This is a genomic window from Serratia sp. LTN-2 (assembly GCF_059740205.1).
Map to the genome: position 1 here is coordinate 1 of NZ_JCAXDO010000019.1, position 57,671 is coordinate 57,671.

Annotated in this window: 45 protein-coding genes, 2 tRNA genes and 1 pseudogene (1 of these 48 running past the window's edge); 35 read left to right on the forward strand and 13 right to left on the reverse strand. The window is 58.8% G+C overall.

Translation table 11 applies throughout. The features are described from left to right. Together AC6BYQ_RS23840 and AC6BYQ_RS23845 are read right to left on the reverse strand one after the other, a co-directional pair. A tRNA-Met gene (locus tag AC6BYQ_RS23840) sits at positions 1–73 on the reverse strand. Between the two features lie 58 nt (positions 74–131). Then, positions 132–208: transfer RNA gene (locus tag AC6BYQ_RS23845), tRNA-Met, on the reverse strand. Between the two features lie 216 nt (positions 209–424). Here AC6BYQ_RS23845 and mltA point away from each other — a divergent pair. Next, positions 425–1,561, forward strand: a complete 1,137-nt coding sequence (gene mltA, locus AC6BYQ_RS23850; protein WP_498057642.1) for a murein transglycosylase A — start codon at positions 425–427, stop codon at positions 1,559–1,561. Between the two features lie 84 nt (positions 1,562–1,645). Further along, positions 1,646–2,452 (forward strand): tRNA cyclic N6-threonylcarbamoyladenosine(37) synthase TcdA, encoded by an 807-nt coding sequence (gene tcdA / locus AC6BYQ_RS23855; RefSeq protein ID WP_019455731.1) that lies wholly within the window; start codon positions 1,646–1,648, stop codon positions 2,450–2,452. Here tcdA and csdE read toward each other — a convergent pair. Both csdE and csdA read right to left on the reverse strand, forming a co-directional pair. Next, complete coding sequence (csdE, locus tag AC6BYQ_RS23860) at positions 2,443–2,877, reverse strand: cysteine desulfurase sulfur acceptor subunit CsdE (RefSeq protein WP_198636909.1); 435 nt, start codon at positions 2,875–2,877, stop codon at positions 2,443–2,445. The two genes, tcdA and csdE, sit on opposite strands and share 10 nt — an antisense overlap. A 19-nt stretch (positions 2,878–2,896) precedes the next feature. Continuing rightward, the gene (gene csdA, locus AC6BYQ_RS23865; RefSeq protein ID WP_498057643.1) at positions 2,897–4,102 is read right to left on the reverse strand and encodes a cysteine desulfurase CsdA; all 1,206 of its coding nucleotides are present in this window, start codon (positions 4,100–4,102) and stop codon (positions 2,897–2,899) included. A 196-nt stretch (positions 4,103–4,298) separates the two neighbouring features. Here csdA and AC6BYQ_RS23870 point away from each other — a divergent pair, with 196 nt between their 5' ends. The 4 genes from AC6BYQ_RS23870 (at position 4,299) to rlmM (ending at position 7,369) form a co-directional block, all read left to right on the forward strand. Further along, positions 4,299–4,523, forward strand: coding sequence for a YgdI/YgdR family lipoprotein (locus AC6BYQ_RS23870; RefSeq protein WP_004931891.1), 225 nt, complete (start codon positions 4,299–4,301; stop codon positions 4,521–4,523). 385 nt (positions 4,524–4,908) lie between these two features. Beyond that, on the forward strand, positions 4,909–5,826 hold the full coding sequence (locus tag AC6BYQ_RS23875) for a transcriptional regulator GcvA (RefSeq protein WP_004931894.1): 918 nt from the start codon (positions 4,909–4,911) through the stop codon (positions 5,824–5,826). A gap of 51 nt (positions 5,827–5,877) precedes the next feature. Beyond that, a complete protein-coding gene (locus AC6BYQ_RS23880) occupies positions 5,878–6,273 on the forward strand; it encodes a DUF423 domain-containing protein (protein ID WP_498057644.1) in 396 nt (131 codons plus the stop codon). Further along, entirely contained in the window at positions 6,266–7,369 is a 1,104-nt protein-coding gene (gene rlmM, locus AC6BYQ_RS23885) for a 23S rRNA (cytidine(2498)-2'-O)-methyltransferase RlmM (RefSeq protein WP_019455735.1), read from the forward strand. Before AC6BYQ_RS23880 ends, rlmM begins: the two co-directional genes overlap by 8 nt. 39 nt (positions 7,370–7,408) lie before the next feature. Here rlmM and xni read toward each other — a convergent pair whose 3' ends face one another. The 3 genes and pseudogenes from xni to queF form a co-directional block, all read right to left on the reverse strand. Continuing rightward, a complete protein-coding gene (gene xni, locus AC6BYQ_RS23890; protein ID WP_063917940.1) occupies positions 7,409–8,167 on the reverse strand; it encodes a flap endonuclease Xni in 759 nt (252 codons plus the stop codon). A 55-nt stretch (positions 8,168–8,222) separates the two neighbouring features. Then, positions 8,223–9,587 carry a nucleotide 5'-monophosphate nucleosidase PpnN gene (gene ppnN, locus AC6BYQ_RS23895; protein ID WP_019455737.1) on the reverse strand — a complete coding sequence of 455 codons (1,365 nt, stop codon included), beginning with the start codon at positions 9,585–9,587 and terminating at the stop codon, positions 8,223–8,225. Positions 9,588–9,779: 192 nt separating this feature from the next. After that, a pseudogene (gene queF / locus AC6BYQ_RS23900) lies at positions 9,780–9,992 on the reverse strand (NADPH-dependent 7-cyano-7-deazaguanine reductase QueF); the annotation flags it as partial. A gap of 67 nt (positions 9,993–10,059) precedes the next feature. On the opposite strand from queF, the gene syd reads away from it, so the two are divergent. Continuing rightward, positions 10,060–10,608 (forward strand): SecY-interacting protein, encoded by a 549-nt coding sequence (gene syd, locus AC6BYQ_RS23905; RefSeq protein WP_063917938.1) that lies wholly within the window; start codon positions 10,060–10,062, stop codon positions 10,606–10,608. 609 nt (positions 10,609–11,217) lie between these two features. Here syd and AC6BYQ_RS23910 read toward each other — a convergent pair. Beyond that, entirely contained in the window at positions 11,218–12,456 is a 1,239-nt protein-coding gene (locus AC6BYQ_RS23910; RefSeq protein ID WP_025160236.1) for an MFS transporter, read from the reverse strand. 178 nt (positions 12,457–12,634) lie between these two features. Here AC6BYQ_RS23910 and AC6BYQ_RS23915 point away from each other — a divergent pair, with 178 nt between their 5' ends. The 3 genes from AC6BYQ_RS23915 (at position 12,635) to pbpC (ending at position 21,481) form a co-directional block, all read left to right on the forward strand. Beyond that, positions 12,635–12,961, forward strand: coding sequence for a YqcC family protein (locus tag AC6BYQ_RS23915; RefSeq protein WP_033644943.1), 327 nt, complete (start codon positions 12,635–12,637; stop codon positions 12,959–12,961). A 146-nt stretch (positions 12,962–13,107) separates the two neighbouring features. After that, positions 13,108–19,083, forward strand: a complete 5,976-nt coding sequence (locus AC6BYQ_RS23920; protein WP_498057645.1) for an alpha-2-macroglobulin — start codon at positions 13,108–13,110, stop codon at positions 19,081–19,083. Positions 19,084–19,132: 49 nt separating this feature from the next. Beyond that, the gene (gene pbpC / locus AC6BYQ_RS23925; RefSeq protein WP_063917936.1) at positions 19,133–21,481 is read left to right on the forward strand and encodes a penicillin-binding protein 1C; all 2,349 of its coding nucleotides are present in this window, start codon (positions 19,133–19,135) and stop codon (positions 21,479–21,481) included. A gap of 202 nt (positions 21,482–21,683) precedes the next feature. Here the strand turns inward: pbpC and AC6BYQ_RS23930 are convergent, their stop codons facing one another. After that, positions 21,684–22,133: a MarR family winged helix-turn-helix transcriptional regulator gene (locus AC6BYQ_RS23930; protein WP_019455746.1), complete on the reverse strand. Its 450-nt coding sequence runs from the start codon at positions 22,131–22,133 to the stop codon at positions 21,684–21,686. 146 nt (positions 22,134–22,279) lie between these two features. On the opposite strand from AC6BYQ_RS23930, the gene AC6BYQ_RS23935 reads away from it, so the two are divergent. The 4 genes from AC6BYQ_RS23935 to AC6BYQ_RS23950 all read left to right on the forward strand — a co-directional run bounded on the left by AC6BYQ_RS23935 (position 22,280) and on the right by AC6BYQ_RS23950 (position 26,607). Next, positions 22,280–23,353 (forward strand): nitrilase-related carbon-nitrogen hydrolase, encoded by a 1,074-nt coding sequence (locus tag AC6BYQ_RS23935; protein WP_498057646.1) that lies wholly within the window; start codon positions 22,280–22,282, stop codon positions 23,351–23,353. Between the two features lie 164 nt (positions 23,354–23,517). Then, positions 23,518–25,053 carry a carboxylesterase/lipase family protein gene (locus AC6BYQ_RS23940; RefSeq protein ID WP_498057647.1) on the forward strand — a complete coding sequence of 512 codons (1,536 nt, stop codon included), beginning with the start codon at positions 23,518–23,520 and terminating at the stop codon, positions 25,051–25,053. Positions 25,054–25,350: 297 nt separating this feature from the next. Further along, entirely contained in the window at positions 25,351–26,121 is a 771-nt protein-coding gene (gene truC, locus AC6BYQ_RS23945) for a tRNA pseudouridine(65) synthase TruC (protein WP_019455750.1), read from the forward strand. A gap of 33 nt (positions 26,122–26,154) precedes the next feature. Beyond that, on the forward strand, positions 26,155–26,607 hold the full coding sequence (locus AC6BYQ_RS23950) for a flavodoxin (protein ID WP_004931927.1): 453 nt from the start codon (positions 26,155–26,157) through the stop codon (positions 26,605–26,607). Between the two features lie 57 nt (positions 26,608–26,664). Here the strand turns inward: AC6BYQ_RS23950 and AC6BYQ_RS23955 are convergent, their stop codons facing one another. From AC6BYQ_RS23955 to map, 4 genes are all read right to left on the reverse strand, one after another. Next, positions 26,665–27,054, reverse strand: coding sequence for a DUF3461 family protein (locus tag AC6BYQ_RS23955; protein WP_004931929.1), 390 nt, complete (start codon positions 27,052–27,054; stop codon positions 26,665–26,667). Positions 27,055–27,183: 129 nt separating this feature from the next. Next, positions 27,184–28,008, reverse strand: a complete 825-nt coding sequence (gene dapD, locus AC6BYQ_RS23960) for a 2,3,4,5-tetrahydropyridine-2,6-dicarboxylate N-succinyltransferase (protein WP_004931932.1) — start codon at positions 28,006–28,008, stop codon at positions 27,184–27,186. Positions 28,009–28,050: 42 nt separating this feature from the next. After that, positions 28,051–30,705: a bifunctional uridylyltransferase/uridylyl-removing protein GlnD gene (gene glnD, locus AC6BYQ_RS23965; RefSeq protein ID WP_063917933.1), complete on the reverse strand. Its 2,655-nt coding sequence runs from the start codon at positions 30,703–30,705 to the stop codon at positions 28,051–28,053. Between the two features lie 73 nt (positions 30,706–30,778). Next, on the reverse strand, positions 30,779–31,573 hold the full coding sequence (gene map / locus AC6BYQ_RS23970; protein ID WP_004931936.1) for a type I methionyl aminopeptidase: 795 nt from the start codon (positions 31,571–31,573) through the stop codon (positions 30,779–30,781). A 345-nt stretch (positions 31,574–31,918) separates the two neighbouring features. On the opposite strand from map, the gene rpsB reads away from it, so the two are divergent. From rpsB to cadB, 21 genes are all read left to right on the forward strand, one after another. Continuing rightward, positions 31,919–32,644 (forward strand): 30S ribosomal protein S2, encoded by a 726-nt coding sequence (rpsB, locus tag AC6BYQ_RS23975; RefSeq protein ID WP_004931937.1) that lies wholly within the window; start codon positions 31,919–31,921, stop codon positions 32,642–32,644. Positions 32,645–32,773: 129 nt separating this feature from the next. Further along, entirely contained in the window at positions 32,774–33,625 is an 852-nt protein-coding gene (gene tsf / locus AC6BYQ_RS23980; protein ID WP_004931939.1) for a translation elongation factor Ts, read from the forward strand. 148 nt (positions 33,626–33,773) lie between these two features. Beyond that, positions 33,774–34,499, forward strand: a complete 726-nt coding sequence (pyrH, locus tag AC6BYQ_RS23985; RefSeq protein WP_004931940.1) for a UMP kinase — start codon at positions 33,774–33,776, stop codon at positions 34,497–34,499. 119 nt (positions 34,500–34,618) lie between these two features. Beyond that, complete coding sequence (gene frr / locus AC6BYQ_RS23990; protein ID WP_025160240.1) at positions 34,619–35,176, forward strand: ribosome recycling factor; 558 nt, start codon at positions 34,619–34,621, stop codon at positions 35,174–35,176. A 157-nt stretch (positions 35,177–35,333) separates the two neighbouring features. Then, positions 35,334–36,530, forward strand: a complete 1,197-nt coding sequence (gene ispC, locus AC6BYQ_RS23995; protein WP_498057648.1) for a 1-deoxy-D-xylulose-5-phosphate reductoisomerase — start codon at positions 35,334–35,336, stop codon at positions 36,528–36,530. A gap of 277 nt (positions 36,531–36,807) precedes the next feature. Beyond that, positions 36,808–37,566 (forward strand): (2E,6E)-farnesyl-diphosphate-specific ditrans,polycis-undecaprenyl-diphosphate synthase, encoded by a 759-nt coding sequence (ispU, locus tag AC6BYQ_RS24000; RefSeq protein WP_025160241.1) that lies wholly within the window; start codon positions 36,808–36,810, stop codon positions 37,564–37,566. Positions 37,567–37,575: 9 nt separating this feature from the next. Further along, positions 37,576–38,418 carry a phosphatidate cytidylyltransferase gene (gene cdsA / locus AC6BYQ_RS24005; RefSeq protein WP_019455757.1) on the forward strand — a complete coding sequence of 281 codons (843 nt, stop codon included), beginning with the start codon at positions 37,576–37,578 and terminating at the stop codon, positions 38,416–38,418. Positions 38,419–38,445: 27 nt separating this feature from the next. Beyond that, positions 38,446–39,801, forward strand: a complete 1,356-nt coding sequence (gene rseP / locus AC6BYQ_RS24010; RefSeq protein ID WP_025160242.1) for a sigma E protease regulator RseP — start codon at positions 38,446–38,448, stop codon at positions 39,799–39,801. Positions 39,802–39,836: 35 nt separating this feature from the next. Next, entirely contained in the window at positions 39,837–42,263 is a 2,427-nt protein-coding gene (gene bamA, locus AC6BYQ_RS24015) for an outer membrane protein assembly factor BamA (RefSeq protein WP_019455759.1), read from the forward strand. Between the two features lie 156 nt (positions 42,264–42,419). Beyond that, positions 42,420–42,917 carry a molecular chaperone Skp gene (gene skp, locus AC6BYQ_RS24020; RefSeq protein ID WP_004931958.1) on the forward strand — a complete coding sequence of 166 codons (498 nt, stop codon included), beginning with the start codon at positions 42,420–42,422 and terminating at the stop codon, positions 42,915–42,917. Between the two features lie 3 nt (positions 42,918–42,920). Continuing rightward, positions 42,921–43,943, forward strand: coding sequence for a UDP-3-O-(3-hydroxymyristoyl)glucosamine N-acyltransferase (gene lpxD / locus AC6BYQ_RS24025; RefSeq protein WP_025160243.1), 1,023 nt, complete (start codon positions 42,921–42,923; stop codon positions 43,941–43,943). Between the two features lie 160 nt (positions 43,944–44,103). After that, positions 44,104–44,559 carry a 3-hydroxyacyl-ACP dehydratase FabZ gene (fabZ, locus tag AC6BYQ_RS24030; protein ID WP_004931962.1) on the forward strand — a complete coding sequence of 152 codons (456 nt, stop codon included), beginning with the start codon at positions 44,104–44,106 and terminating at the stop codon, positions 44,557–44,559. A 3-nt stretch (positions 44,560–44,562) separates the two neighbouring features. Next, positions 44,563–45,351 (forward strand): acyl-ACP--UDP-N-acetylglucosamine O-acyltransferase, encoded by a 789-nt coding sequence (gene lpxA, locus AC6BYQ_RS24035; protein ID WP_063917930.1) that lies wholly within the window; start codon positions 44,563–44,565, stop codon positions 45,349–45,351. 3 nt (positions 45,352–45,354) lie between these two features. Next, complete coding sequence (gene lpxB, locus AC6BYQ_RS24040) at positions 45,355–46,503, forward strand: lipid-A-disaccharide synthase (protein ID WP_063917929.1); 1,149 nt, start codon at positions 45,355–45,357, stop codon at positions 46,501–46,503. Continuing rightward, positions 46,500–47,093, forward strand: coding sequence for a ribonuclease HII (gene rnhB, locus AC6BYQ_RS24045; RefSeq protein ID WP_019455763.1), 594 nt, complete (start codon positions 46,500–46,502; stop codon positions 47,091–47,093). Before lpxB ends, rnhB begins: the two co-directional genes overlap by 4 nt. 78 nt (positions 47,094–47,171) lie before the next feature. Beyond that, positions 47,172–50,660 (forward strand): DNA polymerase III subunit alpha, encoded by a 3,489-nt coding sequence (gene dnaE, locus AC6BYQ_RS24050; RefSeq protein ID WP_019455764.1) that lies wholly within the window; start codon positions 47,172–47,174, stop codon positions 50,658–50,660. A gap of 12 nt (positions 50,661–50,672) precedes the next feature. Further along, complete coding sequence (accA, locus tag AC6BYQ_RS24055) at positions 50,673–51,632, forward strand: acetyl-CoA carboxylase carboxyl transferase subunit alpha (RefSeq protein WP_019455765.1); 960 nt, start codon at positions 50,673–50,675, stop codon at positions 51,630–51,632. Between the two features lie 111 nt (positions 51,633–51,743). Beyond that, complete coding sequence (locus AC6BYQ_RS24060; RefSeq protein WP_019455766.1) at positions 51,744–53,888, forward strand: lysine decarboxylase LdcC; 2,145 nt, start codon at positions 51,744–51,746, stop codon at positions 53,886–53,888. Positions 53,889–53,995: 107 nt separating this feature from the next. Beyond that, the gene (locus AC6BYQ_RS24065) at positions 53,996–54,385 is read left to right on the forward strand and encodes a VOC family protein (protein ID WP_019455767.1); all 390 of its coding nucleotides are present in this window, start codon (positions 53,996–53,998) and stop codon (positions 54,383–54,385) included. Positions 54,386–54,474: 89 nt separating this feature from the next. After that, complete coding sequence (cadC, locus tag AC6BYQ_RS24070) at positions 54,475–56,031, forward strand: lysine decarboxylation/transport transcriptional activator CadC (protein ID WP_154747491.1); 1,557 nt, start codon at positions 54,475–54,477, stop codon at positions 56,029–56,031. A gap of 369 nt (positions 56,032–56,400) precedes the next feature. After that, positions 56,401–57,671: the 5' portion of a cadaverine/lysine antiporter gene (gene cadB / locus AC6BYQ_RS24075; RefSeq protein ID WP_019455769.1), read on the forward strand. 73 nt of this gene lie beyond the right edge of the window; only the first 1,271 of its 1,344 coding nucleotides appear in the window; the start codon lies at positions 56,401–56,403; its stop codon lies off the right edge, out of view.

Here is a 57,671-nt window from a genome sequence, read left to right on the forward strand (position 1 = left end):
TGCGGGGGCCGGATTTGAACCGACGACCTTCGGGTTATGAGCCCGACGAGCTACCAGGCTGCTCCACCCCGCGTCCGTGTAATACTTTGTTATCGAAACCAAACGAAAAATACCGCCAATGCGGCATCGGTTGGTTGCGGGGGCCGGATTTGAACCGACGACCTTCGGGTTATGAGCCCGACGAGCTACCAGGCTGCTCCACCCCGCGTCCGATGGATGCGCACTATACTCTCCATGCGTTTTGTTGCAAACCCTTTTTGCATTTTATTGCCCTAAACCCGTTTTTCTGCTGAATTTGCCCGCAATTTGCCTTCTTTTTCATCACCATCCTCCGTGCGGGTTTTTTTATTTGCAGCGATTCCTTTATCAATGAGCGTTTGTTATCGTTCAGCCGGTAGATCATATCAGTTTGAGAGTGTGCGCGATGAAAGGACGTTGGGGCAAATACCTGCTTGGCGGGTTGATGGTGGCGGTGTTGGCGGGCTGTTCGTCCAAGCCGACCGATCGGGGTCAGCAATATAAAGACGGCCGTCTGGATCAATCGCTGGAGCTGGTCAATCAGCCCAACGCCAAAGGTTCGCCGGTCAACGCCAAGGATTATTCTGATCAGCTGATGGAGATCAAGTACGCGTCGCCTTCGCTGTTTAACCGCAACAGCAGCACTTATCAGGCGGTGCAAAGCTGGATGGCGTCCGGCGCCGACACGCGCATGCTGAGCCAGTATGGCCTCAGCGCTTACCAGATGGAAGGCGTCGACAATTACGGCAACGTGCAGTTTACCGGCTACTACACGCCGGTGGTGCAGGCGCGCTATACCCAGCAGGGCGAGTTCCGCTATCCGCTGTACCGCATGCCGCCGAAGGGCAGGGGGCGCCTGCCGGATCGCGCGGGCATCTATTCCGGCGCGCTCGACGATCGCTATATCATCGCTTACACCAACTCGCTGATGGACAACTTCATGATGGAAGTCCAGGGCAGCGGCTACGTCGACTACGGCAATGGTCAGCCGCTGGTGTTCTTCGGCTACGGCGGCAAAAACGGCCACGCCTATCGCAGCATCGGCAAGGTGCTGATCGATCGCGGCGAAGTGGCCAAGGCGGATATGTCGATGCAGGCGATCCGTCAGTGGGCGGATACCCACAGCGCCGCAGAGGTGCGTGAGCTGCTGGAACAAAACCCGTCGTTCGTGTTCTTCCGTCCAGAAGCTTTTGCGCCAGTGAAGGGCGCCAGCGCGGTGCCGTTGGTTGCCAAAGCCTCGGTAGCGTCCGATCGTTCGCTGATCCCGGCGGGCACCACGCTGCTGGCCGAAGTGCCGCTGCTGGACAACAAGGGTAAATTCACGGGAAAATACGAGATGCGCCTGATGGTCGCGCTCGATGTTGGCGGTGCCATCAAGGGCCAGCATTTTGACATGTATCAGGGCATCGGGCCGGAAGCCGGCCACTCGGCGGGATACTACAACCACTACGGCCGCGTTTGGGTGCTGAAGAACAATGGCGGCGGCCAGCTGTTCAGCGCCAATCAGTCAAACGGCGGCGGTTCGTTGTTGGCCACCCGGTAAACGCACGCGGCGTGAAAAGATTGACCCGCAAGGGCCGGATTTTCCGGCCCTTATCATTTGCATTACGAAGGTAATTAAAGCGTTATGAGCACAGCTTATTCGGAAGCCTATCTGCAGCGTTTCGGCGGCACGGCGCGGTTGTACGGCCAGCAGGCGCTGGCGGTGTTCGCGCAGGCGCACGTCTGCGTGATCGGCATCGGCGGCGTGGGTTCCTGGGCGGCTGAGGCGCTGGCGCGCACCGGCATCGGCGCCATCACCCTGATCGACATGGATGATGTCTGCGTCACCAATACCAATCGTCAAATCCACGCATTGCGTCAGCATGTCGGGCAATCCAAAACCGAGGTGATGGCGGAGCGCATCCTGGCGATTAACCCGGAATGCCGGGTGACCTGCATCGATGATTTCATCACTCCGGACAACGTCGCCGAGCTGCTGGACCATAACTTCAGCTATGTCATCGACGCGATCGACAGCGTGCGGCCGAAGGCGGCGCTGCTGTCCTACTGCCGCCGTTTCAAGATCCCGGTGGTGACCACCGGCGGCGCCGGCGGGCAAATAGACCCGACTAAAATCGACGTGGCCGATCTGGCGAAGACCATTCAGGATCCGCTGGCCGCCAAACTGCGCGAGCGGCTGAAACACGATTTCAACGTGGTGAAGAACGGCAAGGGCAAGCTGGGCATCGACTGCGTCTTCTCCAGCGAGCCGCTGGTTTATCCGCAGCCGGACGGCTCGGTGTGCGCTTCGCGCAGCACGGCGGAAGGGCCAAAAAGGATGGATTGCAGCGCGGGTTTCGGCGCGGCGACCATGGTCACCGCCACCTTCGGCTTCGTCGCCGTATCGCACGCGCTGAAAAAGATGCTGGCGAAGGCGGCGCGTCAGGCGTAACGGGCGGCGATCGCCTGCACGGCGGCGGCCAACGCCGCCAGGCCGCTGGCGCGCGTGGCGCTAAGCTGAGCGCGCAACGCCAACCGGTCGAACAGCGCCAGCGGATCCAATGCGGCGATCTGCTGCGGCGTTTTCCCTTCCACTTCGGTCAGCAGCACCGCCAGCAGGCCGCGCACGATGCGCCCTTCGCTGTCGCCATAGAAATGCAGCGTGCCGTCTTCCAGCAACTGGTGTCCCAGCCAGACGCGGTTTTCACAACCGCTCAATTCCATTTCTTCACTGCGTAAGCTTTCCGGCAGCGGCGGCAGCCGTTTCGCGAGCATGATCAGCTGGCGGTAGCGGTCCTCCCACTGTTTCAGCGCGCTGAAGGTGGCGATCAACGCGTCGGCGGTGACCTCTCGGCCAAAAGGATGGGGGGCGAGCATAGCGTCTCCGGGAGTCAAGTCAGTCGGCCAGCAGATCGAGGGCGTGAGTCAACGCGCTGACCAGCGTATCGACGTCCTGCTGCGTATTGTAGGGGGCGAACGACGCGCGCAGCGTGCCGCTGACGCCTAACGCCGCCATCAGCGGCTGCGCGCAGTGTTGGCCCGCGCGCAGCGCAATGCCTTGTTCCGCCAGCAGCGTGACGATGTCGCTGTGGTGTACGCCGGCGATGTCGAACGCCAGCAGGCTGGAGCCGGAACTGCGGAAGCTGCGAAAACCCGGCAGCTGCGCCAGGCGCTGTTCCGCTCGATCCGCCAGCTCGCGGCTGTAGCGCTCCGCCGCCGCCATGTCCTGTTCGCTGAGCCAGGTGAGCGCCGCGGCCAATCCCAGCACGCCGGCGATGTTTGGCGTGCCGGCCTCGAAGCAGTGCGGCGGTTTTTGCGGGGTAAAACCGTCGAACGACGCCTGGGTCAGCATCTTGCCGCCGCCCTGCCAGGGCGCCATTTGCGCCAACAGCTCGGCTTTGCCGTACAGTGCGCCGATGCCGGTCGGGCCATACAATTTGTGGCCTGAGAAGGCGTAGAAATCGATGTCGAGCCGCTGTACGTCGGCCGGGCCGTGCACCACGCCCTGTGCGCCGTCGATCATCACGCGCGCGCCGGCGGCATGCGCCAGCGCGATTGCCGGTGCCAGATCCGGGCAACCGCCGGTGACGTTGGACATTTGCCCCAGCGCCAACAGGCGGGTTTTCTCGTTGAGCAGGGCGGGCAGCTGCGTCAGGTCCGGCAGCCGGTCGGCGCCGATCGGCAGTTTCACCACGTGCGCGCCGGTTTGCTCCGCCACCATCAGCCAGGGGATCAGGTTGGCGTGGTGTTCCGCCTCGCTCACCAGGATTTCATCGCCCGGCTGCAGGCGCGGGCGCAGGTAGCTCTGCGCCACCAGGTTGATCGCCTCGGTAGTGCCGCGCGCCCAGATGATGTCATCGGCCGACGGCGCATTGAGCAACCGTGCGACCTGGCCGCGCGCCAGCTCGAAGCGGACGGTCAGATCCTGCGCCGCCCGATGTTGGCTGCGGTGCACGGTGGCGGCGTCATCGCGATAAAACTGCTGCGTGGCGTCGATCACCGCCTGGGGTTTCAACGCGGTGGCGGCGCTGTCCAGATAGATGCCGTCCTGCGCGAGCGCGGGAAACTGTTGGCGAAAAAGGCTGGGGTTAAAAGGCGTCATACCCTGATTGTCACTGGCTTGAGTCGATGGGTGATCCTGTCCTATTTTGCCGCCTGAGACAAGTGATCCCGTCCATTAGGAGTTATCGCCTGGCAAAATTGGGAAAGTTTGTTATGCTATTAAATGTGCGCTAATTAATCGCATCTATACAGATAAAAGGTATTTATCAGCATTTAAAACTACAAAGGAGTCCTCAATGAAGAAAACAGCCGCAGTTATCTCTGCCCTGATGCTTACGTTCACCCTGGCCGCCTGTTCCAGCAACTACGTGATGCATACCAATGACGGACGCACCATTGTCGCTGACGGTAAGCCTAAAGTGGACAACGACACCGGCATGATCAGCTATAAAGACGCTAACGGCGTCGAGCAGCAGATCAACCGCGCCGATGTGAAAGAGATGGTTGAAAGCAACCAGTAATCGTCAGGGAAAAAAAAGCACCGCAAGTTTTGCGGTGCTGCATAAAATCACTATGGACAGACAGGGTAAATGTACAGGAAGTGAAAAAACAGTAGCCTAGCTACCATGTCCGGAATCGCCGGACAATTTGCAAACACAACATCACAACCACAAGCCAAAAGTTCATCGGCGTCCTCGACACCCACTCCCTTTTCGTTCCGGCCCGGGAAGTGCCGCCACTATAGGTATTTGCTGGCGCATCCTCAACGGACAAATTATAATGGCTCGGATTAAAAAAACTAATGGCAATACGCCATTAGCGTTTACCGATGGCTTGCCACACAAAGCCGCCCGATTTTCGGCACCGAATCATTCGGATTAATGTTACACAAAAGTAGCTAATTTAATGTCTAAACGCTTACCTCCCCTCAATGCGCTGCGCGTGTTCGATGCGGCCGCTCGCCACCTGAGTTTCACCAAGGCGGCGGAAGAGCTGTTCGTGACTCAGGCCGCGGTGAGCCACCAGATCAAGTCGCTGGAGGACTTCCTCGGGCTGAAGCTGTTTCGTCGGCGCAACCGCTCGCTGCTGCTGACCGAAGAGGGGCAAAGTTACTACCTCGATATCAAGGAGATCTTCTCTTCGATCAACGAGGCGACACGCAAGCTGCAGGCGCGCAGCGCCAAGGGGGCATTGACCGTCAGTCTGCCGCCGAGCTTCGCCATTCAGTGGCTGGTGCCGCGCCTGTCCGGCTTTAACTCAGCTTATCCGGGCATCGACGTGCGTATCCAGGCGGTGGACCGCGAAGAGGACAAGCTGGCGGACGATGTCGACGTGGCGATTTTCTACGGCCGCGGCAACTGGCCGGGGCTGCGCGCCGAGCGTCTGTATGCGGAATATTTGCTGCCGGTTTGTTCGCCGAGCCTGCTGACCGGCGATCATCCGCTGAAAACCGCGGACGATCTGGCTTATCATACCTTGCTGCATGACGTTTCACGCCGCGACTGGCTGGCGTATACGCGCCAACTGGGGTTGCAGCACATCAACGTGCAGCAGGGGCCGATCTTCAGCCACAGCGCCATGGTGGTGCAGGCGGCGGTGCACGGCCAGGGTGTGGCGTTGGTGAACAACGTGATGGCGCAAACCGAGATAGAAGCCGGTCGCCTGGTGTGCCCGTTCAACGATGTGTTGGTCAGCAAAAACGCTTTTTATCTGGTATGTCATGACAGCCAGGCAGAACTGGGTAAAATAGCCGCCTTCCGGCAGTGGATCCTGGCGCGCGCCGCCAGCGAACAAGAAAAGTTCCGCTTCCGCTACGAACAATAAGGCCGGCCGCCGCCTTGCCGCGGCCGGTGATTTTTAATGGGATAGATCACGATGAGCAGCCGTTCCATGCTGGTTTTCGCCGCTATCAGCGGCTTTGTGTTTGTCGCGTTGGGCGCATTCGGCGCGCATGTGCTGAGCGGTACGCTCGGCGCCAACGAAATGGCCTGGATCCGCACCGGGTTGGAGTATCAGGGGTTCCACACTCTGGCCATCCTGGCGCTGGCGGTCGCGATGCAGCGCCGCGTGAGCCTGTGGTTTTACTGGAGCGGGGCGCTGCTGGCGCTCGGCACCGTGTTGTTTAGCGGCAGCCTCTATTGTCTGGCGCTGTCGCACCTGAAGTTTTGGGTATACATCACGCCGGTTGGCGGCGTGTGCTTCCTGATCGGCTGGATATTGATGTTGATTGGCGCTTTGCGTCTGAGGAAAAAGGCCGAGCGCCATGAATAAGATTGCGTTGTACTGCCGTCCCGGTTTTGAGAAAGAGTGTGCGGCGGAGATCACCGACAAGGCCGCCCAACTGGAGATTTACGGCTTTGCGCGGGTAAAAGAGCACAGCGGCTACGTGCTGTTCGAATGCTACCAGCCGGATGACGCCGACCGGCTGGCGCGGGAAATTCCGTTCCGCGAACTGATTTTCGCCCGTCAGATGATCGTGGTGGGCGAGCTGCTGCGCGATCTGCCGCCGGAAGATCGGGTATCGCCGATCGTCGGCATGCTGATCGGCGTGGTTGATCGCGGCGGCGAGCTGCGGGTGGAAGTGCCGGACACCAACGAAAGCAAAGAGCTGATGAAATTCTGCCGCAAGCTGACGGTGCCGCTGCGCGCCGCGATGCGCGAGCAGAAGGTGCTGATGGCGCGCGAGAACCCGACCCGCCCGGTGGTGCACGTGTTCTTCATCGCGCCGGGCTGCTGCTACGTCGGTTACTCCTACAGCAACAACAACTCGCCGTTCTATATGGGCATTCCGCGTCTGCGCTTCCCGGCCGATGCGCCGAGCCGTTCGACGCTGAAGCTGGAAGAAGCGTTCCATGTGTTCATCCCCGCCGACGAGTGGGACGAACGCCTGGCCAGCGGCATGCACGCGGTCGATCTGGGCGCCTGCCCGGGCGGCTGGACCTATCAGCTGGTGAAACGCAGCATGATGGTACACTCGGTGGATAACGGCCCGATGGCGCCGAGCCTGATGGAAACCGGCCAGGTGACGCATCATCGCGCCGACGGCTTTAAGTTCGAGCCGAACAGCAGCAAGATCTACTGGCTGGTGTGCGACATGGTGGAGAAACCGGCGAAGGTGACCAGCCTGATGATTCAGTGGCTGGTGAAAGGTTGGTGCCGCGAAGCGATCTTTAACCTTAAGCTGCCGATGAAAAAGCGCTATGAGGAAGTGTCGCAAAACCTGATGAGCATCCGCGAAGCGCTGGGCGCTGCCGGCATCAGCGTCGAAGTGCATGCCAAGCAGCTGTACCATGACCGCGAAGAGATCACCGTGCACGTGCGCCGCATGTGGTCGGCGGTGCCGGGCCGGCGCGACGAGCGCGATTAATCGCGTTAAGCTTGATGAAGGGCGCTGCTTGCAGCGCCCTTATTGTATCGGCAGGCGCAGTTGCTGCAGGTTGCCGTCCAGCGACAGATCGGTGCGCAGCGTGGCGACTCGTTTGCTGACGTAGGCCAGCTCGCGGTGCTGTTCCAGCTTGCCGCGCCATTTCTCCGGCACCTGCTCCAGGTGCTGATACAGCCCGTCCAGGCTGCCCGATTGTTGCAACAGCAGCACGGCGGTTTTCGGCCCGATGCCGGCCACGCCGGGGATCTTGCTGCTGCCAATTCCCGCCAGCCCCCAATAGTCCGGCAGCTGCTGCGGCTGCACGCCGAATTCCTGCTGCACGAAGGGCATATCCAGCCAGCGTTTCTGGAAATAATCGCGAATTTGCACGTTCGGCGCCAACAGCTGGCAGTAGCCTTTGTCGGTGGAGACGATGGTCACCTGATGGCCGCCGCCGGCGACCTTCGCCGCCAGCGTAGCCGCCAGATCGTCCGCTTCATTGCCGGGGGAATGCCAGCTGGCGACGCCCAACTCGGCGAAGGCCTCGCGCAGCTGCGGCATCTCCTGCTGCAGGTTTTCCGGCATCGGTGAACGCCCGGCCTTGTAGTCCGGCAGAATTTGGTGACGCCAGCTGTCGCTGCGGTCGTCCTCGTCGAATACCGCCACCGCGTGGGTCGGGCGGCTGTGCTGGATCAGCTGCTGCAGCGCATGGCGGCAGGCGCTGACGCAAGGGGAGCCCTGCACGGCGTGAATGCGGCGGATGAGGTTCAGGGCGTCGACAATCAGTAGGTGTATCATCATGGGCTGTCAGGTCGGAAAAAAACAGGGCGGCTGTTACGCCGCCCGGGATTGAGGGTCAGGCTACGATTTCGTAGCAGGGCACATAGGCGCTGCCCGGCAGCTTCATGCGGTGCTGGGCGACAAAGCCCTGCAGCAGGCTGTCCATTTGCTTCATCATTTGCGGTTCGCCGTGCAGCTTGTACGGGCCGAACTGCTCGATGGCGTGGATACCGTTTTCCTTCACGTTGCCGGCGACGATGCCGGAGAACGCGCGGCGCAGCGCGGCGGCCAATTGCTCCGGCGGCTGGTTCGGATACAGGTTGAGGTTTGCCATGTTCTCGTGAGTCGGCTCGAACGGCAGCTGCAGATCCGGCGCGATGCGGATCGACCAGTTAAAGCTGTAGGCGTCGCCAGTGTTGCGGCGGTTTTCCTTCACCAGCGGCATGGCTTTCTTCATTTGCCGCGCCACTTCCGCCGGATCGTCGATGATGATGGTGTAGTGGCGGCGCGCAGCGTCGCCCAGCGTGTTCATGATGAACTCGTCCAGCACGCGGAAGTAGTCGGCGCTCTCTTTCGGCCCGGTCAGGATCAGCGGCAGCACCTGTTCGCTGTTCTCCGGGTTCATCAGGATACCCAGCAGGTACAGCAGCTCTTCGGCGGTGCCGACGCCGCCCGGGAAGATGATGATGCCGTGCGCGATGCGCACGAAGGCTTCCAGGCGTTTTTCGATGTCCGGCATGATCACCAGCTCGTTGACCAGCGGGTTAGGTGGCTCGGCGGCGATGATCGACGGTTCGGTCATGCCGATGAAGCGGCTGTTGCGGTAACGCTGCTGCGCGTGGCCGACCGCAGCGCCTTTCATCGGCGCTTCCATGGCGCCCGGCCCGCAGCCGGTGCAGATGTTCAACTCGCGCAGGCCTAGCTGGCTGCCGACCTTGCGCGCGTAGAGGTATTCGTTCTCGTTGATCGAGTGGCCGCCCCAGCACACCACCATATTGGGATCTTCATCCAGGTGCAGCGTGCGTGCATTGCGCAGGATCGAGAACACCAGGTTGGTGATGTGGGCCGAGTTTTCCAGGTTCAGGTGCTGGAAACGGCCGGCGCTGGCGATTTGGCCGTGCACGAACAGGATGTCGCGCAGCACGGCGAACAGGTTGGCCTGCAGCGAGCGGATGATACGGCCGTCGACGAACGCCTCTTCCGGCGGGTTGACCAGTTCCAGCTTCACCCCGCGTTCGCGGCGCAGCACGTTGATGTCGAAGGTTTCATAGCGCGACAGCAGCTGTTTGCTGTTGTCGGTCTGGCTGCCGGAGTTCAACACGGCCAGCGAACAGTTGCGGAACAGGCGGTACAGGTCGCTGCTGGCGGTGCGCTTCAGCATGTCTACTTCCAGCTGCGACAATAAATCCATAGAGCCAAGCGGGCTGATGTGTGTAATCAAGGTAACTCCTTTGCACCCGGTGCGGGGCGGTAGTAATCCATACGCAGCAAAACAGCATCTCGTTATGGTTGGCGTGCTGCGGCGCAGCGGGCGCTGTGCCCGGCCGCAGCCTCGTTTTAACCTTACCGCCGTCCCCGCGCTTTTACCAACACAAACCACTCGTTAGCTCAGTTGTTGAGCAATGTTTCGCACTTATTGGCGCGCCAGGCGGCCATGCCCGGGAGTGAACTCGACATGGCTGCGCCACGGGGTGATATCCAGCCCGCCGCGGCGAGTATAGCGGGCGTACACCGTCAGGCTTTGCGGCCGACAATAGCGCATCAGATCGTTGAAGATGCGCTCGACGCACTGCTCGTGGAACTCGTTGTGGTGGCGGAAGGAGACCAGATAGCGCAACAGCGCTTCGCATCTGCTGTCACCTTGGTCAGAGATAGGTACAATGGCTGCCAGTTTAACGTATGCGAGAAAGAATATGGACCATGATGTATCGCACGCTCTGCGTGAATTCACTCAACGCTATGTCGAGTTGTGGCAGCAAGCGCGCGGCCACGCGCCGGCCAGCCAGGCGCTGTACGGCGTGCCGTCGCCCTGCATCGTGGAGAACCGCGAGGACGAAGTGCTGTGGTTGCCGCAGCCTTTCGAGCCGGCGGCGACGCTGGAGAAGGTCGAGGCCGCGCTGGAGCTGCGTTTGCAGCCGGACGCGCACCGTTTCTACACGCAACAATACGCGGGCGATATGAGCGCCCAGTTTGGCGAGCATCGCCTGAGCCTGCTGCAGGTCTGGAGCGAGGATGATTTCATCCGCCTGCAGGAGAACCTGATCGGTCATCTGGTGACGCAAAAGCGCCTCAAGCTGTCGCCGACCCTTTTCCTGGCGACCACCGAATCCGAGATGACGATGGTGTCGCTGTGCAACGTCAGCGGCAACGTCGTGCTGGAACAATTCGGTAGCGATAAGCGCACCCTGTTGGCGGCGACGCTGGGGAATTTCCTCGATGCGCTGCGCCCCGTGCTGGACTGAAGCGCGTCGGATTCACCGCCGATCGTGTAAGAGATCTCTCACACGGGCTGTGAGAGATCGCTCTTAATTTTTTTCACCTCGTTTAGAACAATGAGATTATTGTTATCCAGATCAATTGGTTAGAATTTCTTTAGGATAACTCTTAGTGTTAATTTAGTGTGAGATGTCTCCCAAACCCTTGTGATTCCGGGGAATTTAAGCGATCTTATCGTTACCGGCATGGAACCGGCGGAGCAGGAAAGCATCAGGATGATGCAGCTTCAGGAAGAAGAAAGGGATGCGCTCAGGCAAGAGCGAAGGATGGCGTCAGGAGATGCCCAGGATGTTTCAGGATAGAAACCAGGGACACCTCCAGGACGGAGATTGAGAGCCGGCACAGGACTGTCGGTGGGTCAGGAAGGCTGAGGAACCGCGTCAGGACGATGCTGCAGGATGATGCAAGGACCACTTGGTCAGGATGGCCGCAGGAAAAGTTTTCAAGGATTGAGCAGGGAGCACGCTGTGTAGCGGGATAGCTATAAAACGAACCGGGGGCACTGTTAACGCAGTGCCCCCAACTTTTTGTTCTATCCCGCCGCGCGTGCGCCCCGCCTTAATCTATCGCCAGCGCTAACCAATTGCACCCAGCGTATCGCCTGCGCTCTGCTTTTTCGGCAGCAGGAACAGCGTGGCGTAGATATCCAGCAGGTAAATCGCCGCCAGCAGGCTGATGGCGGCGGTAAACGACACCTGCGTCACCAGCGCACCGATCACCAATGGCCCCAGCCCGCCGACGCCGCGCCCCAGATTGAACAGGATGTTTTGCGCGGTGGCGCGCGCCTGCACCGGATAGGTATCGGAAATCAGCGCGCCGTAGCCGCCGATCATGCCGTTGACGAACAGGCCCATCAGCGCGCCGGCGAACAGCATCAGCATCGGATCGCTCAACTGGGCGTAACCTATCACCATCACCACGGCACCTACCTGATAAAGCACGAAGATCTTCCAGCGGGCAAAGCGGTCGGCCAGGACGCCAAACAGCCAGATGCCGAAGGTCATGCCGACGACCGTCACCGCCGTCCACAGACCGGACTTGGTGAGCGAAAAGCCGAAGTTTTTCGCCAGGTAAGTCGGCATCCAGATCATCAGCCCGTAGTAGCCGAAGTTCTGCACCGAACAGAGTATGAAGATGCCGATGCTGGCCTTGCTGGTGGCGCGATCCTTAAACAACAGACGCAAACGCTGCAGAAAAGAGAGCGGCTGCCCGGCGTCTTTCTGCCGCACGAACTCTTCCGGCTCGCCCAGCGTACGGCGGATCAGGAATGACGCCAGCGCCGGCAGCAGGCCGACCAAAAACATGCCGCGCCAGCCGATATGTTCCAGTAGCAGCGGCGTCAGGAAGGCGGCCGCCAGCACGCCCAACTGCCAGCCCATGCCGACGTAAGCCGAGGCGCGGTTACGTTTTTCCGCCGGCCAGGCTTCGGCGATCAGCGCCATGCCGATGCCGAACTCGCCGCCCAGTCCGATGCCCGCCAGGGTGCGGTAGGCCAGCAGATCCCAATATCCCTGCGCCACGGCGCACAGGCCAGTGAACAGCGAAAACATCAGGATGGTGAGGGTGAGCACCCGGATGCGGCCAAAGCGATCGCTAAGGTGGCCGAAGATCACGCCGCCCAGCACCGCGCCGATCAGCGTCCAGGTGACCAGCGAACCGGCGGCCGATGAGGTTAATCCTAATTCGATGCTGATGGCCGGCAGCATAAAGCCGAGGATCAGCAGGTCAAACCCGTCCATGGCATAACCGGTGACCGAGGCCAGCATGGCCTTACCGGGCGTCGCGTGGTTTTTTTTCTCTGTTATTACGGACATGAATCTTTATCTGTGTGGTGAGTTCGGTGGGCCTATTGTGCCGCGCGGCGGCGAGCGCCACCAGATAAAAACGGCGGCCGGCCTCAGGCGCGCCGAATTTGGGCTATAAAAATGCTATGCTTTGCCGCCTTTCAGCCAGCGTGCTGGATACCATGATGAAAAGAGATCGGGAATGCAGATGAGTATACATAATCAGGTTCGCCGCAGTTTGCAGGCGATTGAACAATCCATGCGCGATCTGGCTTTGTGGCAGGCCGCTCCGCCCGAGCCTGAGGCTTTCTCCAGCACCGAGCCGTTCTGCATTGACAGCATGTCGGCCGAAGCCTGGCTACAGTGGGTGTTTCTGCCGCGCATGTATGCGCTGCTGGACGCCGAAGCGCCATTGCCGACGCGCTTCGCCATCACGCCTTATTTTGAAGAGGCGTTGAAGGAGCGTGAGCCGAGCAGCCTGCCGCTGTTGGTGCTGCTGCAGCAGCTGGATTTGATGTTGAATAAAGAGCCGTAATTCGCCGGCGGCGCGCAGATTTTTGCCGCCCGGCAGTGTAGAGTACTCGCGCGGATGCCGGGCAGGAGAGCCGACGGCGTCTTTCGGCTCGGTTGAACCGTGGCGGTTGACCGGGGGCTGCATTAGGATGATGAGGTGCTGCAATAATGGATTTATTAAGGTTTATCCTGCGTTTACCTTTTACTCTGGTTAAGGGCGTGTGCCGCCTGCTGGGGGGCGTGTTGTCGCTGTTGGGGCGGCTGCTGAGACCGCTGGTCGGCAACCTCAGCTGGCGCGCTCCGGCCTGGTGGGCTGCGTTGCCGCGCGGTTTTCTGCGGCTCGAAAGCGGCGTGGATAAACACCCGACGGCGATCGGTCTGGCTCTGCTGCTGCTGGCAGGTGCCGCGGGCGGCGCGTTTTACGGTTGGCACTGGTGGCAAAACCGCCCCCAGCCCATCGAACCGGCGCCGATGGTGGTTCAAGAGGTCAGCGCCGAGCTGGCTAATCCCGCGCCGATAGATTACGCCGCCGCCCGGCAGGCGCCGCAAACCGTGAGCCTGAGCTTCAGCGGCTCGGTTGCGCCGATAACCGCAGTGGGTAAAGCCGTGAGCGCCGGCATCACCCTCAAGCCGGCGGCGGAAGGGCAGTGGGCATGGAACAATGAGTCGACGCTGGTGTTCACGCCGAAGAAACCGCTGCCGATGGGCGCAAAATATGACGTGACGCTCGAGCCCGCCACCTTGCTGGCGCCGCAGACCAAGCTCGCTAAAACCCGCTATGCCTTCACCGTGCCTGCGTTCGACTACCGTCTGGGGCAGGCCGAATATTACCGCGATCCGCAGGATGCGCAGAAACGCAGCGCGATTTTCAATGTGCAGTTCAATGCGCCGGTCGACGTCGCCAGCTTTGAAAAACAGATTTCACTGGGACTGAAGGAAGGCGGCACCACCTCCGAGAAGAAGCTGAATTTCTCTCTGGTCTATGACGAGAAAAAACTGAACGCCTGGGTGCATTCCGAGCCGTTGCAGGCGCTGGATCAGGGCGGTGTGGTGCATCTGACGGTCGGCAAGGGCATTAAATCGACGGTGGCCGGCAACGCGGTCGAAGAGGCGAAAAGCAACTGGGTCCAGGTACCGACGCTGTACAGCCTGGCGCTGAACGACGCCAGCGCTCAGGTGGTGGATACCGACAGCGGTAAAGGCCAGCGTGCGCTGGTGGTCGGTTTCAGCGATGCGGTGAAGGATGCCGAGCTGGCGAAGGCCACCAAGGCGTGGCTGCTGCCGCAGCACGATCCGAGCGATGCCGAGACGGCCAATGATGCCGAAGACTTCTATCAATGGACGGTCGACAGCGTCGGCAAAAACGTGCTGGCGCAGGCGACAGCATTGCCGCTGACGCTTAATGAGGCGGAGGAGGCCTACCAACCGCAGTTCAGCTTCCGTTTTGAAGCCCCGGCGCATCGCTTTGTGCTGCTCGAAATCGACAACAAGCTGGTCTCCGTCGGCGGTTACAAGATGCCGAAGAAGGTTTACCGGGTGGTCGAAGTGCCGGAGTTCCCGAAATCGCTGCAGTTCATGTCGCAAGGCTCGCTGCTGTCGGTCAATGGCGACAAGCAGATCAGCGTGGCGGCGCGCAACGTGGCGGGCCTGCGGCTGGACATCAAGCGGGTGATCCCGAGCCAGCTGCAGCACATTGTCTCCTTCAAAAGCCGGGAGTACTCGTCAACGGAATTCAACCGGCTCAACGACGAATATTTTACCGAACACTTCAAATACCAGACCGCGCTTAACAACGAGCGGCCGGGGGAAGTGAACTATCAGGGCATCGATCTCTCCCGTTATCTCTCCACCAACGCCAGCTCCCATCGCGGAGTGTTCCTGTTGACGCTGTCCGAATGGCAACCGAACCGGAAACCGGCGGCGACAGAGGCGGGCGACGAGCAGGAGCAGGAACCGGAGGAGAGCACCGGAGAAGATCAGCCCGACGTCGGCGATTCGCGCTTTGTGGTGGTGACCGATTTGGGCATCGTCGCCAAGAGTTCGCAGGATAAGACGCGCGACGTCTTCGTGCAGTCGATTCAAAGCGGCGCGCCGGTCAGCGGCGCCACCGTGTCGGTGGTGGCTAAAAACGGCGTGACGCTGCTCAGCCAAACCACCGGCGCCGACGGCCACGTGCGCTTCCCGGCGCTCGACGTGTACACCAATGAGCGCCAGCCGGTGATGTTCCTGGTGGAGAAAGAGGGGGATGTCTCCTTCCTGCCGACCGGCAGCTATAACGATCGCGGGCTGGACTTCTCGCGCTTCGACGTTGCCGGTGAACAAACGCCGACCGATCCGCGCACGCTCAGCAGTTACCTGTTCTCCGATCGCGGCGTCTATCGGCCGGGAGATACCTTCAACATCGGCTTGATCACCCGCGCCGCCGACTGGCGCATCGGGCTGGCCGGCGTGCCGGTGCGCGCCGAAATTCGCGATCCGCGCGACAAGCTGATGTCCACCGTGCCGCTGACGCTGGGCGCCAGCGGTTTTAACGAGCTGAGCTATACCACCGATGAAAATTCGCCTACCGGCGAGTGGAACGTCTATCTGTATCTGATCGGCAAAAACAACGACACCTCCACGCTGCTCGGCCACACTGCGGTCAATGTGAAGGAGTTCGAACCGGATCAGCTGAAGGTGAAGCTGGCGTTGACGCCGAATCGCCAGCAAGGCTGGGTCAAGCCGTCTGAGCTGAAGGCCAGCATCGATGTGCAGAACCTGTTCGGCACCCCGGCGCAAGATCGCCGCGTGACGACCAGGCTGACGCTGCGGCCGATGTATCCGAGCTTCGATCGCTTCCCGGATTATGCGTTTTACGAAAACCGGCAAAACAGCGACGGGTTCGAAACCGAGCTGGAAGATCGCACCACCGATGAACACGGCGCGGCCGATATTCCGCTCGATCTGAAATCCTACGCCGACGCCACTTATCAGCTACAGCTGTTGTCGGAAGCGTTCGTCGCCGGCGGCGGGCGTTCCGTGGCGGCCACCGCCCGCACGTTGGTTTCGCCTTACGATTACCTGGTCGGCGTGAAGGCGGATGGCGATCTGGGCTATATCAACCGCGACGCGGAGCGGCATCTGAATGTGATCGCCATCGATCCGGCCCTGAAACAGATCGCCATGCCGAACCTGAAACAGGTGCTGATAGAGCAAAAATACATTTCGGTACTGACCAAGCAGGATTCGGGCGTTTACAAATACCAGTCGAAGATGAAGGAAGTGCAGCTGTCGGAACAGCCGCTGGCGCTGAGCGAGCAGGGCGCGGATCTGCGGCTGGCGACCGATAAGCCGGGCGACTTCGTGTTGGTGATCGAGGATGCGCAGGGCAAGACGCTTAACCGCGTCGCCTACAGCGTAGCCGGCAACGCCAACCTGAGCCGTTCGTTGGATCGCAACGCCGAACTGAAGCTGAAACTGAACCAGGCGGAGTACCAGCCCGGCGAGGAGATTGAGGTGGCGATCAACGCGCCTTATACCGGCAGCGGGCTTATCACCATCGAAAAGGACAAGGTTTACGCCTGGCAGTGGTTCCACACCGACACCACCAGTTCGGTGCAGAAGATCCGCGTGCCGGCCGGCATGGAGGGCAACGGCTACATCAACGTGCAGTTCGTGCGCGACATCAACTCCAGCGAGATCTTCATGAGCCCGCTGAGCTATGGCGTGATGCCGTTCAAGATCAGCACCAAGGCGCGCCAGAACGGCCTCGAGGTGACGGCGCCGGAGGTCATCAAGCCGGGTGAAAACCTGACGATGACGGTCAAGACCGATGCGCCGCAGCAGGTGGCGCTGTTCGCCGTCGATGAGGGCATTCTGCAGGTGGCGCGTTACCGTCTGAAGGATCCGCTGGAGTTCTTCTTCAGCAAACGCGAACTGAACGTGAGCAGCTCGCAGATCCTCGATCTGATCCTGCCGGAATTCAGCAAGCTGATGGCGCTGACCGCGGCGCCGGGCGGCGATGCGGGCGAAGGGCTGGATCTCAATCTCAACCCGTTCAAGCGCAAGCGCGACAAGCCGGTGGCCTATTGGTCCGGCATTACCGAAGTCAGCGGCGAGAAGCAGTTCGTCTATCCGGTGCCTGATTACTTCAACGGCAAGATCCGCGTCATGGCGATTTCGGTGACGCCGGAAAAAATCGGCAAGGCGCAAACCGCCGCCACGGTGCGCGACAACTTCATCATGACGCCAAACGTGCCGGCGATGGTGGCGCCGGGCGACGAGTTCGACGTCAGCGTGGGCGTCAGCAACAATCTTGAAGGGCTGAACGGCCAGTCGGTGGCCGTCAATGTTCTGTTGACGCCGCCGCCGCAGCTGGAAGTGGTGGGCAACGCGACGCAAAGCCTGACGCTGGCGGAAAAACGCGAAGGCGTGATCACCTTCCGCCTGCGCGCCAAAGCCGTGCTGGGCGATGCGCCACTGGTGTTCGATGCCCGTTACGGTGACCAGGCCAGCCGCCGCACCGTCAGCACCTCGGTGCGGCCGGCGGCGCCGTACCGCACCCAGTCGGTGATGGGGCGCATGAGCGGCGGCAGCCAGAACGTCGACGGCCTGCGCCAGATGTTCGACGCTTTCGCCCAGCGTCGGGCGACGGTATCTCATTCACCGCTGGTGCTGACCAGCGGGCTGGCGCAATACCTGGCGGATTATCCGTATTACTGTTCCGAGCAGATCGTCAGCCGCTCTATTCCGCTGATGCTGCAGAGCCGTCATCCGGAGATGAAAAGCAGCCTGAGCCAGACGGAAGTCAGCAAGCAGCTGCGCAACCTGCTGGGCGTGCTGCGCGCCCGCCAGAACGACAGCGGGGCGATCGGCGCCTGGCGTTCGTCGCCGGATGCCGATCCTTTCGTCACGCCTTATGTGGTGCAGTATCTGCTCGAAGCCAAAGCGGCGGGCTATGCCCTGCCGGACGGCATGCTGGACGAGGCCAACGGTGCGTTGCGCGAGCTGGCGGCCAGCGGATTCGACGATCTGTATCTGCTGCGTCTGCGCAGCTGGGCGGTTTACCTGCTGACGCTGCAGGGCGAAGTGACCACCAACTCGCTGGCGGCGGTGCAGGATACGCTGCAAAAACGCTATGGCGAGGGGTGGAAAACCGATCTGAGCGCGCTGTATCTGGCTTCTTCCTATCGCCTGTTGAAGATGGACGACGAAGCCGCCGCGCTGCTGCAACCGAGCTGGCAGCAGCTGAGCAAGGCGTATGACAGCGCCTGGTGGACGCAGAACTATTTCGATCCGCTGGTGCAGGATGCGACGCGGCTGTATCTGATTACCCGCCACTTCCCGGAGAAGGTGGCGTCGATCCCACCGCAGGTGCTGGAGAATATGGTCAAGGCGCTGAAAGAAGAGCGTTACACCACCTACTCCTCCGCGATGAGCATTCTGGCGCTGGAAAGCTATTCGGCCCAGGTGGCGGCGCAGTCCGCCAATGCGGATGCATTAGGCATCGTGCAGGTAGGCAAAGCCGGCGGCGAGCCGCAGCGCATCAGCGAGCTGCAGGGGCTGTTCGTTCAGGGGCAATTCAACGCCGATGCCACCGCGGTGCGCTTCACCAACGGCGGCAGCGCGCCGGCCTGGTATGTGGTGACGCAGGCCGGTTACGACCTGAATGCGCCGCAAAAAGCGCTGTCGCGCGGGATTGAGATCGTTCGCGATTACACCGACGAACAGGGCAAGCCGGTAACGCAGGTGACGCTGGGGCAGAAGATCAACGTCCATCTGAAGGTGCGCGCCAACTCGAAAGAGGGGCAGAGCAACCTGGCGATCGTCGATCTGCTGCCGGGCGGGTTCGAAGTGGTGCAGCAGACGCCGCCGGAGCCGGCCGATGCCGGTGAAGAGAGCGACGATCGCGGCGGCTGGCAGTCGCCGCTGGCCGCGTCCGGCTCCACCTGGGCGCCGGACTACAGCGATATCCGCGAAGATCGGGTGATTATCTACGGTAGCGCCGGCACCGAAGTGCAGGAGTTCGTTTATCAAATCAAGGCCACCAATACCGGCAGCTTTATTGTTCCACCGGCCTACGGTGAAGCCATGTACGACCGTGAAGTGCAGGCCATGTCGGCAGGCGGCGGCAAGCTGGTGGTCGTGCCGGCGAGCAACGATTAGGCCGTATCCGGCGCCAGGCCAACGCCTGGTGCCGGGATGCTGAGAGCGTATGAAGATCCTGACCGGGCGCGTGCTGCAAAACGGCTTGATGGCGGTGTTTTTACTGACGCTGCTGTTGGGCGCGATTCGGCTGTGGCCGCATCCGCCTTTGTGGCAGGGGCTGCCGCAGTCTTCCGTCTATTACGACAGGCACGGCGCGCTGCTGCGCATTACGCTGGCCAACGACGATCGCTACCGGCTGTGGACCCCGCTGGAGCAGGTGTCGCCGTTGGCGGTGCGCGGGCTGCTGTTGCACGAAGATCGCTGGTTCTACTACAACCCCGGTTTTAACCCCGTCAGCCTGATGCGCGGCTTCTGGCGCAGCTATGTCGCCGGCGGCAAGATGCAGGGCGGTTCGACCATCAGCATGCAGCTGGCGCGTATGCGCTGGCATCTCAATACCCGCACGCCGGGTGGCAAGCTGCTGCAGGTGCTGCGTGCGGTGCAGCTGGAGCTCAGCTATTCCAAGCGCGATATCCTGGAAGCCTATCTGAATTACGCTCCCTACGGCCGCAACATCGAAAGCATCGGCGCCGCCAGCCTGATCTATTTCGCCAAGTCGCCGAAGGATTTGACCCTGCCGGAGGCGCTGACGCTGGCGGTGTTGCCGCAGTCGCCCAGCTACCGTCTGGAGCCGAAAACCGGCGTGCTCGGCGCCGCATTGACTCAGGCGCGCAATCGTCTGTTCCAGCGCTGGCAGCAGGTTTACCCGACCGACGCCAGCCAGCAAACGCTGTTCCGTCTGCCATTGGCGCTGCGCCAGCCTGAGCAAGTACCCTATATCGCGCCGCACTTTATCGAACAGCTGCGCCTGCAGACGCAGCAACTGGTGCAGCGCGATACCCGCGTCGATACCACGTTGGACGCCGGGTTGCAGCGGCTGGTCGAGCGGCAGGTCAATGCCTTTATCGCCCGCAACCGCAGCCGCGGCATTCAGAACGCCGCAGTGCTGCTGGTGGACAGCCGCGATATGGGGGTGCGTGCGTTGGTGGGATCGGCGGACTACTACAATCGCCCTATTCAGGGGCAGGTGAACGGCACCAACGCCAAACGCTCGCCGGGATCGACGCTGAAGCCGTTCATCTATGCGCTGGGCATGGAGCAGGGCGTGCTGCATCCGATGACTATTCTGAAAGACGTGCCTTCGTCGTTCGGGGCCTATGCGCCGGAGAATTTCGACCGGCGCTTTCTCGGCCCGGTGACCGCCACCGACGCGCTGAATTTCAGCCGCAATATTCCGGCGGTGTATGTCGCTTCACAGCTGCGTCAGCCGACCTTTTATCAGTTTTTGCGCCTGACCGGCGTCGCCAATATGGCCAACGAAAGCCACTACGGGCTGTCGTTGGTGCTGGGCGGCGGCGAGGTGACGGCGCAGGAATTGGCGAAGCTGTATGCATTGCTGGCGAACCGCGGTGAGCTGCGGCCGCTGCGTATGCAGGTTAACGCGGCTGAATCGGCGCCGGTGCGGCTGTTGAGCGAGGAGGCCAGTTTCATCACGCTGGATATGCTGCGCCAGCACCGGCGGCCGGGCGACACGCTGGCGCAGCGCTCTTCGGCGTTGCCGGTGTATTGGAAGACCGGCACCTCCTGGGGGTTCCGCGACGCCTGGAGCGTCGGGATTTTCGGCCCTTACGTGTTGGTGGTGTGGGAGGGCAACTTCGACGGGCGTGGCAACAATGCGTTGGTCGGCGCCGAAGCGGCCGCGCCGCTGTTTTTCAACATCATCGACAGCGTTAATGCCAGCTACCCCGGCCTGCGAGAACCGAAACATCCGTTCCCTAAACGGCTGCGGCGGGTGGAGATCTGCCTCGCCAGCGGCGATCTGCCGACGCCGTGGTGCCAGCAAAAAGGCAAGACCTGGTTCATTCCCGGCAAGTCGCCGATCAAAGTCGACAGCGTTTACCGGCCGGTGGTGCTGGATATTCACAGCGGCGAGGTCGTTTGCCCGCCGTATGATGCGGCGCAGACCCGCACCGAAGTCTTTGAGTTCTGGCCATCCGATCTGGCCAACGTGTTCGCCCAGGCCGGTCTACCGAAACGCACGCCGCCGGTTAATCGCTGCAAGGATAACGGCATCGCCGTCGGCGGCAACGCGCCGCGCATCACCTCACCGCTGAAAAACACCACCTATACCCTGCGTCAGTCGCAGCAGGGTCGGGATAAAATCGCCTTCAGCGCGGTGACGGACGCCGACAGCAAAACGGTGTACTGGTTCGTCGACGATATCTATCTCGGCAGCAGCGCCAGCAAAAAGCCGATCGACTGGCGGCCGATCAACAACGGGCGCTACCGCATCCGGGCGGTGGACGATCGCGGCCGCGCCGATACGCGGCTGGTGACCATCGAGTGGGTTAACTGAGGTTGGGGCGCCTCGGTTATGCCTGTATAACCGGGGAGAACGGCAGCGGGGATCATGGATAAGAATAAGCACGCCGTGGGTATTTTTACCTTTTTGATGCCGGGATTCGAGAAAGAATATTTCCCGCCCTTTCACTGGAAATAAAAACAACCCAGCGTGCTGCGACCTAATCCGGTAATGTTTAACAGGGAACGCTTAGGCATTATTCACTGATTATTTTCCCTAACCAGCGGCGAATGACTTTTATCTCGTCTGCAGAAAATTCATCTTCCAGCGTTGACTCTAACTTGTTGATTACCTTGTCACAGGATGCAAAAAGCGTTTCGCCATGCGTGGAAAGCTTAATGATTTGAACGCGTTTATAACGAGGGTGCGGCAGACGCTCGATGAGCTCGAGTTTTTCCAATCTGACGAGTATTAAGCTGACGGTCTGAGGGGTCAGTAGTGCCAATCGGGCTAAATCGGCATTAGAGCACCCTTCAAAATTAGAAATAATGCTCATGATAACGAATTGAGGTGCGGTTATTTGATATTGGCTTAATTCCTTTTCCATTTTTTGTTTATAAGCGCCGGATGCTTTACGCAGCAGGTAGCCGAGAATTCCCGCTTCGCAATCAAACATATCATTACTGTTTTTTACGTTCTTTTTCATTTTCAATCCTTGTGAGTTATCAGTGTGCTGATAACATGGCAAGTGAGCTATCTCGTATGATTATGTGAATCGCTCTGCTTTTCAATACTGGATAGGCCCTGTTCTGCAACATTCGCAGTTTCTCAATAATGCATAGGTGGTTGATTATGATAGAACCTTATGGCGTCATTGGACTAAGCCCTACCGCATGGGGCATTCAGAAAAGAGCGGATATTTCGAAGAATCTGGACCATATCGAAGAATTGACCAACGGCGCCTTGTCACTTTGCGCATTGGATATCCCGGTTCGCCTGCTGGTTTTACCTGAGGGCGCACTTCAGGGATTCACCGATGAAGTATTGGATATGCCGATGGTTGAGTTTTTAAAAGATGGGGCTATTGATATTCCAGGGCCTGAGACCGAAAGACTCGGCCAATTGGCGCAACGTCATAATCTCTTCATTATGGCGCAGGCCAAAGTCAGGGAGCCTGATTGGCCGGACATCATGTTCAACGTCGGCTTTGTTATCAATCCTCAGGGCGACATTATACTCAGACACCATAAAATGTCAGCGTTGCTGCCGAGCGAGCGTTCCGCATCACCGCATGACTTATTTGACAAATGGGTCGAGAAATATGGCCGCACGCTGCAATCTTTCTGGCCTGTTGTCGATACCGAAATTGGCCGTCTGGGCGTGATGATGGCGATGGAGGGGAACTTCCCGGAAAATGGGCGCGGTTTGGCGATGAATGGGGCAGAGGTCGTGTATCGCGCTTCACTGCCCACGCCATTTACCGAAAATGATATGTTCGAAATCTCCAACAGGGCTCGCGCACTGGAAAACAACCTGTATATCGTCGCGCCGAACATCGCCCCTGTGTACACCTTTCCCCACTCTTTGGCCCCAATAGATTGCGGTGGTGGGAGTTCATTGATCGTTGATTACAAAGGCAAGATTATTGGTAAACAAAAAGATAGCAACGGTTCAAGCTACGTGCATGCCGTCATTGATATCGAGGCGCAGCGTTATCATCGAACGCATTCATCAGTGACCAATTGGTTAAAAGATATCAGAACCGAATGCGCGCAATTGATTTATGAAAAGCCAGTGTATCCCAAAAATATTTACCTTAACCATGCGCAAGGAAATCATAAGGAATACAAGGAAAACGTTCTGAGCAAACAAATAGAGATGATGATTGAGCGCGGTATCTATCGTCTTAGTGTCTATGATAAATAGTTTTATATACAGCGACATTTATCTCTCGGGTAGATGACGCGTAATAGCAAAATTTTCAATTGAATTTTAAAAATCGTAGCGCGAGGGGTGAATGCTCCGCGTTGAACATGCTGCGCCATAATTCCTCTGGGAATAACCCAATGTCTATGTGTCAAGGTTATTATATGAAACTCATTCCTTTGTCATTGTTGTTTTTATCCGTATCCTCCTATGCCGGTATAGAGTATAAGCTTACCGAAATAGTCAATAGCCCGAGCGGGAAGTACCAAGGCCTGGAGCAAGAGGGTTATTTACAATTCAAAGGCATTCCCTATGCGGAGCCGCCGGTGGGTGAAAAACGCTGGCAAGCGCCGGAAAATAAAAGCGTCATGGAGGGCGTGTATTTTGCCGGTAAGTTTGGCAACAGCTGTGCGACGACGGTTAGCCTGGCCGGATTCAGTAAAATAAGCCAGTCGGAAGATTGCCTCTACCTGAATGTTTACGCGCCAAAAGACAATGAGGGTAAAAAGCGGCCGGTTTTGGTTTGGATACCCGGCGGTGGCTTAAGAACCGGGTCGGGTGATGAGTACGACGTGTCTAATTTTATCAAGAAAGATATCGTAGTCGTAACAATAAACTATAGATTGGGCGTTTTTGGTTTTTTCTCGCATCCAGCGCTTAACCATGAGAGTAAGAAAATCAACTATGGCCTTTTGGATCAACAAAAAGCCTTGTCATGGGTTCAACGCAACATAGCCAGCTTTGGTGGGGATCCAGACAATGTCACGTTGTTCGGTGAATCAGCGGGAGGGCATAGCGTGCTTGCAAACATCGTTTCCCCTCTGTCCTCAGGGTTATTTAAGAAAGCGATAATCTCAAGCGGTTCTTATAACCTGGACCAAAAAAATATCGCGCAGGCCAACGCGGTCGGTCTGGAGGTGGCAAAAGCGGTGGGCTGCGATGATGGCACGCCGGACGGGCAGCTGGCTTGCTTAAAGAAAACGCCCGTCGCCAAACTAGCGACAACGGCAATATCCAATTTGTATAACGATCAATTTACTATTGATGGCGATATCATTCCGTATACGTTTAATGAGGCGATCGCGAAAGGAAAAGTCAATAAGGTTGATATTATCAATGGTTTTCAGAATAATGAAGGGACTTTCTTTGCTGGCGTGATAGAAAACGATGCCGGCAAGAAAATCGACAAGCAAATCTATACAGCGTCGATGATGACCTTATACGGAAAATCATTCTCCTCCGTAGAGGAAACGGATGATAACACCGATTTTACGGCAAAACTGAGCGACGATCTGACAAAGTATAAATTTATTTGTCCATCCCTTCAGTTCAACACCGAGATGGCCAAGAAAAACAGGCTATATGCCTACGTGTTTAACGATAAGACCGCGCCTCAATACATACCAAAGATGTCGAGGCCTTATCTGGCGGCGCACACCAGTGAGCTAATCTATTTCTTTGACGGATTTCATGGCGCCACCGGCGTGAAGCAGGCCTTAACCAAAGAACAGCAACGCCTATCAGATAATATTGTTTCTTATTTAAGTAACTTTATTAAGAACGGCGATCCTAATCAGGGAGCACCGGTGAGAGAAAAATGGACCGAGTTTAATACCGAACATATGATGGCCATTGAGTTTTCCGATAAAGGGATTTTTGATATAAACAATTTATCGAAAAAATACGTCTGCCCTCAGTAATTTCATGCGGCATTAGATGCAGCGCCTCGCCGAGCGTTGGCGTTATAACGGGAGGTTCCCACTGTCGGGAACTTCCCTTTTCGACATTGTTTTATTCATGCCTCCGGCACCGATGTTCAATGCGCAAACCCGCCAAATGGCTGGGTGGAATAGAGTGGTTATCCGGCATGAGGTCAATTATGATACCTCGGTAGTAAATGCATGGCACCACTATCAGGTTGATTTCACTGCGGTTTCACTAGCTTCAGGCCACATTGACTTTACTGCAGCCATTAATTTTAACGCGAGGAAAGCGATGTGATTGAGGTTTTATATCAGGATGAGCATCTGGTGGCGGTGAACAAGCCGTCGGGTTGGTTGGTGCACCGCAGTTGGCTGGATCGTCATGAAACCCGCTTTATGATGCAGACGGTGCGCGATCAGCTCGGGCAGCACGTTTTTACCGTGCACCGTCTCGATCGCCCGACCTCCGGCGTGCTGCTGATGGCGCTGTCCAGCGAGGTGGCACGCCTGCTGTCGCAACAGTTCGAGCAACATCAGGTGCAGAAAACCTACCATGCGGTGGTGCGGGGTTACGTGCAGGAGGGGGCGACCCTCGATTATCCACTGACGGCGGAACTGGACAAAATCGCCGATAAACATGCCGATGCCGATAAGGGGCCGCAGCCGGCGGTGACGCACTACCGGCCGTTGGCGCAGGTGGAGATGCCGGTGGCCGTCGGCCGCTACGACAGCGCGCGTTACAGCCTGGTGGAGCTGCAGCCGGAAACCGGCCGCAAGCACCAACTGCGGCGCCATATGGCGCACCTGCGCCATCCGATCATCGGCGACAGCAAGCATGGCGATCTGCGGCAGAACCGCGGTATGGCGCAACATTTCGGCTGCCCGCGCCTGATGCTGCACGCCAGCCACCTGCAGTTGACGCACCCGGTGACCGGCGAACCGCTGCAGGTGACGGCGCGCTGGGACGAAGACTGGCAGGGGGTGATGACGCAGTTCGGCTGGGCGGGGCTATTCCCTGAACTCGGCGGGGTTGAGTTTAGCGCGGCTAACGGTCAGGATAGCTGACAATTTTTAAAGGTAATGAAGGGAGTAGGAGCCATGGCTCAGGTTGGTATCTTCGTGGGAACGGTCTACGGCAATTCGCTGCTGGTGGCGGAAGAAGCGCAAAACATCCTCAGCGAGCAGGGCCATGAGGTCAAACTGTTCGAAGAGGGCACGCTGGAGGCCTGGCAGTTTTACCGTCAGCACTACGCGCTGGTGATCACCTCCACCACCGGGCAGGGCGATCTGCCGGACAGCATCGCACCGCTGTTCCACGCCATTCGCGACCAGGTTGGCTACCAGCCTGAGCTGCGCTATGGGCTGATTGCCCTGGGCGACAGCAGCTATGACAACTTCTGCGGTGCCGGGCGCGCGTTCGATGCGCTGCTGCAGGAGCAGGGCGCCACCCGCGTTGGCGAAGTGCTGGAGATCGATGCGATGGAACAGCCGGAGCCGGAAGTGGCCGCCTGCCCGTGGGTCGAGCAGTGGGGCACGCTGCTGCAATCGTAAAGTAAAAAGGCGCCGCGAAAGGGCGCCTTGGCGATGATGCGGGTCAACCGATCCGCATTATTTGCCGCGGGTGAGTTTTTCCAGATCGGCTTCGATCTCGGCAATCTTGTGCGACACCACGCCTTCGAGATGGCGCAGGTCGTCGAGGATTTTACGCTTCAGATCCACTTCCACCTGATCGCGTTGGCACAGCTGATCCAGCTCGTCGATCACATAACGCAGGTTCGGGTTGATCTCGTGAATTTCCTTGTAGCCCTGACCGGCGTTGTCCGCCACCACGGTTTTACGCTGGCGCGGGTACTTGAATTTCACGCTCTTGGCGAAGAACTCGCCCTTATCCTTGCGGAAATAGATCTTGAGGATGTCGTTGTTGGCCTCTTGACGCAGGCTATAGCGATCGACGTCTTCCGGTTGATTGATGCCCAAACTCTTCAAGTTATCGTACATACTGCGCCCTCTTTAGATGTGATCGTTATATTCCACGACTGCGATTATGGCGGAAAGCGAGATCTGCGACTGTGACTGCCAGCGAAACGCAGACAAAAAAATAGCGGGTGAATCACCCGCTATTTCAATTTAGTCGATAGTGCGCAATAACTCATTAATGCCGACTTTACCGCGCGTTTTGGCGTCGACTTTCTTGACGATCACCGCGCAGTACAGGCTGTAAGAACCGTCTTTCGACGGCAGGTTGCCGGAAACCACCACCGAACCCGCCGGCACGCGGCCGTAATGGATTTCGCCGGTCTCGCGGTCATAGATGCGGGTGCTCTGGCCGAGGTACACGCCCATCGAGATCACCGAGCCTTCTTCCACGATCACGCCTTCCACCACTTCGGAGCGCGCGCCGATGAAGCAGTTGTCTTCGATGATGGTCGGGTTGGCCTGCAGCGGCTCCAGCACGCCACCGATGCCGACGCCGCCGGACAGGTGAACGTTTTTGCCGATCTGCGCGCAAGAGCCGACGGTCGCCCAGGTGTCGACCATGGTGCCTTCGTCGACGTAGGCACCGATGTTAACGTAAGACGGCATCAGCACGGTGTTGCGTGCGATGAACGCGCCCTGGCGCACGGTGGCCGGCGGCACGACGCGGAAACCTTCCTTCTGGAAGCGCGCTTCGTCGTAGTCGGCGAACTTCATCGGCACCTTGTCGTAGTAACGGGTTTCCGCGCCGTCCATCACCTTGTTGTCGTTGATGCGGAAAGAGAGCAGCACGGCTTTCTTCAGCCACTGATGGGTGACCCATTGACCGTCAATCTTCTCGGCGACGCGCAGGGCGCCGCTGTCCAGCAGGCCGATCACCTGGTTTACCGCTTCGCGCGTTACGGTGTCTACGTTCGCCGGGGTGATGTCTGCACGGCGTTCGAAGGCGCTTTCAATAACGTTCTGTAATTGCTGCATGCTGTTCTCTTTCCTGATGTTGTCGGTAAAAAGTTACTTGTATCACATTTTATCGTTTGGGGTGAGGGCCTCTGTCAACCGTTGCTCCAACTTTCTGCGCGTTTCTTGGTCGAGTGCGCGCCGCTCGCCGTCGGCCAGGATAAACAAATCCTCGACCCGCTCGCCGATGGTTGAAATGCGCGCGCCGTGCAGCGACAGCCCCAGATCGGCGAACACTTCGCCCACCCGCGCCAACAGGCCGGGTTGGTCGAGCGCGGTCAGCTCCAGGTAGCTGCGGCGATCGGTGTGGGTCGGCAGGAAGGTGACTTCGGTCGGCACGCTGAAGTGGCGCAGCTTGGAAGATGGCCGGCGCACGCGCGGCGGCTGGTACTCCCGCTGGGTGATGGCCTGCAGCAGCGCCTGGCGGATCGCCGCGTGGCGATCTTGCGCCAGCGGGCTGCCGTCCGGCTCCAGCACGATAAAGGTGTCCATCGCCATGCCGTCGCGGTTGGTGAAGATCTGCGCGTCGTGCACGCTCAGGTTACGGCGATCCATCTCTCCGGCGACGGCGGCGAACAGGTAAGGGCGATCCGGGCTCCAGATGAAGATCTCGGTGCCGCCGCGCGTCGCCTGGCGGCTGACTAGCACCAGCGGCTGGGTGGAGTCGTGGGCCAGAAGATGGCGGGCGTGCCAGGCCAGCTGATTCGGCGAGTGACGCAGGAAATAGTCGGCGCGGCAGCGGCTCCAGATACGGTGCAGCGCCTCTTCGTCGATGTTGTCCATGCGCAGCAGCGCCAGCGCCTGCAGGCGGTGGTGGCGCACGCGTTCGCGCAGATCCGGGCTGTTTTGCATGCCGCGGCGCAGCTGTTTCTCGGTGGCGAAATACAGCTCGCGCAACAGGCTCTGTTTCCAGCTGTTCCACAGGGTTTCGTTGGTGGCGCAGATATCCGCCACCGTCAGACACACCAGATAGCGCAGGCGGGTCTCGCTCTGCACTTCGCTGCTGAACTGCTGGATCACCGTCGGATCCTGAATATCGCGGCGCTGCGCGGTGACCGACATCAGCAGGTGGCAGCGCACCAGCCAGGCCACCAGCTGAGTTTCTCGCGAGTTGAGGCCGTGCAGTTCGGCGAACTCCACCACGTCTTCCGCGCCGAGGATCGAGTGATCGCCGCCGCGCCCTTTGGCGATATCGTGGAACAAGGCCGCCAGCAGCAGCAGTTCCGGGTGCGGCAGGCGCGGGTACAGCTCCACGCACAGCGGATGGCGCGGCCGGGTTTCAGGCTCGGCGAAGCTCTCCAGCTTCTGCAGCACGCGGATGGTGTGTTCGTCGACGGTATAGGCATGAAACAGGTCGAACTGCATCTGCCCGACGATCTTGCCCCATTGCGGCATGTAGGCCCACAGCACGCTGTGACGGTGCATCGGCACCAGCGCGCGCGACACCGCGCCGGGATGGCGCAGGATGGCCATAAACAGATCGCGCGCTTCCGGGATGGTGCACAGCGGCTGTTTCAGGTGGCGGCGCGCGTGGCGCAGCTGGCGCACGGTGGTGGAATAAATGCCCTTGATCTCGCGGTTGCGTACCATCAGGTAGAACATGCGCATGATGGCTTGCGGCTCACGGATAAACAGCGTTTCGTCGCGCAGGTCGATCAGATCGCCGCGCAGCTGGAAATCGTCGTTCAGCGGGCGCGGCTTTTCGGTGGCGTCCAGCGCCAGGATGGCTTCGTCGAACAGCTGCAGCAGCATGTGGTTCAACTCGCTGACGCGGCGCGTCATGCGGTAGAAGTCTTTCATCATGCGCTCGACCGGCTCGTTGCCTTCACCTTCGTAGCGCAGCAGCTGCGCTACGCTGAGCTGACGATCGAACAGCAGACGGTTGTCGTAACGCGGCAGCACCAGGTGCAGCGCGAAACGGATGCGCCACAGGAAGCTTTGGCACTCGTTCAGCTCGTTGCGCTCGGCCTGGGTGAGGAAACCGAAGCCGACCATTTCGTCCAGCGAGGTGGCGCCGAAGTGACGACGCGCCACCCACAGCAGCGTGTGGATATCGCGCAGGCCGCCGGGGCTGCTTTTGATATCCGGCTCCAGGTTATAGCTGGTGCCGTGGTAGCGCTGGTGGCGCTCTTGCTGTTCGTTGATCTTGGCGTGGAAAAACTGCGGCGAAGGCCAGAAGCCGTCGCTGAAGATATGCTTTTGCATCTGCAGGAACAGCGCGACGTCGCCGCAGATCATGCGCGATTCGATCAGGTTGGTGGCCACGGTCAGATCCGCCAGCCCCTCCAACAGGCACTCTTCCAGGGTACGCACGCTGTGGCCCACTTCCAGCTTGAGATCCCACAGCAGGGTGATGAACTCGCCGACCCGTTGCGACTGTTGCTCCGTCAGTCGGCGCTGGCTGAGCACCAGCACGTCGATATCCGACAGCGGATGCAGCTCGCCGCGGCCATAGCCGCCGACCGCCACCAGCGCGGTTTCCGGGATATCTTCGAAGCCGTAAAACGTCCACAGCCGGCGCAGCAGGCGATCGATGAAGTCGCTGCGCGCCGCCACCAGGCTTTCGGCGCTGGAGCCGGCGTCGAACGCCGCCGCCAGCCACAGCTGGAACTGCTCCAGCCGCTGTTTCAGCACCAGGCAGGTGAGATCGTCGTCGCCGTAGACGCTGGGAGAGGCGGGCGGCATCGGCGCGGCCGTTTGAAGGAGATTGTCAGACATAGTGCGCAGCCCATAAAAAAGGCCGGCATAAGCCGGCCTGGTGACATTCTGCACGCGGCGTGCGCCGCGGTGCTTACATCTCGTGCGTAATGATGTTGGGGATGGTGTCATCCTTGCGCAACGTCATTATCTCGCAGCCGTTATCAGTGACCACAATAGTATGCTCATACTGCGCCGACAAGCTGCGATCTTTGGTTTTTACCGTCCAACCGTCTTTCATGGTGCGGATGCGGTAATCGCCGGCGTTGACCATCGGTTCGATGGTGAAGGCCATGCCCGCCTGCAGCACCACGCCGCCGTCGTCGGCGTCATAGTGCAGCACCTGCGGCTCTTCGTGGAACACTTCACCGATGCCGTGGCCGCAGTACTCGCGCACCACCGAGAATTTCTCGGCTTCGACGAATTGCTGGATAGCCTTGCCCAGGGTGCGCAGACGGATGCCCGGCTTGACCATCTTCAGCGCCAGGTACAGGCTCTCTTGCGTGACGCGGCACAGACGCTCGCCCAGAATGGTCGGTTTGCCGACGATGAACATCTTCGAGGTGTCGCCGTGGAAACCGTCTTTAATTACGGTCACGTCGATGTTGACGATGTCGCCGTCTTTCAGCGTTTTGTCGTCGCTCGGGATGCCGTGGCACACCACTTCGTTCACCGAGATGCACACGGATTTCGGGAAGCCGTGGTAGCCGAGACAGGCGGAGATGGCCTGCTGTTCGTTGGTGATGTACTCGTGACAGATACGGTCCAGTTCGCCGGTGGTCACGCCAGGTTTGACGTGCGGCTCGATGATCTCCAGCACTTCGGCGGCCAGGCGGCCGGCCACGCGCATTTTTTGGATGTCATCAGGTGTTTTAATTGAGATTGCCATGAAATTCGTCCGCAGGTGTCGTTATCGTCGACAATAAGAAGCAGTGACTTATGGTATCAGCCCGGCCGGGGGCTGCCAAATTTCATTTCCCGGCGCGCGGCGTAAAGCAACAAAAGTTGGTGTCGGCAGCGGGTTTATGGTATAAAGCGCGCCGGCGATCCGCGACTTGGTTCTTGTGACCAGGCAGGAATTGGCCGAAAATACTTTAACTGCACTCATTTTGTGTAAATAACACACACGTATCGGCACATCCGCCGGGGTGCCCTGAGGTGACTTGTCGCCGCCAGGGTCGGCGTTATGGGATACGTGGAGGCATAACCCCAATTAATCTATAGAGGTTTAATCATGGCAACTGTTTCCATGCGCGACATGCTCAAGGCTGGTGTTCACTTCGGTCACCAGACCCGTTACTGGAACCCGAAAATGAAGCCTTTCATCTTCGGCGCTCGTAACAAGGTTCACATCATCAACCTGGAGCAGACCGTACCAATGTTCAACGCCGCTCTGGCTGAACTGACCAAGATCTCTTCCCGTAAAGGCAAGATCCTGTTCGTTGGTACCAAGCGCGCAGCAAGCGAAGCGGTAAAAGACGCTGCTAACAGCTGTGACCAGTTCTTCGTGAACCACCGCTGGTTGGGCGGCATGCTGACTAACTGGAAAACCGTTCGTCAGTCCATCAAACGTTTGAAAGATCTGGAAATCCAGTCTCAAGACGGCACCCTGGACAAGCTGACCAAGAAAGAAGCGCTGATGCGCACTCGTGAACTGGCCAAGCTGGAAAACTCCCTGGGCGGTATCAAAGACATGGGCGGCCTGCCAGACGCACTGTTCGTTATCGATGCCGATCACGAACACATCGCGATCAAAGAAGCCAACAACCTGGGTATCCCGGTATTCTCTATCGTTGATACCAACTCTAACCCAGACGGCGTTGACTTCATCATCCCTGGTAACGACGATGCAATCCGTGCAGTAAACCTGTACCTGACTGCCGTTGCTGCCGCTGTGCGTGAAGGTCGTTCTCAAGATCTGGCCGTTCAGGCGGAAGAAGGCTTCGTAGAAGCTGAATAATAAGGCAAGCTCGTCACTGAGCCCTTATTAACCAGGTATTGACATATGTTGGTTAGGGGGGCCTGTAAAGGCCCCCTTTGCTTATCTGAATGAGAACTGTCTCCACGCGAGATAACCGAGGAAAAATAAATGGCTGATATTACCGCTGCCCTGGTAAAAGAACTGCGCGAGCGTACCGGCGCTGGCATGATGGATTGCAAGAAGGCGCTGGTTGAATCCAACGGCGACATCGAGCTGGCAATCGAAAACATGCGTAAGTCCGGTGCGATCAAAGCCGCTAAAAAAGCAGGCAACGTGGCTGCTGACGGCGTGATCAAAACCAAGATCGAAGGCAACTACGGCATCATTCTGGAAGTTAACTGCCAGACTGACTTCGTAGCAAAAGACGCCGGTTTCCAGGCGTTCGCCGACAAAGTGCTGGATGCCGCTATGGCTGGCAAAATCACTGACGTTGACGTGCTGAAAGCACAGTTCGAAGAAGAGCGCGTAGCGCTGGTGGCAAAAATCGGCGAAAACATCAACATTCGTCGCGTTGCTTCCCTGGAAGGCGAAGTGCTGGGCAGCTACCTGCACGGCGCGCGTATCGGCGTTCTGGTTGCGGCTAAAGGCGCTGACGAAGAGCTGGTTAAGCAAATCGCAATGCACGTTGCGGCGAGCAAGCCAGAGTTCGTGAAGCCAGAAGACGTGTCTGCTGAAGTGGTAGAAAAAGAGTACCAGGTTCAGCTGGACATCGCCATGCAGTCCGGCAAGCCGAAAGAAATCGCAGAGAAAATGGTTGAAGGCCGCATGAAGAAATTCACCGGCGAAGTTTCTCTGACCGGTCAGCCTTTCGTTATGGATCCGAGCAAGTCTGTTGCTCAGGTGCTGAAAGAGCACAACGCTGACGTGACCAACTTCATTCGCTTCGAAGTGGGCGAAGGCATCGAGAAAGTCGAAACCGACTTCGCTGCTGAAGTTGCCGCGATGAGCAAACAGTCTTAATGACTGTCGATGGAACCGCCGTCTGGCGGTTCCATACTATCCAGCCAGAATTACACCGGTGGCAGGCCCTGCGGCGTGATATTCACCCCAGGCGCGTTTCATCGGCTGAAATCCCCAATACTAATACTGCTTCTTAGGACAGAACACCATGGCAACCAATGCAAAACCCGTATATCAGCGTATTCTGCTTAAACTGAGTGGCGAAGCCCTGCAAGGTGCAGAAGGTTTTGGTATCGACGCCAGCGTTTTGGATCGCATGGCTCAGGAAGTGAAAGAGCTGGTCGAACTGGGAATTCAGGTCGGTGTAGTTATTGGCGGCGGGAACTTGTTCCGCGGCGCGGGCCTGGCGCAGGCCGGCATGAACCGCGTAGTGGGCGACCACATGGGAATGCTGGCTACCGTGATGAACGGCCTGGCTATGCGTGATGCACTGCACCGTGCCTATGTGAACGCCCGCCTGATGTCAGCGATCCCGCTGAACGGCGTATGTGATAATTACAGCTGGGCAGAGGCTATCAGCCTGCTGCGCAACAACCGCGTGGTGATCTTCTCCGCCGGTACCGGCAACCCGTTCTTCACCACCGACTCCGCCGCTTGCCTGCGCGGCATCGAGATCGAAGCGGACGTGGTGCTGAAAGCCACCAAAGTGGATGGCGTATATTCCGCCGATCCGGTGAAGAACCCGGATGCGACGCTGTATGAACAATTAACCTATCAGGACGTGCTGGAGCGCGAGCTGAAAGTGATGGATCTGGCGGCGTTTACGCTGGCCCGCGATCACGGTCTGCCGATCCGCGTGTTTAACATGAACAAGCCTGGCGCGCTGCGCCGCGTGGTGATGGGTGAGAACGAAGGTACGCTGATCAGCAAATAAGGCTGTTCACACCCCTTTTTCGGAGCGCGTGACGCCAGGCGCCGCGCGCTCTCCGAGTACGATTACGGGCTATACTTGAGTATCGCCTGCCAAGTAACCAGCTTCCAAGGGTTTGCAACGTGACTAATGAAATCAGAAAAGATGCTGATTCACGCATGGAAAAAAGCGTAGAAGCATTCAAAAACCAAATCAGCAAGATCCGCACCGGCCGCGCTTCTCCAAGCATTCTGGACGGCATCATGGTGGAATACTACGGCGCCGCTACCCCGCTGCGTCAGCTGGCCAACGTGACCGTGGAAGACTCCCGCACGCTGAAAATCAACGTGTTCGATCGCAGCCTGAGCCAGGCGGTTGAAAAAGCGATCATGAGCTCCGATCTGGGCCTCAACCCGTCTTCCGCCGGTTCCGACATTCGCGTTCCGCTGCCTCCGCTGACCGAAGAGCGTCGTAAGGATCTGATCAAGATCGTGCGCGGCGAAGCCGAGCAGGGCCGTGTGGCGGTGCGCAACGTGCGCCGCGACGCCAACGACAAGGTCAAGGCGCTGCTGAAAGACAAAGAGATCAGCGAAGACGAAGAGCGTCGTTCGCAAGACGAAATTCAGAAAATGACCGACGCTTACATCAAGCTGGTCGACGCCGCGCTGGCGGAGAAAGAAAAAGAGCTGATGGAATTCTAATCAGCATCGCGCAGAAAAAAAGCGTCGCCTGGGCGGCGCTTTGTTTTTTGTGGCGCAGATCCCGTTTCATCGTACTGAAAGATCATGGACAAGCGCTGTCCAAGGTTCCACACTGGAGCACCTCCGATCTCATCAGACAGTTATTCAGAGTGAACTCATGAAGCAACTGACCATTCTTGGCTCGACCGGCTCGGTAGGGATCAGCACCCTGGCCGTGGTCAGGGCGAATCCCGACCGTTTTGCGATCAAAGCGCTGGTGGCCGGCCGCAACGTTGCGGTCATGGCGCAGCAATGCATGGAATTCCGGCCCGCCTTTGCCGCGATGGCGGATGAAAGCGCCGCGCGTGAGCTGCGCGCCATCCTGGCGGAAAACGGCGTCGCTACCGAAGTCTTGGCCGGAGAACAAGCGGCCTGCGAGCTGGCCGCGTTGGATGACGTCGATCAAGTGACGGCGGCGATCGTTGGCGCCGCCGGGCTGCTGCCGACGCTGGCGGCGATCCGCGCGGGCAAGCAGGTACTGCTGGCCAACAAGGAGTCGCTGGTCACCTGCGGCCGTCTGTTTATGGATGCGGTGCGGCAAAGCCAGGCGCAACTGCTGCCGCTCGACAGCGAGCACAACGCGATTTTTCAGAGTTTGCCTGAGAGCATTCAGCGTCAGTTGGGATACTCTTCACTGGACAGTCATGGTGTGTCGCGCATCGTGCTTACCGGCTCCGGCGGCCCGTTCCGCACCACGCCGCTGGAGCAGTTCGCCGCGATGACCCCGGATCAAGCCTGCGCCCACCCGAACTGGTCGATGGGCCGCAAGATCTCGGTGGATTCCGCCACCATGATGAACAAAGGTCTGGAATACATTGAGGCCCGCTGGCTGTTTAACGCCTCGGCCGAGCAAATGGAAGTGATCCTGCACCCGCAGTCGGTGATTCACTCGATGGTGCGTTATGCCGACGGCAGCGTGCTGGCGCAGTTGGGTACGCCGGATATGCGCACGCCGATCGCCCATGCGATGGCGTATCCGCAGCGCGTGAACTCCGGCGTGGAAGCGCTGGACTTCTGCCGTATCGGTTCGCTGACCTTCTCCGAACCGGAGCGTGAACGTTATCCTTGTTTGTACCTGGCTGTCGAAGCGTTCGACGCCGGCCAGGCGGCGACCACCGCGCTGAACGCGGCCAACGAAATCGCCGTGGCGGCATTTTTGCAGCAGCAGATTCGCTTTACCGACATCGCGGCGGTCAACCGCCAGGTGGTCGAGCGTCTGGCGTTGCAGGAACCGACGTGCATCGAAGCGGTCTTAGACATTGACCGTCAGGCGCGCGCCGCCGCCGAGGAACGTGTTCGCGCGTTGTGCAACTGAGCACGGCGATTATCCGATTTTGCTCGTAATTCACGTGTGCCGCAGCGGGGCCGTTTGTTCATGCCCCGCTGAGGTGGTATAGTCTGCGCCACCTGTCAGCGGTTATACCGTTGAATTATGGCCCGATTGGCGCCCTGTGCGTCAAGAGCGGCCCGGCCGCGCCGGGCATCGCGAGGGCAGGCTGAAAGCCGTGTCGGGCACACGGCTTTTTTTGCGCGCAAGGGCCTGATGTTCCGGAAAGGCAGTTATATTTCTATTGAGGAAATAAGTACGAGTTATGTCGTCCGCAAACCAACAAGAGGCTACTCCATCTTCCCCGGGGCCGCGCCATGTCGCCATTATCATGGACGGTAACGGACGCTGGGCCAAACGTCAGGGCAAGTTACGTGTCTTCGGTCATAAAGCAGGGGTGAAATCGGTTCGCCGCGCGGTCAGCTTTGCCGCCAGCAACCATTTAGATGCACTCACGCTTTATGCCTTCAGCAGCGAAAACTGGAACCGTCCGGTGCAGGAAGTCTCCGCACTGATGGAGCTTTTTGTCCGCGCCTTGGATAGTGAAGTAAAAAGCCTGCATAAACATAACGTCAGGCTGCGGGTGATCGGCGATATCAGCCGGTTCAGCGCGCGTTTGCAAGAGCGGATTCGCCGCTCTGAAGCACTGACGGAAAATAACGATGGCCTGACGCTCAATATCGCTGCCAACTACGGTGGCCGTTGGGATATCATTCAGGGAGTAAGAGAGCTGGCCGAACAGGTGCGGGTAGGGGAGTTGCGCCCGGATCAGATCAGCGAGGAATTATTGAGCGATCGGGTTTGCATGAGCGACCTGGCGCCGGTGGATCTGGTTATCCGCACCGGCGGTGAACATCGCATCAGTAACTTCCTGCTGTGGCAAATCGCCTATGCTGAACTTTACTTTACTGATGTACTCTGGCCTGATTTCGATGAACTTGTCTTTGAAGGTGCGCTGAATGCATTTGCACAACGTGAGCGCCGCTTCGGGGGAACCACACCTATCGGCGCCGATGCGTCCTAGGGAGAACTTTTGCTGAAGTATCGCCTCATAACTGCTCTGATTTTAATCCCGATCGTTATCGCGGCGCTGTTCCTGCTGCCGCCGCTGGCCTTTGCGCTGGTAACGCTCGTCGTGTGCATGTTAGCAGCCTGGGAGTGGGGCCAACTGGCCGGTTTTACCTCCCGTTCGCAGCGTATCTGGTTGGCGATGCTGTGCGGTTTTCTGCTGGCGCTGATGATGATCAGCGTCCCCGCTTACCACCAATCCGTGCCGCAGATAAGCGGCTCGCTGTGGTTGTCGCTGGCCTGGTGGCTGGCGGCGCTGCTGCTGGTGCTGTTCTATCCCGGCTCGGCCGCTATCTGGCGCAATTCGCGCCCGCTGCGCCTGTTGTTTGGCCTGCTGACCATCGTGCCTTTCTTCTGGGGCATGCTGGCGCTGCGCCAGTTCGGCTACGAGCAAAACCCGTTTACCGGCGCCTGGTGGCTGCTGTACGTGATGCTGCTGGTGTGGGGCGCGGATTCCGGTGCCTACATGTTCGGCAAACTGTTCGGCAAGCACAAGCTGGCGCCTAAGGTCTCGCCGGGCAAAACCTGGGAGGGGCTGATCGGCGGGCTGTTGACGTCGGCGGTCATTTCCTGGCTGTTCGGCCGCTATGCGCCGCTGAACGTGGTGCCGACCACCTTGCTTGCCTGCTCGGTGCTCGCCGCGTTGGCTTCGGTGCTGGGCGATTTGACCGAAAGCATGTTCAAACGCGAAGCGGGCATCAAGGACAGCGGTCATTTGATCCCCGGTCATGGCGGCATACTGGATCGTATCGATAGCCTGACTGCGGCGGTGCCGGTGTTTGCCTGCCTGATGCTGTTGGTGTTTTAATCCGTCGATGACGGAAAGTGAGGGATGATGGTCAGCGTGCTTTGGAACCTGGTGGCGTTTCTGATTGCGCTCGGTATCTTGATTACCGTGCACGAATTCGGACACTTTTGGGTTGCCCGTCGTTGCGGCGTGCGCGTTGAACGCTTCTCCATCGGTTTCGGCCGGGCGCTGTGGCGCCGCACCGATCGTCAGGGCACCGAGTACGTTATCGCGCTGATTCCGCTCGGCGGCTACGTGAAGATGCTGGACGAGCGCGTGGAGTCGGTGGCGCCGGAAATGCGCCACCAGGCCTTCAACAACAAAACCGTCTGGCAGCGCGCGGCTATCATCAGCGCCGGCCCCATCGCCAACTTCCTGTTTGCTATCCTTGCCTACTGGCTGGTGTTCATCATCGGCGTGCCGAGTTTCCGTCCGGTGATAGGCGAAATCGCGCCGCAGTCGATCGCCGCCAGGGCCGAAATTTCGTCTGGCATGGAACTAAAGTCGGTTGACGGCATCGAAACGCCTGATTGGGAGTCAGTTCGTCTGGCGCTGGTGGCGAAGATTGGCGATGCGCAAACCGAAGTCGGCGTCGCGCCGTTCGGCTCGTCGCAGGTGGTGACCAAAACCCTGGATCTGCGCCAGTGGAACTTTGAACCGGACAAGCAGGATCCCGTTGTCGCGCTGGGCATTATGCCGCGCGGCCCGCAGATTGAATCCGTGCTGGCGGAAGTGCAGCCGAACTCGGCGGCGCAAAAGGCGGGTTTACAAGCGGGGGACAGGATCGTTAAAGTCGATGGTCAGCCGCTGGGTCGTTGGCAGACGCTGGTGAAGCGTATTCACGATGGCCCGGGCCAACCGTTGGCTTTGGAGATTGAAAGAAACGGCGCCCCCTTGTCTTTGACGCTGATACCGGATACAAAGCCGGTGGGAAAAGACAAATCGGTGGGGTTTGCAGGCATCATTCCAAAAGTGCTGCCGCTGCCGGACGAGTATAAGACGATTCGTCAGTATGGACCGTTCTCGGCGCTGTATCAGGCCGGCGACAAGACCTGGCAGCTGATGCGGCTGACGGTCAACATGCTGGGCAAATTAATAACCGGTGATGTAAAGCTGAACAACCTGAGTGGCCCGATCTCGATTGCACAGGGAGCAGGGGCGTCAGCCGGAGTCGGGTTCGTGTATTATCTGATGTTCCTGGCGTTGATTAGCGTCAACCTGGGTATCATCAACCTGTTCCCATTACCGGTGTTAGATGGTGGGCATCTCCTCTTCCTGGCGATAGAAAAGCTGAAGGGTGGGCCGGTTTCCGAGCGAGTACAGGACTACAGCTACCGCATAGGTTCGATCGTGCTGGTGTTGTTGATGGGTCTTGCACTTTTCAATGATTTTTCCCGCCTCTAGGGGCGGGGATAGGTTAGGAAGAACGCATAACAACGATGGCGATGAAAAAGTTGCTCATAGCGTCGCTGCTGTTTGGCAGCGCCACCGTATACGGTGCAGACGGGTTCGTAGTGAAAGACATTCATTTCGAAGGCCTGCAGCGAGTCGCCGTCGGTGCGGCGTTACTCAACATGCCGGTTCGCGTCGGCGATACCGTCACTGACGATGACATCAGTAATACCATCCGTGCCTTGTTTGCCACCGGCAACTTCGAGGACGTGCGCGTACTGCGCGATGGTAATACCCTGATCGTTCAGGTGAAGGAACGTCCTACCATCGCCAGCATCACTTTCTCCGGCAACAAGTCGGTGAAGGATGACATGCTCAAGCAGAACCTGGAAGCCTCCGGCGTCCGGGTGGGCGAGGCGCTCGACCGCACCACGATCTCCAGCATTGAAAAAGGGCTGGAAGACTTCTACTACAGCGTCGGTAAATACAGCGCCTCGGTGAAAGCCGTGGTCACGCCGTTGCCGCGCAACCGTGTCGACCTGAAACTGGTGTTCACGGAAGGGGTCTCCGCCAAGATTCAACAAATCAATATCGTCGGCAACCATGCCTTCACCAACGACGAACTGATCTCGCGCTTCCAGCTGCGTGACGAAGTGCCGTGGTGGAACCTGGTCGGCGATCGCAAATACCAGAAGCAGAAACTGGCGGGCGATCTCGAAACCCTGCGCAGCTTCTATCTGGATCGCGGCTATGCCCGTTTCAACATCGATTCTACCCAGGTGAGCCTGACGCCGGATAAAAAAGGCATCTACATCACCATCAACATCACCGAAGGCGATCAGTACAAGCTTTCCGATGTCGTCGTAAACGGCAACCTGGCCGGTCACTCGGCGGAAGTCGCGCAGATCACCAAAATCGAACCGGGCGAGCTGTACAACGGCAGCAAGGTGACCAAAATGGAAGACAACATCAAAACGATGTTGGGCCGTTATGGTTACGCCTACCCGCGCGTCGGCACTCAGCCGGAGATCAACGACGCGGATAAAACCGTCAAGCTGCACGTCAACGTCGACGCGGGCAACCGCTTCTACGTGCGCCGCATCAAGTTCGAAGGCAACGACACCAGCAAGGATTCCGTACTGCGCCGCGAAATGCGCCAGATGGAAGGTGCCTGGCTCGGCAACGAGCAGGTCGAGCAGGGTAAAGAGCGTCTGAACCGCTTGGGTTACTTCGAAACGGTTGACGTGGAAACCCAGCGCGTGCCGGGCACCGCCGATCAGGTTGACGTGACCTACAAGGTGAAAGAGCGCAACACCGGTACCTTTAACTTCGGCGTCGGTTACGGCACCGAGAGCGGCGTCAGCTTCCAGGCCGGCGTGCAGCAGGACAACTGGTTGGGTACCGGCTACTCGGTCGGCATCAGCGGCACCAAGAACGACTACCAGACCTATACCGAATTCTCGGTCACCAACCCGTACTTCACCGTTGACGGTGTGAGCCTGGGCGGCCGCGTATTCTACAACGACTTTAAAGCGGATAACGCGGACCTGTCCGACTACACCAACAAGAGTTACGGTGTTGACGGCACGCTGGGCTTCCCGATCAACGAAAACAACTCGTTGCGCACCGGTCTGGGCTATGTCCACAACGGCCTGTCGAACATGCAGCCGCAGATCGCCATGTGGCGTTATCTCGACTCGATGGGCGTGGATGCGAACAAAACCGACCGCGCCAGCTACTCGACGGACGACTTCACCCTGAACCTGGGTTGGACCTACAACAACCTGGACCGCGGCTACTTCCCGACCTCGGGCAACCGCACCACGTTGAACGGCAAGGTCACCATTCCGGGGTCGGACAACGAATACTACAAGGTGACGCTGGACAGCGTACAGTACGTGCCGATCAACGACGACCGCACCTGGGTGCTGTTGGGTCGCGGCCGTCTGGGTTACGCGGATGGGCTGGGCGGCAAGGAAATGCCGTTCTATGAGAACTTCTACGCCGGTGGTTCAAGCACCGTGCGCGGCTTCCAGTCCAATACCATCGGTCCGAAGGCGGTGTATTACAACTCCAACTCGTACCAGTGCCAGTTCAACGCCGGCAGCACGACCGATCGTCAGAGCATCTGTAGCTCGGATGACGCGGTGGGCGGTAACGCCATGGCGGTCGCCAGCCTGGAGCTGATCACCCCGACGCCGTTCATCAGCGAGAAGTACGCCAACTCGGTGCGCACGTCGCTGTTCATCGATGCGGGTACCGTGTGGGATACCAAGTGGAAGAATACCAACGAAACGCTGATGTATGGCGTGCCGGACTACAGCAAGGCCAGCAATATTCGTTCCTCCGCCGGTATCGCGCTGCAGTGGATGTCGCCGCTGGGGCCGTTGGTGTTCTCTTACGCCAACCCGATCAAGAAATACGAAGGCGACAAGTCCGAACAGTTCCAGTTTAACATCGGTAAGACCTGGTAACGGGTCTCGCCTCTGGGCATAACAGTTATTAAGAATCGCAATGGCCAGGCGCCCGCCGGCAGAGGGAGATGATTCTCATTGTTTGGTGGGACAAGTCTGGCAAATTGTGTACTTCAGTGTCATATGACACAAATGGGTGATGGTAAGGAGTTTATAGTGAAAAAGTGGTTGTGTGCCGCAGGCCTCGGTTTAGCAATGGCTGCTTCAGCTGGCGTTCAGGCAGCAGATAAGATCGCTGTCGTTAACGTCTCCAGCATTTTCCAACAGCTGCCGGCCCGCGAAGCGGTCGCTAAACAGCTGGAAAACGAGTTTAAAGGCCGTGCAAGCGAACTCCAGAACATGGAACGTAGCCTGCAGACCAAAATGCAACGTCTGCAGCGTGACGGCGCTACCATGAAAGCCAGCGACCGCAGCAAGTTGGAAAAAGACGTGATGGCGCAGCGCGAGCAGTTCTCTCAGAAAGCTCAGGCTTTCGAGCAGGACAACCGTCGTCGCCAGATGGAAGAGCGTAACAAGATCCTGAGCCGCATCCAGGACGCGGTGAAGTCTGTCGCGAGCAAAGGCGGTTATGACGTGGTGATCGACGCCAACGCCGTTGCCTATGCAGACTCTTCCAAAGACATCACTGCTGACGTGCTGAAACAGGTTAAATAACACATGCTTTCAATTCGACTGGCTGATTTAGCGCAGCAGTTGGATGCACAATTGCACGGTGATGGCGATCTCGTCATCACCGGCATTGCTTCTATGCATTCGGCACAGCCTGGCCAAATCACGTTTTTGTCAAACAGCCGCTACCAAGAGCAGCTGTCTTCCTGCCAGGCAAGCGCCGTGGTGCTTACCGAAGCGGATTTACCACACTGCCGCAGTGCGGCGCTGGTGGTTAAGAACCCTTACCTGACCTATGCGCGCATGGCGCAGCTGATGGACACCACGCCGTCGCCGGCCCAGGATATCGCGCCAAGCGCGGTTATCTCGCCTGAAGCGCAGCTGGGGCAGAACGTCGCCATTGGGGCGAATGCGGTGATCGAGTCGGGTGCGGTGCTTGGCGATAACGTGGTTATCGGCCCGGGCTGCTTCATCGGCAAACACGCACGCATCGGCGCGGGAACGCGTCTGTGGGCGAACGTCACGATTTATCATGCGGTCGAAATCGGCCAGCGCTGCCTGATCCAGTCCGGAACGGTGATCGGCGCAGACGGTTTCGGCTATGCGAACGAGCGCGGCGAGTGGATCAAAATTCCTCAGTTGGGCACGGTGATTATCGGCGATCGCGTCGAAATCGGCGCTTGCACCACCATTGACCGCGGCGCTTTGGATAACACCCAAATCGGGAATGGTGTTATCATCGACAACCAATGCCAGATTGCACATAACGTCGTGATTGGCGACAATACCGCCGTCGCCGGCGGTGTGATCATGGCCGGCAGCCTGAAAATCGGCCGCTACTGCCAGATCGGCGGCGCCAGCGTGATCAACGGTCACATGGAGATTGCCGACAAGGTTGTTGTTACCGGAATGGGAATGGTTATGCGACCAATCACCGAACCTGGGGTATACTCTTCGGGCATTCCGTTGCAGCCTAACAAGGTTTGGCGTAAAACCGCTGCGTTGGTAATGAATATCGATGAGATCAGCAAGCGCTTGAAAGCTGTCGAACGTAAAGTCGGAAAAGACTAGTCATTGCCGCCCGCCCCGGCGGGTACAAAACGAAACGCGTTGGTCGTGAGACCAAAAGCGCAAAGAGATGTTAATTTGCGGCCTGCATGATGATCTCCTTTTGGGGTCAGCGCAGGCCGTGTTGTTGATGCCATCAGTTTTTAGAGACAGGAAGAGTATTTTGACTACTGACACTCATACTCTGGATATTGCAGAAATTTTGGATCTGCTTCCTCACCGTTACCCGTTCTTGCTGGTCGACCGCGTCCTCGAGTTTGAAGAGCACAAATATCTGCGTGCGGTGAAGAACGTATCGGTGAATGAACCGTTTTTCCAGGGCCACTTCCCTGGCAAACCGATTTTCCCAGGCGTATTGATCCTGGAAGCCATGGCGCAGGCCACCGGTATCCTGGCGTTTAAAAGCGTCGGCAAACTGGAGCCGGGCGAGCTGTATTACTTCGCCGGTATCGACGAAGCGCGCTTCAAGCGCCCTGTGGTGCCAGGCGATCAGATGGTCATGGAAGTCACCTTCGAGAAAACGCGCCGCGGTCTGACTCGCTTCAAAGGCGTGGCGACCGTTGACGGTAAAATTGTCTGCGAAGCAACCATGATGTGTGCCCGCAGCCGGGAGGCTTAATCCGTGATTGACCAAACCGCCTTTATCCATCCAAGCGCGATAGTCGAAGAAGGCGCCGTGATCGGCGCCAACGTGCATATCGGCCCTTTCTGCTACGTCGGCTCCCAGGTGGAAATCGGCGCCGGCACGGTGTTGAAATCCCACGTGGTGGTAAACGGCATTACCAAGATTGGCCGCGATAATCAGATTTATCAGTTCGCCTCCATCGGCGAAGTGAATCAGGATCTGAAATACGCGGGCGAGCCGACGCGTGTGGAAGTGGGCGATCGCAACCGCATCCGCGAAAGCGTCACCATTCACCGCGGCACCGCGCAGGGCACCGGGCTGACCAAAGTGGGTAATGACAACCTGCTGATGGTCAACGTGCACGTTGCCCACGACTGCGTGGTCGGCAATTCTTGCGTGCTGGCCAACAACGCCACGCTGGCAGGACATGTGGAAATCGACGATCACGCCATCATCGGCGGCATGACCGCGATCCACCAGTTCTGCATTATCGGTGCGCATGTGATGGTAGGCGGTTGTTCCGGCGTCGCTCAGGACGTGCCTCCGTTCGTCATCGCTCAGGGCAACCACGCAACGCCATTTGGCGTCAACGCGGTCGGCCTGAAGCGTCGCGGTTTTGACAAGGATGAAATGCAGGCGATTCGCAACGCCTACAAAATCCTTTACCGCAGCGAGAAAACGCTGGATGAAGCGAAAGCGGAAATTGAAGCCCTGGCTAAAGAGCAGCCGGTGGTGCAGCAGTACCTCGATTTCTTCACCCGTTCCACCCGTGGCATCATTCGCTGAGTTATGTCGAATCGTCCATTGACTATCGGATTGGTCGCCGGAGAAACCTCCGGTGACATTCTCGGCGCCGGCTTGATCCGCGCGCTCAAGGCGCAGATCCCCGACGCGCGTTTCGTTGGCGTCGCCGGCCCGCTGATGCAGGCCGAAGGGTGTGAAGCCTGGTACGAAATGGAAGAGCTGGCGGTTATGGGCGTGGTGGAAGTGCTCGAGCGCTTGCCACGCCTGTTGAAGATCCGCAAAGATCTCACTCGCCGCTTCAGCGAGCTGCGGCCGGACGTGTTTGTCGGCATCGACGCGCCGGACTTCAACATCACGCTGGAAGGCCGCCTCAAGCAGCGCGGCATTCGCACCATCCATTACGTCAGCCCGTCCGTATGGGCCTGGCGGCAAAAGCGCGTTTTCAAAATTGGCAAAGCCACCGATCTGGTGCTGGCCTTTCTCCCTTTCGAAAAAGCGTTTTACGATCGTTTCAACGTGCCTTGCCGCTTTATCGGCCACACCATGGCGGACGCCATGCCGTTGCAGCCGGATCGGCTGGCGGCACGCGCCCAGCTTGGCATCGCTCCGCAGGCGCGCTGTCTGGCCTTGTTGCCGGGCAGCCGCGGCGCCGAAGTCGAGATGCTGAGCGCCGACTTCCTCAAAACCGCGCAGCTGCTGCGCACGCGTTATCCCGAGCTGGAAGTGGTGGTGCCGCTGGTCAATGCCAAACGGCGCGAGCAGTTTGAGCGCATTAAGGCCGAAGTGGCGCCGGATCTGACCGTACACCTGCTGAACGGCCAGGGACGTGAAGCGATGATCGCCAGCGACGCGGCGCTGCTGGCGTCCGGCACCGCGGCGCTGGAGTGCATGCTGGCCAAGTGTCCGATGGTGGTGGGGTATCGCATGAAACCGTTCACTTTCTGGCTGGCGCAGAAGCTGGTGAAAACGCCTTACGTTTCGCTGCCGAATCTGTTGGCGGGGCGCGAGATCGTCACCGAGCTGCTGCAGCATGACTGCGTGCCGGACAAACTGGCCGCCGCCGTGATGCCGCTGCTGGAAGAGAGCCCGCAAACCGAAGCGCTGAAACAGACTTTCCTTACCTTGCACCAAAGCATCCGTTGCGGTGCGGACGAACAGGCCGCTCAGGCTGTGTTGGAGCTGGCGAAAGCATGATTGAACCCTTTATCTATCCCGCTGCCACGCTGATTGCCGGTGTGGACGAAGTGGGCCGCGGCCCGTTGGTCGGCGCGGTGGTCACCGCCGCCGTGATCCTCGATCCGGCGCAGCCGATCGTCGGTCTGGCGGACTCCAAGAAACTCAGTGAAAAACGCCGTTTGGCGCTGTATGACGAAATCGTCGCCAAAGCGCTCTCCTGGAGCCTGGGCCGCGCCGAGCCGGCGGAAATCGACCAGCTGAATATTTTGCATGCGACGATGCTGGCGATGCAGCGCGCGGTGGCAGGGTTGCATATCGCGCCGGACATGGTTTTAATCGACGGTAACCGTTGCCCGAGTCTGCCGATGCGTTCGCAGGCGGTGGTGAAGGGCGACAGCCGCGTGGCGGAGATCAGCGCGGCGTCCATTCTGGCGAAGGTCACGCGCGATCGCGAAATGGCCGAGCTGGACAGCGAGTTCCCGGATTACGGTTTCGCGCAGCATAAAGGCTACCCGACCGCCTTCCACCTGGAGCGGCTGGCCGCGCTGGGTGCCACCGAGCATCACCGCCGCAGCTTCGCGCCGGTGAAAAGGGCGCTGGCGCTGTAGTCTGCGGGCCTGACTGGGCTCGACGATAGCATTAACCCGGGTTCAGCCTGCTGAACCCCTTCAATCAGGTATCTGGAGATGGCCGAACCTCGTTTTATTCACCTGCGCGTCCACAGCGACTACTCCATGATTGATGGATTGGCCAAGACGGCGCCGCTGGTGAAAAGAGCCGCCGCGTTAGCCATGCCTGCTCTGGCAATCACCGATTTCACCAACCTGTGCGGGCTGGTGAAATTTTACGGCAGCGCGCACGGCGCCGGGATCAAACCGATCATCGGCGCGGATTTCCATGTGCAAAGCGAAGAGCTGGGCGATGAACTGGCTCAGTTGACGGTGCTGGCCAGCAACAACGAAGGCTACCAGAACCTGACGCTGCTGATTTCCCGCGCCTATCAGCGTGGCTATGGCGCCGCCGGGCCGACCATCGATCGCGACTGGCTGATCGAACACCGCGAAGGGCTGATCCTGCTCTCCGGCGCGCGCCAGGGCGACGTCGGCAAGTTTCTGCTGCGCGGCAACCAGGCGCAGGTGGATCAGTGCCTGGACTTCTACCAGCAGCACTTCCCTGACTGTTACTACCTGGAACTGATCCGCACCGGCCGCCCGGACGAAGAGAACTACCTGCATGCGGCGGTGGCGCTGGCCACCGAGCGCGGTTTGCCGGTGGTGGCCACCAACGACGTGCGCTTCCTGGTGGAAGATGACTTCGACGCCCATGAGATTCGCGTCGCCATTCACGACGGCTTTACGCTGGACGACCCCAAGCGGCCGCGCAACTACAGCCCGCAACAGTACATGCGCAGCGAAGACGAGATGTGCGAGCTGTTCGCCGACATCCCGGAAGCGCTGCTGAACAGCGTCGAAATCGCCAAGCGCTGCAACGTCACCATTCGCCTCGGCGAATACTTCCTGCCGCAGTTCCCGACCGGCGATATGAGCACCGAGGACTTCCTGGTGCTCAAATCGAAAGAGGGGCTGGAAGAGCGTCTGGAGTTCCTGTTCCCCGATCCTGAAGTGCGCGCGCAGCGCCGCCCGGAATACGACGAGCGTCTGGACGTCGAGCTGAAGGTGATCAACCAGATGGGGTTCCCCGGCTACTTCCTGATCGTGATGGAGTTTATCCAGTGGTCGAAGGACAACAATGTGCCGGTTGGCCCGGGGCGCGGCTCCGGCGCCGGTTCGCTGGTGGCCTATGCGTTGAAAATCACCGACCTCGATCCGCTGGAGTTCGACCTGCTGTTTGAACGCTTTCTGAACCCGGAACGTGTTTCGATGCCCGACTTCGACGTCGACTTCTGCATGGAGAAGCGCGATCAGGTGATAGAGCACGTGGCGGAGATGTACGGCCGCGAAGCGGTATCGCAGATCATCACCTTCGGTACCATGGCGGCGAAAGCGGTTATCCGCGACGTGGGCCGGGTGCTGGGGCACCCGTACGGCTTCGTCGATCGCATCTCCAAGCTGGTGCCGCCGGATCCGGGCATGACGCTGGAAAAAGCCTTCGCCGCCGAACCGCAGCTGCCTGAAATTTACGAGGCCGACGAAGAGGTCAAGGCGCTGATCGACATGGCGCGCAAGCTGGAAGGGGTAACGCGCAACGCCGGTAAACACGCCGGTGGCGTGGTGATCGCGCCGACCAAGATCACCGACTTCGCGCCATTGTACTGCGACGCCGAAGGGCACCACCCGGTGACCCAGTTCGACAAGAACGACGTGGAATACGCTGGGCTGGTGAAGTTCGACTTCCTCGGTCTGCGTACCCTGACCATCATCGACTGGGCGCTGGAGATGATCAACGCCCGGCGCGCCAAGACCGGGCTGGAACCGATCGACATCGCCGCCATTCCGCTCGACGACAAGAAAAGCTTCGACATGCTGCAGCGCTCGGAAACCACGGCGGTGTTCCAGCTTGAATCGCGCGGCATGAAAGACCTGATCAAACGTCTGAAGCCCGACTGCTTCGAAGACATGATCGCACTGGTAGCGCTGTTCCGCCCGGGGCCGCTGCAGTCGGGCATGGTAGATAACTTCATCGACCGCAAGCACGGCCGCGAAGAGATCTCCTACCCGGATATCCAGTGGCAGCACGAGTCGCTCAAGCCGGTACTGGAACCGACCTACGGTATCATCCTGTATCAGGAACAGGTGATGCAGATTGCCCAGGTGCTGGCCGGTTACACCCTGGGCGGCGCGGACATGCTGCGTCGTGCGATGGGTAAAAAGAACCCGGTCGAAATGGCCAAGCAGCGCGGCGGCTTTGAAGACGGCGCGAAATCGCGCGGCATCGACGGCGAACTGTCGGTGAAAATCTTCGATCTGGTGGAGAAATTCGCCGGTTACGGCTTTAACAAATCGCACTCCGCCGCCTATGCGCTGGTCTCTTACCAGACGCTGTGGCTGAAGGCGCACTACCCAGCCGAGTTTATGGCGGCGGTAATGACCGCCGATATGGACAACACCGACAAAGTGGTGGGGCTGGTGGACGAATGTTGGCGTATGGGGCTGAAGATCCTGCCGCCGGACATCAACAGCGGCCTTTATCACTTCCACGTTAACGACGACGGCGAGATCGTTTACGGCATCGGCGCCATCAAGGGCGTGGGGGAAGGGCCGATCGAGGCGATTATCGAGGCGCGCAACAGCGGCGAGCAAGGTTACTTCAAAGACCTGTTCGACCTGTGCGCGCGCTCCGACATCAAGAAACTGAACCGCCGCATTCTGGAGAAACTGATCATGTCCGGGGCGTTCGATCGCCTTGGGCCGCACCGCGCCGCGCTGATGAATTCGCTTGGCGATGCGTTGAAAGCGGCGGATCAGCATGCGAAAGCCGAAGCTATCGGCCAGGTGGATATGTTTGGCGTGCTGGCGGAAGCGCCGGAGCAGGTGGAGCAATCCTACGCCAATATCGCGCCCTGGCCGGAGCAGGTGGTGCTGGACGGTGAACGGGAGACGCTGGGGCTGTACCTCACCGGCCACCCGATCACCCAGTACCTGAAGGAGATCGAACGTTACGCCGGTGGCCAGCGTTTGAAAGACATGCACCCGACGGACCGGGGCAAAATGACTACCGCCGTCGGGCTGGTGGTCGCCGCGCGGGTGATGGTGACCAAGCGCGGCAACCGCATCGGCATCTGTACGCTGGATGACCGTTCGGGCCGTCTGGAAGTGATGCTATTCACCGAAGCGTTAGAAAAATACCAGCATTTGTTGGAAAAAGACCGTATCCTTATCGCCAGTGGACAGGTCAGCTTTGATGACTTTAGCGGCGGGCTTAAAATGATGGCCCGCGAGGTAATGGACATCAGTGAAGCCCGGGAAAAATATGCTCGCGGGCTTGCTATCTCGCTGACTGACAGGCAAATTGATGACCAGCTTTTGAACCGTCTCCGTCAGTCGTTGGAACCCCATCGCTCGGGGACGATTCCAGTGCATCTCTACTATCAACGGGAAGATGCGCGAGCCAAGCTGCGTTTTGGCGCAACCTGGCGCGTGACGCCCACCGACCGCTTGTTGATCGACTTGCGGACGTTGGTAGGCAATGAGCAGGTGGACTTGGAATTTGACTAAAATAGGAATGCTATGAGTCTGAATTTTCTTGATTTTGAACAGCCGATTGCAGAGCTGGAAGCGAAAATTGACTCGCTGACTGCAGTCAGCCGTCAAGACGAAAAATTAGATATTAATCTGGACGAAGAGGTTCAGCGCCTGCGTGAAAAGAGCGTTGAGCTGACGCGCAAGATTTTTGCCGATCTTGGGGCTTGGCAGATTGCCCAATTGGCACGCCACCCGCGCCGTCCTTATACCCTGGATTATATCAAACACATCTTTACCGACTTCGAAGAGTTGGCGGGCGATCGCGCTTACGCCGACGACAAAGCGATCGTCGGCGGCATTGCGCGCCTGGATGGCCGCCCGGTGATGATCATCGGGCACCAGAAAGGCCGCGAAACCAAAGAGAAGATCCGCCGCAACTTCGGTATGCCGGCGCCGGAAGGTTACCGTAAGGCGCTGCGCCTGATGGAAATGGCCGCACGCTTCAAGATGCCGCTCATTACCTTTATCGATACCCCGGGCGCTTATCCGGGCGTGGGTGCGGAAGAACGCGGCCAGTCAGAAGCCATCGCGCGCAACCTGCGCGAGATGTCGCGCCTGAACATCCCGGTCATCTGCACCGTCATCGGCGAAGGCGGCTCGGGCGGCGCGCTGGCGATCGGTGTGGGCGACAAGGTGAACATGCTGCAGTACAGCACCTATTCGGTGATTTCGCCGGAAGGCTGCGCCTCCATCCTGTGGAAGAGCGCCGACAAGGCGCCGCTGGCCGCAGAAGCGATGGGTATCACTGCGCCGCGTCTGAAAGAACTGAAGTTGATCGACTCGGTGATCCCGGAGCCGCTGGGTTCCGCGCACCGCGACGTGCCGGCGATGGCGGCCGCGCTGAAAGCGCAGCTGTTGGCCGACCTGAAAGATCTGGACGGTCTGAACGACGAAGAGTTGCTCAACCGTCGCTATCAGCGTCTGATGAACTACGGCTATTGCTGAGTTCTGTTGTTCGCTGCAAGAAACCGCCTTCGGGCGGTTTTTTTTTGGCTACACACCGCCGGATTTTCGTGGTGTTATAGAGACTTGGCCGTTAACTGACAGGAGCTGCCGATGAATATCATCGCCATCATGGGCCCGACGGGCGTCTACTACAAAGATGAGCCGATTCGCGAGCTCCACGCTGCGCTGGCCGCCATGGGATTCCAACTGGTGTATCCTAAAAACAGCGGTGACCTGCTGAAGCTGATCGAAGCCAACGCCCGCATCTGCGGGGTGATCTTCGACTGGGACGACTACAGCCTGGAGCTGTGCAGCGAGATCAACGAGCTGAACGAATACCTGCCGCTGTACGCCTTTATCAATACTCATTCCACCTTCGACGTCAGCCTGCATGAAATGCGCATGGTGCTCTATTTCTTCGAGTACGGTCTGAATGCGGCGGACGATATCGCGCAGCGCATCCAGCAGTACACGGCGGAATACATCGACACCATTACGCCGCCGCTGACCAAGGCGCTGTTCAACTACGTGCGCGAAGGCAAGTACACGTTCTGCACGCCGGGCCACATGGCCGGCACCGCGTTCCAGAAAAGCCCGGTGGGCTGCCTGTTCTATGACTTCTTCGGCGCCAATACCCTGAAGGCCGACATTTCAATTTCGGTCACCGAGCTCGGCTCGCTGCTGGATCACACCGGCCCGCACCTCGAGGCCGAAGAGTATATCGCGCGCACCTTCAACGCCGAGCAGAGCTATCTGGTCACCAACGGCACCTCCACCGCCAACAAGATCGTCGGCATGTATTCGGCGCCGGCGGGCAGCACGGTGCTGATCGACCGTAACTGCCACAAATCGCTGTGCCACCTGCTGATGATGAGCGATATCGTGCCGATCTACCTGCGCCCGCTGCGCAACGCCTACGGCATCCTCGGCGGTATTCCGCAGCGCGAGTTCACCCGCGCCAGCATCGCCGCCCGGGTGCAGGAGACCCAGAACGCCACCTGGCCGGTACACGCGGTGATCACCAATTCCACCTATGACGGCCTGCTGTACAACACCGACTACATCAAGCAGACGCTGGAGGTGCCGTCGATCCACTTCGATTCCGCCTGGGTGCCTTACACCAACTTCCACCCGATTTACGACGGCAAAAGCGGCATGAGCGGCGAGCGGGTGCCCGGTAAGGTGATTTACGAAACCCAGTCGACGCACAAGCTGCTGGCGGCCTTCTCGCAGGCTTCGATGATTCATATCAAGGGCGACTACGACGAAAGCACTTTCAACGAAGCCTACATGATGCACACCACCACTTCGCCGCACTACGGCATCGTGGCGTCGATGGAGACCGCTGCCGCCATGCTGCGCGGCAACCCGGGGCGGCGTTTGATCAACCGTTCGGTGGAGCGCGCGTTGCATTTCCGCCGTGAAGTACAGCGGCTGCGCGAGGAGAGCGACAGCTGGTTCTTCGATATCTGGCAGCCGGAAGAGATCGATGAGGCGCAGTGCTGGCCGCTGGATCCCGACGACAACTGGCACGGTTTCGGCCAGACCGATCGCGATCATATGTATCTCGATCCGATCAAGGTGACGATCCTCACGCCGGGTATGAACGAGCTGGGCGCGCTGGAGGAGGAGGGGATCCCGGCGGCGCTGGTGGCGAAGTACCTCGACGAGCGCGGCATCGTGGTGGAGAAGACTGGGCCGTACAACCTGCTGTTCCTGTTCAGCATCGGCATCGACAAAACCAAGGCGATGAGCCTGCTGCGCGGGCTGACCGATTTCAAGCGCGCCTACGATCTCAACCTGCGGGTGAAGAACATGCTGCCGGATCTGTATGCCGAAGATCCGGATTTTTATCGCCATATGCGCATTCAGGATCTGGCCGCCGGCATCCATCGCCTGATCTGCCAACACGATCTGCCGCGCCTGATGCAGCGGGCGTTCGACGTGCTGCCGGAAATGAAGCTGACGCCGCACCAGATGTTCCAGGAGCAGGTGCGCGGCAATGTGGAAACTTGCGAGCTGGATCAGTTGGTGGGCAAGGTGGCGGCCAATATGATCCTGCCTTATCCGCCGGGCGTGCCGCTGGTGATGCCGGGGGAAATGATCACCGAAGAGAGCCGGGCGGTACTCGATTTCCTGCTGATGCTGTGTTCGATCGGCGAGCGTTACCCCGGCTTTGAAACCGACATCCACGGTGCCAAACTGACGGAAGACGGGCGTTATCTGGTGAAGGTGCTGAAAGCGCCGCAGCCATAATGGCATAAAGCGCCCGGCGGTTTGGCAAGATGCGCCGGGCTTTCTCATTGACGGCATTGCCGCCGCCGGATACCGTGCCCCACCAAAACGAACAGAAGAGGGTTTCTATGCTGGCGTTACGTCAGGTGCATCACATCGCGATCATTGGCGCGGACTACGCTGCCAGCAAGCGTTTTTACTGCGACATTCTCGGGTTTACCCTGCTGAGCGAAGTCTACCGTGCGGAGCGCGACTCCTGGAAAGCGGATCTGGCGCTCAACGGGCAATACACCATCGAGCTGTTTTCTTTCCCTTCGCCGCCGGCCCGGGTCAGCCGCCCGGAGGCTTGCGGCCTGCGCCATCTGGCGTTCAGCGTTGACGATATCGAGCAGGCTATCGCCCATCTGCAGGCGGCTGGCGTCGCTTGTGAACCGCTGCGCGTCGATCCTTACACCCAATCTCGCTTTACCTTTTTCAGCGATCCCGATGGTTTACCGTTAGAATTATACGAGAGTTAACGGCTTAATCGCCTCCCGGCGGCCACAGCCGGGGGCGGTTATGCTATGATCGCGCCCTTGCCCTACATGCCTACAGAGTTATTTCCGCCATGCAAGAGCCTGCTTTTCGCGTCGGGGAGTGGCTGGTTACCCCTGCCGACAACACTATCAGCCGCGACGGCCGCCAAAAAACGCTGGAACCGCGCCTGATCGACATGCTGTGCTATTTCGCCCGGCATCCTGACGTGGTGCTGAGCCGCGACGAGCTGATCGACAATGTCTGGACGCGCAATATCGTCACCAACCACGTGGTGACCCAATGCATTTCAGAACTGCGCAAATACCTGAAAGACGGCGACAGCGACAGTCAGGAATACATTATTACCGTGCCCAAACGCGGTTATAAGTTGGCGGCTTCGGTGATCTGGTGTGAAGAAGGGGAGCCGCAGCCCGCTTTGGCTCAGGCGCCGCAGATCGCGGTGATCATGCATGAGCCGGAAGACGGCAGCGATGATGAAGAGGATACGCCGTATGTGCCGCCGCGCCGGGCAAGCGCGCCGGCTGCTGCGCCCGGCGAGAAGAAGCCGCGTTTTTATCGCCGCTCGACGTTCTGGGTGTGGCTGGCGTTTCTGAGTGCGCTGAGCGTCTGCGTGGCGTTTGTCGGCATCGCCACGCTGTCGCAGCGCGTGCCGGTCTCCAGCATGCCGGTGCTGCTCAACCCGCGCGATATCGATATCCGCATTCAGGGCGGCGAGAGCTGCAGCAACTGGATGCCGCAGCTCTCTTATGTGGTGGGCGTCAGCGAGCTGATTACCGATTCGTTGAACACTTACTCGACCTTCCTGGTGCACGACCAGACCAACTACAACTATTCCGGCCCCAGCAACTCGGGCAAGTCGCTGTATATCGAGTTCGTTAATCAGCGCCACTACCGCGCCCAGCAGTGTTTCCTGTCCGTGCGACTGGTGGATAACGCCGACAGTTCGATCATGTTGGACAAGCGTTACTTCATCACCGCCGATAACCAGCTGAAGATCCAAAGCGACTTCCTCTCCAGCCTGTCCGCGGCGCTGAAACAGCCCTGGCCGCCGCAGCTGGAGCAGCGTCTGGCGCAGCTGTTGCCCGACAACGGACCGCTGTTGCAGCGTTTCTACCAGGCACATCAATTGTTGATCCACGGCGACGCCGATTCGTTGACCCGCGCCAGCGTTCAGTTGAGCGATCTGATTAAAAGCGCGCCGAATTTCCACTACCTGCTGGCGGAAAAAGCGCTGGTGGATGTGCTGCGCAATTCTTATCAACCGTTCGACAGCCAGGCATTGGCGCAATTGCGGGCCGATATCAGCCATCTGGCGACGATCCCCGAATTGAAGAACACGCCGATTATGCAGCAGGTTCTGGCGGTAGATGCCTTGACGCAGGGGCGCATTGACGAAGCGCACCGGGCTATCGATCTGGGGATTGAGCTGCAAATGTCGTGGCTGAACTATGTGCTGTTGGGCAAGGTGTATGAAATGCAGGGGCAGAACCATTTGGCGGCGGACTCTTATATCACTGCCTTCAACCTGCGTCCCGGCGAAGATACATTGCATTGGATCACCAACGGTGTATTCCAGACGTCATTGACCAACGTCGTGCCTTATTTAAATAACTATCAGCGCCAATAATTAACCGATATCACGCCGCCATTATTCTTTGGGGATCATGGCGGCGTTATTTATTGGTGAAGGCATGTTGCATGAATGTATTATTTTGCTGCGCGATATTATCTCTTTTTTGCCGTTTGTTATTCGTTTTTAACCTTTGCATCTTATTGTTTTTAAATGATGTTTATCTTTTCTTTAGCTTACCTTTTTATCTTGATGTGTTAATGAAAAACCTCAAGTTATCATTTGTATGATCATGAGCGTAATCTCACTTTATCTTTAGGACTTTATTCCCGTCGATGGTTAGCATCCTGACTATCAAGCCGGCTCATTAAAATATTTTATTTATGGGTGTGGCTTATAAGAAACGTAAATCAGGAGAAACTGACCATGGCTTCACCCAAGAAAATAGGGCTTATTGCCTGCACCGGCGTCGTCGCCGGTAATATGATGGGGAGCGGGATTGCCTTATTGCCCGCCAACCTGGCGAGTCTCGGATCCATCGCCATCTGGGGATGGGTGATCTCGATTATCGGGGCGATGTCGTTGGCCTATGTGTATGCCCGCCTCGCCACCAAAAACCCGCAGCAGGGCGGCCCTATCGCCTATGCCGGTGAAATTTCTCCGGCCTTCGGTTTCCAGACCGGCGTGCTTTATTACCATGCCAACTGGATCGGTAACCTGGCCATCGGCATTACCGCCGTTTCTTATCTCTCCACCTTCTTCCCGGCGCTGAACAACCCGGTGCCCGCCGGTATTGCCTGTATCGCCATCGTGTGGATCTTCACCTTCGTGAACATGCTGGGCGGGACCTGGGTCAGCCGTTTGACCACCCTGGGCCTGGTGTTGGTGCTGATCCCGGTGATCGTGACCGCCACCATCGGCTGGCACTGGTTTGACGCCGCTACCTACCAGGCTAACTGGAACACCTCCGGCACCACCGACAGCCATGCGGTCATCAAAAGTATCCTGCTGTGCCTGTGGGCGTTCATCGGCGTGGAATCCGCGGCGGTCAGCACCGGCATGGTGAAAAACCCGAAACGCACCGTACCGCTGGCGACCATGCTCGGCACCGGTCTGGCGGGCATCATCTATATCGCCGCCACCCAGGTGATCAGCGGCATGTTCCCGGCGTCTGAAATGGCCGCCAGCGGCGCGCCGTTCGCCATCAGCGCCTCGGCGATTATGGGTAACTGGGCGGCGCCGATGGTTTCTGCCTTCACCGCCTTCGCCTGCCTGACCTCGCTCGGTTCGTGGATGATGCTGGTCGGCCAGGCCGGGGTACGCGCCGCCAACGACGGCAATTTCCCGAAAGTGTACGGCGAGCTGGATAAAAACGGCATTCCGAAGAAAGGCCTGCTGCTGGCCGGTTGCAAAATGACCGCGCTGATGGTGCTGATCACCCTGATGAGCTCCGCCGGCGGCAAAGCGTCCGACCTGTTCGGCGAGCTGACCGGTATCGCGGTGCTGCTGACCATGCTGCCTTACTTCTACTCCTGCGTAGACCTGATCCGCTTTGAAGGGGTCAACGTACGCAACCTGCTGAGCCTGATCGCTTCAGTGTGCGGCTGCGGCTTCTGCTTCATCGCGCTGATGGGCGCCAACTCTTTCGAACTGTCCGGCACCTTTATCATCAGCCTGATTATCCTGATGTTCTACGC

Excerpts from the sequence above, each read along its gene's own strand:
- AC6BYQ_RS23920 (WP_498057645.1), top strand. The coding sequence starts at position 13,108 with ATGGATTTATTAAGGTTTATCCTGCGTTTACCTTTTACTCTGGTTAAG.
- mltA (WP_498057642.1), top strand. The coding sequence starts at position 425 with ATGAAAGGACGTTGGGGCAAATACCTGCTTGGCGGGTTGATGGTGGCG.
- AC6BYQ_RS23875 (WP_004931894.1), top strand. The coding sequence starts at position 4,909 with ATGTCTAAACGCTTACCTCCCCTCAATGCGCTGCGCGTGTTCGATGCG.
- AC6BYQ_RS23915 (WP_033644943.1), top strand. The coding sequence starts at position 12,635 with ATGAGTATACATAATCAGGTTCGCCGCAGTTTGCAGGCGATTGAACAA.
- xni (WP_063917940.1), bottom strand. The coding sequence starts at position 8,167 with ATGATGATACACCTACTGATTGTCGACGCCCTGAACCTCATCCGCCGC.
- ispU (WP_025160241.1), top strand. The coding sequence starts at position 36,808 with ATGTCGTCCGCAAACCAACAAGAGGCTACTCCATCTTCCCCGGGGCCG.
- pyrH (WP_004931940.1), top strand. The coding sequence starts at position 33,774 with ATGGCAACCAATGCAAAACCCGTATATCAGCGTATTCTGCTTAAACTG.
- AC6BYQ_RS23930 (WP_019455746.1), bottom strand. The coding sequence starts at position 22,133 with ATGAAAAAGAACGTAAAAAACAGTAATGATATGTTTGATTGCGAAGCG.
- bamA (WP_019455759.1), top strand. The coding sequence starts at position 39,837 with ATGGCGATGAAAAAGTTGCTCATAGCGTCGCTGCTGTTTGGCAGCGCC.
- AC6BYQ_RS23950 (WP_004931927.1), top strand. The coding sequence starts at position 26,155 with ATGGCTCAGGTTGGTATCTTCGTGGGAACGGTCTACGGCAATTCGCTG.
- AC6BYQ_RS23910 (WP_025160236.1), bottom strand. The coding sequence starts at position 12,456 with ATGTCCGTAATAACAGAGAAAAAAAACCACGCGACGCCCGGTAAGGCC.
- tcdA (WP_019455731.1), top strand. The coding sequence starts at position 1,646 with ATGAGCACAGCTTATTCGGAAGCCTATCTGCAGCGTTTCGGCGGCACG.
- rnhB (WP_019455763.1), top strand. The coding sequence starts at position 46,500 with ATGATTGAACCCTTTATCTATCCCGCTGCCACGCTGATTGCCGGTGTG.
- cadC (WP_154747491.1), top strand. The coding sequence starts at position 54,475 with ATGCAAGAGCCTGCTTTTCGCGTCGGGGAGTGGCTGGTTACCCCTGCC.
- AC6BYQ_RS23955 (WP_004931929.1), bottom strand. The coding sequence starts at position 27,054 with ATGTACGATAACTTGAAGAGTTTGGGCATCAATCAACCGGAAGACGTC.
- pbpC (WP_063917936.1), top strand. The coding sequence starts at position 19,133 with ATGAAGATCCTGACCGGGCGCGTGCTGCAAAACGGCTTGATGGCGGTG.
- AC6BYQ_RS23880 (WP_498057644.1), top strand. The coding sequence starts at position 5,878 with ATGAGCAGCCGTTCCATGCTGGTTTTCGCCGCTATCAGCGGCTTTGTG.
- syd (WP_063917938.1), top strand. The coding sequence starts at position 10,060 with ATGGACCATGATGTATCGCACGCTCTGCGTGAATTCACTCAACGCTAT.
- rseP (WP_025160242.1), top strand. The coding sequence starts at position 38,446 with ATGGTCAGCGTGCTTTGGAACCTGGTGGCGTTTCTGATTGCGCTCGGT.
- AC6BYQ_RS23940 (WP_498057647.1), top strand. The coding sequence starts at position 23,518 with ATGAAACTCATTCCTTTGTCATTGTTGTTTTTATCCGTATCCTCCTAT.
- accA (WP_019455765.1), top strand. The coding sequence starts at position 50,673 with ATGAGTCTGAATTTTCTTGATTTTGAACAGCCGATTGCAGAGCTGGAA.
- AC6BYQ_RS24065 (WP_019455767.1), top strand. The coding sequence starts at position 53,996 with ATGCTGGCGTTACGTCAGGTGCATCACATCGCGATCATTGGCGCGGAC.
- glnD (WP_063917933.1), bottom strand. The coding sequence starts at position 30,705 with ATGTCTGACAATCTCCTTCAAACGGCCGCGCCGATGCCGCCCGCCTCT.
- rlmM (WP_019455735.1), top strand. The coding sequence starts at position 6,266 with ATGAATAAGATTGCGTTGTACTGCCGTCCCGGTTTTGAGAAAGAGTGT.
- AC6BYQ_RS23870 (WP_004931891.1), top strand. The coding sequence starts at position 4,299 with ATGAAGAAAACAGCCGCAGTTATCTCTGCCCTGATGCTTACGTTCACC.
- map (WP_004931936.1), bottom strand. The coding sequence starts at position 31,573 with ATGGCAATCTCAATTAAAACACCTGATGACATCCAAAAAATGCGCGTG.
- lpxD (WP_025160243.1), top strand. The coding sequence starts at position 42,921 with ATGCTTTCAATTCGACTGGCTGATTTAGCGCAGCAGTTGGATGCACAA.
- AC6BYQ_RS23935 (WP_498057646.1), top strand. The coding sequence starts at position 22,280 with ATGATAGAACCTTATGGCGTCATTGGACTAAGCCCTACCGCATGGGGC.
- dnaE (WP_019455764.1), top strand. The coding sequence starts at position 47,172 with ATGGCCGAACCTCGTTTTATTCACCTGCGCGTCCACAGCGACTACTCC.
- tsf (WP_004931939.1), top strand. The coding sequence starts at position 32,774 with ATGGCTGATATTACCGCTGCCCTGGTAAAAGAACTGCGCGAGCGTACC.
- AC6BYQ_RS24060 (WP_019455766.1), top strand. The coding sequence starts at position 51,744 with ATGAATATCATCGCCATCATGGGCCCGACGGGCGTCTACTACAAAGAT.
- ispC (WP_498057648.1), top strand. The coding sequence starts at position 35,334 with ATGAAGCAACTGACCATTCTTGGCTCGACCGGCTCGGTAGGGATCAGC.
- lpxB (WP_063917929.1), top strand. The coding sequence starts at position 45,355 with ATGTCGAATCGTCCATTGACTATCGGATTGGTCGCCGGAGAAACCTCC.
- csdE (WP_198636909.1), bottom strand. The coding sequence starts at position 2,877 with ATGCTCGCCCCCCATCCTTTTGGCCGAGAGGTCACCGCCGACGCGTTG.
- dapD (WP_004931932.1), bottom strand. The coding sequence starts at position 28,008 with ATGCAGCAATTACAGAACGTTATTGAAAGCGCCTTCGAACGCCGTGCA.
- csdA (WP_498057643.1), bottom strand. The coding sequence starts at position 4,102 with ATGACGCCTTTTAACCCCAGCCTTTTTCGCCAACAGTTTCCCGCGCTC.
- rpsB (WP_004931937.1), top strand. The coding sequence starts at position 31,919 with ATGGCAACTGTTTCCATGCGCGACATGCTCAAGGCTGGTGTTCACTTC.